The following is a 57,671-nucleotide window of genomic DNA, read 5'->3' as shown; positions in this document are numbered from 1 at the left end:
TTGAAATTCGACAATTTCTATCTCGAAAGCTCGCTGTATACCAGCGGCGGGGTGGAGCAAACCGTACAGGCACTGATTGCCGCCGGCCATACCTACGAAAGCGAAGGGGCGCTGTGGCTGCGCACCACGGAACTGGGCACCGGCGACGACAAAGATCGCGTCATGCGCAAATCCGAGGGCGGCTATACGTATTTCGTGCCGGATGTCGCGTATCACGTCGCCAAATGGACGCGCGGCTACCATCACGCCATCAACATACAGGGCAGCGATCATCACGGCACGATCGCGCGCGTGCGCGCCGGGCTTCAGGGCCTGGAAATCGGCATCCCCAAAGACTTCCCGGCCTATATTCTGCACAAAATGGTCAAAGTCGTGCGCGACGGTGCCGAGGTCAAGATTTCCAAGCGCGCCGGCAGCTATGTCACGATGCGCGACCTGATTGACTGGGTAGGCCGCGACGCGGTGCGTTACTTTCTGGCGCAGCGTCGCGCCGATTCCGAATTCGTCTTCGACATCGACCTCGCGCTGTCCAAAAGCGACGAAAACCCGGTGTACTATATCCAGTATGCGCACGCGCGCATTTGTTCGATGCTGGCGCAATCATCGGAATACGCCGACCGGATTCCCGAGGCGCCGGTCGCGCCATTGGTTGCCCCCACCGAGTTCGCCCTGCTGCAGCGTCTGGCGGAATACCCGCAAACCATCGCGCTGGCCGCACAAGAGCTTGCGCCGCACCATCTGGCATTTTGGCTGCGCGATTGCGCTGCCGACTTCCACGCATGGTATAACGCCGAACGTGTTCTGGTCGACGACGTCTCACTCAAATTGGCGCGCCTGCGCCTGGCCCGCGCCACCGCCCAGGTGATCGCCAACGGTCTCGAACTGCTCGGGGTCTCCGCCCCCGAAAGGATGTAACACCTTCTTATGGCCAGCAAAAGTCGCAAATCGTCCAGCTCGCGCTCAGGCAGCGGCACGCTCTTTGGCATCCTCGTCGGCCTCATCCTCGGGCTGATCGCGGCCGTCGCGGTGGCGCTTTTCGTCACCAAGGTGCCCATGCCTTTCGCCGACAAGTTCAGCCGCGACCCCGCCAACGTCCTGTTGCCCGATGTGCGCGACGCTCCCGATCCCAATATCGGCCTGTATGGCAAGGACCGTCCGGGGGGCAACATCCCCGACGGCCCGACAGATCTGGCCACCACACCGCTGCCTGGCCGCACGCAAGACGGCAACCCGCCGCCCGTGCCCGCCGGCCCCGACAATATCGGCGACCTGATCGCGACGCTGACCAAGCCCAAGGCGCCCGCTGCACCCGCACCGGCCAAACAACCGCCTCCCGACAAACCCGCCCCAGGTACGGAAGCGCCGGCCGACGCGGGCAAGCAAACCACTTACTACCTGCAGGCCGGCGCGTTCCGGTCCGAGGGCGACGCCGAGGCCGTGATGGCCCGCATCGTGATGCTCGGTTTGCCTGCGCAGGTGCAAAAAGCCCAGGTGAACGGCAGTACACTGAACCGTGTACGTGTAGGCCCCTTCAGCGGGATCGATGAAATGAATCGTTCGCGCGCCCGCCTGGGGCAGGAAAAAATCGAAACCTCGGTCGTGCGCCCATGAACTTGTCGGCGCCTTTCCAGTCTTAACTGCTTTTTATTGCGGACATCGGAAACCTACTATGACAATCAAACAACGCTTCCTTCAAGCCCTCGCGGTCTCCACGCTCGCCGCCGGCATGCTGCTGGCGCCCACCGCCCAGGCCGCCGATGCCTATGTCACGCTGGATCCAGCCCAACCATCGGACACGGCAGGCAAGATCGAAGTGCTGGAATTCTTTGCCTACAGCTGCCCGCACTGTTTCAAAATTGAACCGCTGGTCAAGAAATGGGCCGCCACCCTACCCGACAACGTCGTCGTGCGTGCCGTGCCGGTTGCCTTCAACGCCAGCATGCAAGATCTTCAGCGCCTGTACTATTCACTGGAAGCGCTGGACAGGCTCGACCTTCACGACAAGGTGTTTGCGGCCATTCACAACGAACACAAGCGCATCTACACGGCAGACGCCATCGCCGACTGGATCGCCACGCAGGGTGTGGACCGCCAGAAGTTCCTCGACACCTTCAATTCCTTTGGCATCAACACCAAGATCAGCCGGGCCAGCGAACTCGCCGATCAATACAAGATCGAAGGCACGCCCAGCATTGCCGTTGGCGGCAAGTATGTCACGTCGCCAAGCATGACGGGGTCTTACGAAAGCACAATTCAAGAAGCGCAAAAACTGGTCGATATGGTCAACCCCTGATCGCGGGAAAACCATGAATTGACCACTAGTAATATTACCCTCATCATACAAGCTATATAGCTTGCTTGCCCGCCCGGCAACTGTCCAGCCAGGCGGGCAAGTTATTCATGGATACGGGGGTACAAGTTGTCATCGAGACGCAAGCAGGCGCGGGCGGGGGTCGATATAGGCGGCACCTTTACAGACATCGCGCTGGAGCTGGACGACCAGCTGTATTCAGTCAAGGTTCTTACCGACTACGAGGCCCCGGAGCGCGCCATCGTCAAGGGCTTGCAACAAGCAGCGCAAGAAGCCGGCATCGCGCTTTCAGACATCAGCCTCATCATCCACGGCACGACGCTGGCCACCAACGCCCTCATCGAGCGCGAAGGCGCCCGCACGGCATTCATCACGACCGAAGGCTTTCGAGATGTGCTCGAAATGCGAACGGAAAACCGCTTTGAACAATACGACCTGAACATCAAGCTGCCGCCGGCGCTCATTGCGCGCTGCGACCGCCATACCCTGCGCGAACGCATGGATGCCCAGGGTCAGGCATTGATCGCGCCCTCTGCCGCGGATATCGGCGCCCTTGTCACCCGCATCGCCGAGGGCAACTACGAAAGCGTGGCCATTGGCTTTGTCCATGCCTACGTCAATGGCGAACACGAGCGGCAAATGCGCGACGCCCTGCTCAAGCGCCTGCCGGATTTGTCGATTTCCATTTCGTCAGAGGTTTCCCCGCAGATACGCGAGTTTGAACGCTTCAATACGGTGTGCGCCAACGCCTATGTGCGCCCGCGCATGGAATCCTATCTGAACCGCCTGGTCCAGAAGGTACACGAGGCAGGCGCGCAATGCCCGGTCTTCATCATGCACTCGGGCGGGGGCATTGTATCGGTGGAAAGCGCGTCGCGGTTTCCGGTCCGGCTCGTCGAATCGGGGCCCGCAGGCGGCGCCATTTTCGCCGCCTACATCGCGGCCCGCTACGAACTTGCTTCTGTGCTGTCCTTCGACATGGGCGGCACCACCGCGAAAATATGCCTGATCGATGATCAGGTGCCCAAAACCGCCAATACCTTTGAAGTCGCGCGCACCTATCGCTTCAAGAAAGGCAGCGGCATGCCGATTTCGATTCCCGTCGTGGAAATGGTGGAGATTGGCGCTGGCGGCGGCTCGATCGCGTCGGTGGACATCATGGATCAGATTCGCGTAGGCCCGCAAAGCGCCGGCTCCGAGCCCGGACCCGCGAGCTATCAGCACGGCGGCCAGCTGCCCACGGTCTCCGATGCCGACCTGCTGCTCGGCCGGCTGGATCCCCACAATTTTGCCGGCGGCTCGATCACGCTCTCGCCCGAACGCGCCAGCGAAGCCGTGCAGAAACAGATCGGCGAACGCCTGACCCTCACTCCTGCGGAAAGCGCCTATGGCATTGCCGAAGTGGTCGACGAAAACATGAGCAATGCAGCCCGCGTGCATGCGGTGGAAAACGGCAAGGAAATCGCGAGCTACACCATGATCACCTTTGGCGGCGCCGGGCCGCTGCATGCCGCCAGGCTCTGCGAAAAAACAGGCATCGAACGCTTTATCGTGCCGCCAGGCGCGGGCGTGGGCTCGGCCATTGGCTTTCTGCGCGCGCCGTTTGGCTACGAAAGCATACGCAGCATCAATCAGAAGCTGAGCCAGTTCGACAGCAGTGCCGCCAAGACACTCATCAACGAGCTGCGCGACGAAGCCACGCAGTTCGTCAGCCAGCGTAGCGCAGACGAAGCGCCCGTGATAGAAGCCAAGATCTACATGCGCTATGTCGGCCAGGGCTGGGAGATTCCGGTTGCGCTGTCAGATGAAGCGGATCTGGCCGATGTCGCCGCCTTGCGCGCGGCGTTCGAGGCAACGTATGCACGCTACTTTGGGCGCCCCATAGAAGGCCTGGACATCGAGACGATCAGCTGGTCGGTCAAGGCCAGTTCGCCGCTGCCGCCGGTGCCTGCCGTACCGGCGACCACTGCGTGCGCCGATGCGCCGTCCGCGGGCAAACGATATCTGTTTGATGCGCGGCTGCAGCAGGATGTCGAAGCCGATATTGTGGAACGCGATCACCTGACGGCAGGCATGCGCGTCCAGGGACCCGCCATGATTGTCGAGAAAGAAACCTCGACGCTTGTCACTTCCGCCTTCGAGGCAATCGTGCAAACCGACGGCTGCCTGCTGGTGCAGCGCAAGCCTGCTTGAGGAGCCCCATCATGGCGACAGATCGTCTGCAGAACATTCATATGCAGGTCATGTGGAACCGCTTGATTTCCGTTGTGGAGGAACAGGCGCTGGCGCTGATCAGGTCCGCTTTCAGTACCAGCGTGCGCGAAGCCGGCGACCTGTCCGCCGGCGTTTTTGACCGACAGGGGCGCATGCTGGCTCAGGCTGTCACCGGCACCCCCGGCCATGTGAATACCATGGCCGAAGCCGTGCCCAAGTTCCTTCGCGCCATCGGCGAGGACCGCATTTTCGAAGGCGATGCCTACATCACCAACGATCCCTGGGACGGCACGGGGCACCTGCACGATTTCACCGTGGTCTCGCCGTCATTTCGCAACGGTCGGCTGATCGGCTACTTTGCCTGTACTGCACATGTCGTGGATGTAGGCGGGCGCGGCTTTGGCCCCGACGCGCGCGAGGTCTACGAAGAAGGCATCTGCGTGCCCATCATGAAAATGGTGGAGCGCGGACAAGTCAATCATGACCTGATGAATATCTTGCGCAGTAATGTACGCTCGGCCGACATGGTGATCGGCGATCTCTACGCGCTGGCGGCCTGCAACGACACCGGCGACCGCCGCCTGCAGGACATGATGGATGAGTTCCGGCTGGACAGCCTGGATGAAGTCGGCCGTTTTATCCTGGAACATAGCCTGGCCGCCACGCTGGAACGCATCGCCGCCCTGCCCAGAGGCAAGTACGGCAATACCATGACACTCGATGGTTATGACGAGCCCGTGACGCTGCAAGTGGAACTCGAAGTGGCCGAAGACAGACTGGTGGCCGATTTCGCGGGAACATCCCCGGCCAGCCCCTTTGGCATCAACGTGCCGTTGGCGTATGCGCGGGCTTATGCCTGCTATGGCCTCAAGTGCGCGATCGCACCCGACGTGCCCAACAATACGGCGTCGCTCTCCCCCTTTCTGGCCCAGGCGCCCGAGGGCTGCATCCTGAATGCGCAACGGCCCAGCCCGGTTGCGGTGCGGCATGTGCTGGGGCATTTTGTGCCGGATCTGGTGCTGGGCGCGCTCTATCATTTTCTGCCGGACAGCATACCCGCGGAAGGCAGCGGCGCCTTGTGGAATATACACGTCAGCGCCAGGCCGCTGGATCCCGGCGCGGGCCTGCCTGATGCAGAAATATTGATGTTCAACAGTGGCGGCACCGGTGCGCGCCCGACGCTGGACGGCCTGTCATCTACCGCGTTTCCCAGTGGCGTGCATTCCATGTCTGTCGAAGCCACCGAGCAGGCCGGCCCCGTCGTGGTCTGGCGCAAAGAACTGCGGCCCGAATCCAGCGGCGCAGGCGAGCATCGGGGCGGGCTGGGGCAGATCATGGAACTGGGTCCTCGCGAGGGCTATTCCTTCCGATTCAATGCCATGTTCGACCGCATCGGCAATCCCGCGCGAGGCCGGGCCGGTGGCCTGCCGGGCCAGGCGGGCGGCGTCTCGCTGAACGACGGAACGCCCATGCGCGGCAAAGGCACCCAATATGTTCCCCAGGGCGCCCGCCTGGTGCTCGAGCTTCCCGGCGGCGGCGGTTTCGGAGATCCGGCAAAGCGCAGCAAGGCCGCGCTGGCGGACGATCTGCGCAATGAATACCTGAGCCCGGCCACGCTGGAGCGGGATTATGACATTACCGCCCGGCAACTGGCCGATACCTGAGTCGCGAACACTAACCTCACCCGCGACGGGTCCATTTTCCTTTTATCGCTGCCCCATGGAGCACCATGATGAATTCGCCGTCCACACTGCCTGAGCTGCATCCTTTTCAGCGCGCCGAGCGCATTGCAGCCATGGGTATTTCCGAGATATTGCGCATCGGCGCCGAGGCGACCGAGCGACGCCGGCAGGGCCACCCTGTTGTCGCGCTGGGTGCGGGCGAACCTGATTTCGACACCCCGGATCACGTCAAGGAAGCCGCCATACGCGCCATTCAGGCGGGTGAGACGAAATACACCCCGCTGGAAGGCACCGGCAGCCTCAAGGCCGCGATTGCGCACAAGCTCAGTCATGAAAACAGCCTGATCTATACGCAGCCCGAGATCATCGCCTGCGCGGGCGCCAAGCAAGTCATCTACAACGCCTTCATGGCCACGCTGAATCCAGGCGACGAGGTCATCATCACCGCGCCCTACTGGACGTCCTACATCGACATGATCAGCATTGCAGGCGGCGTGCCACGGGTGGTGGCGTGCAGCGAAGCCAATGGCTTTCGCGTGGAGGCCGCCGAACTGGAGGCGGCCATCACGCCCCGCACGCGCTGGCTGTTGCTGAACTCCCCCTCCAACCCCAGTGGGGCCGCATATTCCGCCGCGCAACTCCAACCCCTGCTGGACGTGCTGCTGCGCCATCCCCACGTGTGGCTCATGAGTGACGATATCTACGAACATCTCATTTACGACGACCAGCCTTTTGTTTCGGCGGTTCAGCTGGCGCCCGAGCTGCGCGACCGCACGCTTCTGGTCAACGGGGTATCCAAGGCCTACGCCATGACAGGCTGGCGCCTGGGCTACGGCGCGGGTCCGCGCCCGTTGATCTCCGCCATGGCGACCGTCCAGAGTCAGAGCACCTCCAACCCAAGTTCGGTCAGCCAGGCTGCCGCCATCGCCGCGCTGACAGGTGATCAGGCCATCGTCGCCGAGCGCCGGGCGCTATTCCAGCAACGCCGCGATATCATCGTAGACCGCCTCAACCAGATCGACGGCATTGTATGCCGCCAACCCGAGGGCGCCTTTTATACCTTTTCAAGCTGTGCTGGCTTGATAGGCCGCACGACGCCGCAGGGTGACGTCATTGACAGCGATATGGCGTTCTGCCGCTACCTGTTGCACCATTGCGATACCGCGGTCGTACCGGGCAGCTGCTTCGGCCTCGCGCCGTATTTCCGCATCTCGTATGCTGCGTCCCTGGAGGACATCACCCTGGCCTGCGATCGCATTGCTGAAGGGTGTGCGGCATTGGGTTGATTGATAAACCAGCGATCCCGGAGCAGCCTCCTCAGGAGGCTTCCGACATCAGCGATGGGAGATAGGTCACGATCCCGGGGAACATCGCCAGCAGCACCACTGCCACCACCAGCAGACCGAAGAACGGGGCGGATGCCCGCGTCACCTGCAGGATGTCGCGCCCCGTCATGGACTGCATGACGAACAGATTGAAGCCCAGCGGCGGCGTAATCTGCGCCATCTCGATCACCACAACCATATAAACGCCGAACCAGATCAGGTCTATGCCCGCCGCCTGCACCATGGGCAGCACAACCGCGCTGCTCAGCACCAGTATCGAAATGCCCTCCAGGAAGCAGCCCAGCACGATGAAGAACAGTGTCAGCACCAGCAGCAGCATGAAGGGAGACATGTTCATGGCCTCGACCTTGCCGGCCAGGGCCTGAGGAATATTCAGAAATGCGGCAGCGATGGACAGCGCACCCGCGCAAGCCACGATAAACGAAATCATGCATGAGATTTTCATCGCGGACATCAGGCTGTCGCTGAACGTCTTCCAATTCAGCGTACCGCCCAGCGCCGCCAGCAACATCGCGCCGATCACCCCCACGGTCGCCGCCTCGGTCGGCGTGGCGATGCCGCCGTAGATGGTGCCGATGACCAGCGTGATGAGCGCGACGACGGGCAGCAGCCTGCGCGAGTTCCAGAGCTTATGCATCAGCGTCAGGGACGGATCGCGCGGCGGCACTCTGGCGGGATTGAGCAGGGCCCAGATCGCAACATAGCCCATGAAAAGCGCGACCAGCATCAGCCCGGGCAAGACGCCAGCAATGAACAGGCGGGCCACCGACTGCTGCGCCAGCACGCCGTACACAATCATAATGATGGACGGCGGGATCATCAGGCCGAGCGTGCCGGAGCCCGCCAGCGTGCCTATCATCATTTGCTCATCGTAGCCGCGCTTGCGCAACTCAGGCAGACTCATGCGCGCCACCGTTGCGCACGTCACGGCTGACGAGCCGGCCACTGCCGCCATGATGCCGCAACCCAGGATGTTCACATGCAGCAAGCGCCCAGGCAGCCAATTCACCCACGGACCCAGCCCTTTGAACATGTCTTCGGACAGACGTGTCCTGAAAAGGATTTCGCCCATCCAAATGAAAAGCGGCAGTGCCGTCATGGGCCAGCCCCAGCTCGCATCCCACATCGACGAGATCGCCAGGGACCCCGCGGGGGCATCGGAAAACACGGCCAGGCCAAAAATACCCAGCGCCAGCAATGACAAGGCAATCCAGACGCCACTGGCCAGCAAGGCAAGCAGAACAGCCAGCAGCACGCCGGAAACCAGGAAAACCGCAAACTGATCCATGTCTATTTCCTAGGCGGCTGATCTTTCAGTCCAGCGCCGTGTCGGTGTTGTCTTCATAGCCAGCTTTCTCTCCCCGGGCCACTGCCACGGCAGCGTCCACCAGCGCCACGGTCAGGATAATCAACCCCAGCGCCATTCCCGCCTGCGGAATCCAGAAGGGAACCGCCATCAAGCCGGGGCTCACGTCGTGGAACTCGTAGGACTCCAGCGTGAAAGCGACCGCATGCCACGACACATAGGCGAGCAGACATGCGCTGAATGCACAACACCATAGTTCAGCTGCCCTGCGCCGCCCCCCCGCCAGGTTGTTCACAAGCAGGCTGACGCGCACATGGCCGCCATCGCGAAACGTGTAGGCCAGCCCAAGGAATGTGGACGCCGCCATGAAAAAGCCGGAGATCTCGGTTGAGTCGAAGGCCAGCCCGCGCAGACGAGCCAGTATCTGCAACACGATCACGACAGCGATGCCGGCGAGGAAAAGACCGGCCGCCACGCCACTGATCAGATAAACGCCGTCGAGGAGCCTACGCATCCTCGGCCTTTTTCTTCATCGCGAGGTAATCGTCGAGCACTTTCTGCTCTTCGGGATTGGCCGTGTTGCGCCAGTCGTCCATCATGGTCTCGCCGATCTTGGCCAGCGCATCCTGGACGTCCTGCGGCGCCTGCGAAACATGCATGCCGTGTTTCTTGAGCGATTCCAGCGTTTCGTCGCTGGCCTGCTTACTCATCTCGAACCCGCGCTGGGTGGCGCGCTTGCCGGCCTCGAGCACAATCTTCTGCACATCGTCGTCCAGCTTGCGGAAGGCCCGCTCGTTAATGATGATACCGTTCTTGTTATGCAGGGTGCCGCTATACATAAAATACTTCACGTTGTCCCAGGCCTGCGTATCGATCCCTGTCTGGGCGCTGGTGAACTGGGAATCGATCAGGCCCGTGGCAAACGCCTGGGCCACCTCGGCAAATGGCAGGATGATCGCATCGAAACCCAGCATTTCTCCCATCTTCTGCGTCGGCTTTGAGTAGATGCGCAGCTTCATGCCTTTGAAGTCGTCGACGCTTTTGATTTCTTTCTTGGTGTAAAACCCCTGCCCCGGCCAGGCCACATAGGAGATCACGCGCATCCCATTTTTGCCGAACAGCTTGTCGAAGAACGGCGCCTGGGCGTCGGCCAGCAGCATGGCCTCTTTGTAGTTGGCGGCAATATTGGGCAGCCCGTCAAGGTTGTAGACGGGGTTCTCGTTGCCATAGACGCCAAAACGAATTTCGCCCGCCTGAACCTGGCCCGACTGGACGGCACGCTTGATGGCGTCGTGCTTGATCAGGGTGCTGTTGGCGCGAATATCCAGCTTCAGGCGTCCCGCGCTTTCCTGCTCCACCTCTTGGGCGAACTGCCGGATATTCTTGGTGAAAAAGCTATTTTCCGGATACCCTGTCGCCATGGTCCAGGTGGTGGCTGAGACAGCCAATGGAAAAGCCAGCGCGGCAAGCGCCGCCCATTTCGTCAAGCTGAGCATCGCATTCCCCTGAAAGAGTCATTGAGCCAAAACTGACGGCTTGCGGGTGCAGATTAACCGCCAGCACTCATACAGCAGCCATCATACAAGTGTTAAAATATACTTAGCCTTACCTGGGCTGCAAAGCTAGGGATATCCCCCCTGTTAACGCCAATAACAATAACGAAGGAGCCTCCCTTGAGCGCAACCGCACCTCAACAACGTGGCACCCTGACCGACACCGTCATCAAGGAACTCTCGCGCCGCATCGAACGGCAGATCTACCGCCCGGGCGACCGCATGCCCTCCGAACAGCAGCTATGCAAGGAATTCGGCGTGAGCCGCACCGTGATCCGCGAGGCGGTTGCCTCGATACGGCTTTCCGGACGACTGGCCAGCAAGCCCGGCGTAGGCGTTTTCGTTGTGGCGCCAAACGAATCGCTCATCGACATATTGCCCGGCACCAGCGCCGATAATCGGGCGGCCTTGCATATCATGGAGCTGCGCATTGGCCTGGAGGTCGAAGCCGCCGGGCTGGCCGCGGAGCGCCGCACCCCGCAAGACCTGGCCGACATTGTCCGCGCATTCGATGCGTTCAACGCAGTGAACGACGACATCAAGGCCGCCGTCGACGCCGACTATGCGTTTCACCTGGCCATTGCGCGCGCGTCGAACAATCCGCACTTTGCGCATTTGCTCGAGTCCTCCATCAAAGACGTCATGCAGGATCTCAAACTCAAGCGCATGGGCAAATCCCCGAAAACGCTGGCGGCGTACGAAAAACGCACGGCGCGCGAGCATGGCGTTATCATGACAGCCATCATGCGCGGTGATCCAACCGCCGCCCGCACCGCCATGTACAGGCATCTGAACGATAGTGTCGACCGCTATCGGCGCCTGCTCGACGAAACCGCCTGACCTTCGCTCAACACGTCGTCAAGGCGTTAACAGACCTTGGCCCAAACTTTGACGCTGCCATGCTTACTCCTGAAGTCGCACTTTCTTTCTTTGGCGTCGCCGTCCTGCTGGCGCTGGCGCCCGGGCCCGACAATCTGTTTGTGCTCATGCAATCGGCCATGTGGGGCCGGGGATCGGGCATGTTCGTCGTGCTGGGCCTCTGCACGGGGCTGATCGGGCACACGGTCGCCGTGGCCATTGGCCTGGCCGCCGTCTTCGCTACGTCTGAAGCCGCGTTCACGACGCTCAAGCTGGCCGGTGCGCTCTACTTGTTGTATCTGGCCTGGCAGGCATTCCGGTTCAAGGGCATGGATCATACCGGCGAGCGTCCGGCGGCGCTGGGCGCCGGCCAGCTCTATCGGCGCGGCATTATCATGAACCTCACCAATCCCAAGGTATCGCTGTTTTTCCTGGCGTTCCTGCCGCAGTTCACCTCGCCCGCGCGCGGATCCGTCGCCTTGCAGACCCTGAGTCTGGGCGGCCTGTTCATGCTGTCGACGCTACTGGTCTTTGGATTGCTGGCGTGGTTTTCGGGCACGCTGGGCGAGCGCATGCAATCGTCGCAACGCGCCCAGCGCGTCCTGAACCGCATTGCAGGTACGGTCTTCGTGGGCCTGGCGGTCAAGCTGATGATGTCGCAACGCTGACGCCATCTGCCCTGATCGCCGTCCCTGCCGCCCCGCGTTAGCCGCTGAGACAGCCTGCAGCCAGGCTCGCCTGTCCGTCGGGCCGTCTTTGTCGCCAGTGGCCCGACACCGCCAGACACAGGCGGCGCCTGGCGTTTATTTTCCAGTCATCTCAACCGCCAAGCGCACCCTGCCTGCCAATGGGCGGCCCGTCCGCGCGTTGAAAGCGGATGATGCCGTCATCGCCATGAAGACGCGCCAGCTTGCCCTCGTAATACAGTGCATGCAGGTGGGCCAGCGCCTCGCCCATGGCGAAAGTGAGCTGATGATGGTCCAGCTTGCGGTGGAACATGATCGGCACGATTTCCGCCGCACTGTGCGGCTGGGCGCACGCAGTCAACACCTCTTCAAGCCTTTCCGCATGGTGTCGATGCTGCTGCTGAATGCGCTCATGCAGGCCGCGGAAGGGCCGTCCATGAGACGGCAGCACCAGCGTGTCTTCAGGCAGGTCGTCGTAACGGCGCAGAGAATTCAGATACAGCGGCAGCGGATTGCTGTCGGGCTCGTAGTTGAAGACACTGACGTTGGTCGAAATGCGCGGCAGGACCATGTCGCCCGAAATCAGCAAACGCAAGGTGTCGCAATACAGGGAAGCGTGTTCGGGTGCGTGACCATAGCCAACAATCACGCGCCACTCGCGCCCGCCGATCATGAAATGATCGCCATGCATGATGCGGCGAAAGCTGCCCGGCATGCTGGGCACCAGGCCAGGATAGTAGCCTGCGCGCTTGCCTATGGTTTCTTGCGCAGCTTTATCGACCAGGCCATGCAGCATGAAATGCGCCAACGCGCTCTGCCCGGTGGGGCCGCCTGCCGGCGCATTGCCGCTGGACCAAAGACAGGCCGTCGCGTAATCCGTCATGGTCATCCAGAGCGGTGCATCCCAGCGCTCGCACAGCCAGGCGGCCAGGCCCACATGATCGGGATGCATATGCGTGACAATGACACGCAGTACGGGCAGGCCGTCCAGCGCATCGTCGAACACCTGATTCCACAAGGCCTTGACCTCATCGCGGGCAACCCCGCAATCTACGATGGTCCACCCTTCGCGGCCATCGATCTTGTCGCGCAGCAACCAGAGGTTGATATGATCCAGCGCAAAGGGCAAGGGCATGCGGACCCAGCGCACGCCATCGGCCACGCTGCGGGCGGTGCCCGGCGCGGGGAGCTCGTCGCCCCAGGGGTAATCCAGCTTTTGTTCATTAGGATTCATTGCGTCTCCAATCCAGCTTTATCCAGCGGCAACGCCACCGATCCAGGCTCTACGATACTCGACTGTTGCGACGGGCATAAAAGCCATGGCAAGCGATAGGCCCGAACGACGTATTATGGCATCATGTGACGTTAACGTTAACTGCTGAAACCTTGCCATGTCTGACACCTTCTGGACCATTTCCGAGCTGGCGCAAGAGTTTTCCATTACGCCACGCACCATTCGCTTCTATGAAGACCAGGGTATCGTCAGTCCGCGGCGCGAGGGGCGGAACCGCGTCTATACCGCCCGCGACCGCACTCGCCTGAAGCTGGCGCTGCGCGGCAAGCGGCTGGGCCTTCAACTGAGCGAGATCGTCAGCCTGATCAATATGTACGACAGTCCCGGCGACACCGTCCTGCAGCTGCAGCACTATCTCGCCCTGCTGGCGCAGCATCGCGAATCGCTGACGCGTCAACGTCAGGACATCGAACTTACACTGAGCGAGATCGCAGAGCAGGAGAAAACCTGCCACGCCCTGCTTGCCCAAAAACGGAAAGCAACATAGTTTACGTTTACGTAAACGTAATATAAAATAAATGATTCAACCCTGTCAGCCAGCACGCCTCGTGCAGGCTCAAGGCAAACCTGATACAAGGGCACAAACACAACCCGTTTGTCACCTTCCCGGTGTAAAACATAAAGAAGTGGCGCACCCCAAGGCCGCAGCCATGAACTCTGGAGACCATGATGAACCTTCCCGGCTTGAACTTCGACCTTGGTTCCGACCTCGACATGCTGCGCGATGCCGTGCGCGAGTTCGCCCAGGCCGAAATTGCTCCCCGCGCTGCCGCGATCGATCGCGACGACCAGTTTCCCATGGACTTGTGGCGCAAGTTTGGCGACCTGGGCCTGCTGGGCATGACCGTCAGCGAAGACTATGGCGGCACCAATATGGGCTATCTGGCCCACATGATCGCGATGGAAGAAATCTCGCGCGCCAGCGCCTCCGTGGCACTGTCCTACGGTGCGCACTCCAATCTGTGCGTCAACCAGATTCATCGCAATGGCTCCGAAGCCCAAAAGCAAAAGTACCTGCCCAAGCTGCTGTCGGGCGAGCATGTGGGCGCCCTGGCCATGAGCGAGCCAGGCGCAGGCTCCGACGTTGTCAGCATGAAGTTGAGAGCCGAGAAGCAAGGCAGCCGCTATGTGCTGAACGGCAACAAGATGTGGATTACCAACGGACCAGACGCCGATACACTGGTCGTCTATGCCAAGACCGACCCGGCCGCCAAGCAGCGCGGCATCACCGCCTTTATCATCGAAAAGCACTTCAAGGGCTTTTCGGTGGCGCAGAAACTGGACAAGCTCGGGATGCGCGGCAGCCATACGGGGGAGCTGGTGTTTCAGGATTGCGAAGTACCTGAAGAGAACATCCTCGGTGAGCTCAATGGCGGCGTCAAGGTATTGATGAGCGGCCTGGATTATGAACGCGCCGTGCTGGCCGGCGGGCCGCTGGGCATCATGCAGGCAGTCATGGATGTCGTCGTGCCGTATATTCATGATCGCAAGCAGTTCGGTCAATCCATCGGCGAATTCCAGCTGATCCAGGGCAAGATGGCCGACCTGTACACCACGCTGCAAGCCAGCCGCGCCTTCTGCTATGCAGTCGGCAAGAATCTGGACAATCTGGGCGCCGGCCATGTGCGCGAGGTTCGCAAGGATTGCGCAGCCGTGATTCTGTACTGCGCCGAAAAAGCCACCTGGATGGCAGGCGAAGGCGTACAGATTCTGGGAGGCAATGGCTATATCAACGAGTACCCCACCGGTCGCCTGTGGCGCGATGCCAAACTGTATGAAATCGGCGCCGGCACCAGCGAGATACGCCGCATGCTCATCGGCCGGGAGCTCTTTAACGAAACCGCCTGAACGGTGAGCATGGCGCCATGACGAATTTCGGAGACCATCAGCGAATAGAGCCCGTGCCGCGTGCCGGCCTGTCGCCGCGCGAGGTGGCGCGGGGCATGCTGGACGGCTTCAATCGCCATTACGCGCTATTTCGCTATGGCGCACAGCGCGCCAAGTCTCTGTTCGAATCGGGCGACTGGCGCGGCATACAACAGCTCTCGCGCGAACGCATCGAATACTACGACACGCGCGTGCGCGAATGCACAACCGTGCTGGCCGCCGCGCTCAAAGGCAGCGATGCCAGGCCAGCCTCGTCGGAGCAGCACAGCCTGACATCGGCGCAGGTCAGCTTCTGGCAATCCGTCAAGGCGGAGTTCGTGGCCCTGCTGGCCGGACACCGCCAACCGGAATGCGCCGAAACGTTTTTTAATTCGGTTTCATGCCGCATACTTCACCGCGATTACTTCCACAACGATTTCCTGTTTGTACGGCCGGCCATTGCCACCGAATATCTGGATAGCAAGCTGCCCTCTTACCGCGTGTACTATCCCACGCGAGAAGGCCTGGAAAAGTCCGTGATCAAGATGCTGGCCGACTTCGGTCTGGCCGCGCCGTTCTCTGATCTTCCCGCTGACGCGCGGGCCCTGGCGCGTCTGGCTGTGCATCAGTTAAGGCTGACGCTGCCCCGGGGCGCGGGCCCTCGCCTCGCCGACGACTGCCAGATCCAGGTGCTCAATTCGCTGTTCTTTCGCAACAAGGGCGCCTATGTGGTGGGCAGGCTGGTCAATCAGAGCGCCATCCACCCGTTTGCGATTGCGCTATTGCATACGCCCTCGGGGCAAATACGGCTGGACGCGTTGCTGCACACGGCCGATGACCTGACCACGCTGTTCAGCTTTACGCGCGCGTATTTTCTGGTAGACATGGAAACGCCCGCCGCTTATGTGCATTTCCTGAACACGCTGTTTCCGCGCAAGTCCAAGGCGGAAATCTATACCACCATAGGCCTGCAGAAACAGGGCAAGACCTTGTTCTACCGAGACTTTCTGCACCATCTAGCGCACTCGCGCGATGCCTTCGATCTGGCACCGGGCATCAAGGGGATGGTGATGGCCGTGTTCACGCTGCCCTCCTACCCCTATGTCTTCAAGCTGATCCGAGACACCATCGCCAAGCCCGGCATGGACCACGCGACGGTGCGCCGCAAGTACCTGATGGTCAAGAAGCACGACCGCGTAGGACGCATGGCCGATACGTGGGAGTACTCGCAAGTCGCGCTGCCGCGCGCCCGGTTCTCCGAGGCATTGCTGGCCGAGTTGCGCGACCAGGTACCCAGCCTGCTCGAGGAAAATGGCGACACCGTGGTGCTGCGGCATGTGTATATCGAACGGCGGATGACACCGCTCAATCTTTATCTCGCGCGCGCCTCCGATGCGGCGCTCGAGCAGGCCGTCCGGCACTATGGGGATGCCATACGCGATTTGGCCGCCGCCAATATTTTTCCGGGCGATATGCTGTTCAAGAACTTCGGGCTTACACGTCTGGGACGCGTCGTATTTTACGACTATGATGAAATCCAGCGCATGACCGAAATGAATTTTCGCCGCATTCCGCCTGCGCCCAACCCCGAGGCCGAAATGGCTTCCGAACCCTGGTATCCCGTGGGGCCAAATGACGTTTTTCCCGAGGAATTTCAGTATTTTTTGCTGGGCGACCCACGCGTACGCGCTGCCTTTTTGAAACATCATGCCGAACTGCTGGAAGCCAGCTGGTGGCAGGCCTGTCGCGAACGCACGATACAGGGCCGCATAGAAGACATTTTCCCGTATGACGAAAGCCGTCGCTTGCGCCGCCAAAGCGCGAACGCTGTGGCGTCGGCAACTTAAACCTGAAAAGCAGGAGTATTTCCATGTCTGATTCCATAGTCTTAGTTTCCATCGCCCGCACGCCCATGGGCGCCATGATGGGCAGTCTCTCCAGCCTGGCAGCGCACGAACTGGGCGCTGTCGCCATCAAGGCGGCCATGGAGCGCGCCGGCATCCAGGGCGATGCGGTCGATGAAGTCATCATGGGCAATGTGTTGCAGGCCGGCCAAGGCCAGGCGCCGGCCCGTCAGGCTGCCCTGGGCGCGGGCCTGCCCCTGGGCGTGGCTTGCTCCACGATTCACAAGGTCTGCGGCTCGGGCCTGAAGGCCGCCATGTTCGGCCATGACATTATTGTGGCCGGCAGCGCCGATGTGGTGGTGGCGGGCGGCCAGGAAAGCATGAGCAACGCGCCCTATCTGCTGCTGCGGGGCCGCCAGGGCTACCGCTATGGCCACTCCACCGTATACGACCACATGGCGCTGGACGGGCTGGAAGACGCCTACAAGCGCGGCACAGCCATGGGGGTTTTTGCCGAAGACTGCGCTGCCAAATACGACTTTACCCGCGAAGCGCAGGACGCCTTTTCGCTTGAATCATTGCGCCGCGCGCGGGCCGCCACCGAAGACGGCAGCTTCAAGTGGGAAATCGCGCCCGTCACGATTGCCGGCCGCAAGGGCGACACCGTGATCGATACCGACGAAGCGCCCACCAAAGCCATGCCCGAGAAAATCCCCACCCTCAAACCTGCCTTCAAGAAGGATGGCACGGTGACAGCCGCCAACGCATCCTCCATTTCGGATGGCGCAGCTGCCATGGTGCTGATGCGCGAATCCACGGCCAGGAAACTTGGCGCCACCCCGCTGGCGCGCATCGTTGGACATAGCCAGCATTCGCAGGAGCCAGGCTGGTTCACAACCGCCCCCGTCGGCGCAATGCAGAAAATCTTCGCCCGCACCGGCTGGAAGCCTGAAGAAGTCGATCTCTACGAGATCAACGAGGCGTTCGCTGTCGTTACTATGGCGGCCATGAAAGACCTGAACCTTCCGCATGAAAAGGTCAACATTCATGGCGGCGCCACCGCCCTGGGCCACCCCATCGGCGCATCGGGGGCCCGCCTGCTGGCAACGCTGGTGGGAGCGTTGCGCAAGACCGGCGGCAAGCGCGGCATCGCCTCGCTGTGCATCGGCGGCGGCGAGGCTGTCGCGCTCGCTATCGAAATGGTGTAAATCATCGGGCAGGTCAGGCCTGGCGCCTCATTCGCGCCAGGCCGCGGCGCGCCCCTTCACGCCTGATTCGGCAGTCAGGCGTTACCCAAGCATCCATCAGGAATCGCAATGCCCGTCATAGAATCCCGTATCAATCCAAGGTCGCAGGCGTTTGTCGACAACGCCCGCGCCATGCAGGAGCAGGTCGACGACCTGCGCGAACAGCTGTTGCAAACCGCCAAAGGCGGCAGCGAATCCGCACGGGCCAAGCACCTGGCACGCGGCAAGCTGCTGCCCCGCGATCGCGTCGAGCGATTGCTGGATCCCGGCACGCCCTTTCTGGAGCTTTCTCCCCTGGCCGCCCACGATGTCTATAACAATGCCGCACCCGGCGCCGGCCTGATTACGGGAATAGGCCGTGTCAGCGGCGTGGAGTGCATGATTGTCTGCAACGATGCGACCGTCAAGGGCGGCACGTACTACCCGCTCACTGTCAAGAAGCATCTGCGCGCCCAGGAAATAGCGCGCGAGAACCGACTGCCCTGCATCTACCTGGTGGACTCGGGGGGCGCCAATCTGCCTAACCAGGATGAGGTCTTTCCGGATCGCGAACACTTTGGCCGCATCTTTTACAACCAGGCCACCATGTCGGCCATGGGCATTGCCCAGATCGCCGTGGTGATGGGATCATGTACCGCAGGCGGTGCCTATGTACCCGCCATGAGCGACGAATCCATTATCGTCAAAAACCAGGGCACCATCTTTCTGGGCGGGCCGCCCCTGGTCAAGGCGGCAACAGGAGAAGTCGTCAGCGCCGAAGACCTGGGCGGCGGCGATGTGCACACGCGCCTGTCCGGCGTGGCAGATCACCTTGCCAACGACGACCTGCATGCGCTGTACCTCGCGCGCCAGGCCGTGGCGCGCCTGAACCTGGGCAAATCCACCACGCTGCAACGGCGCGAGCCTGTGGCGCCGTTGTACGACCCGCAAGAACTGAACGGCGTCATTCCGGCCGATACCCGCAAGCCCTATGATGTGCGCGAGGTCATCGCCCGCATCGTGGATGGCTCCGAATTCGACGAATTCAAGGCGCGTTTCGGGACAACACTGATTACCGGTTTTGCCCATATCCACGGCATGCCCGTCGGCATTATCGCCAACAACGGCATTCTGTTTTCGGAAGCCGCGCAAAAAGGCACGCACTTCATTGAACTATGCTGCCAGCGCAAGATACCCCTGGTTTTTCTGCAGAACATCACCGGCTTCATGGTGGGCCGCAAATACGAGAATGAAGGCATTGCGCGGCATGGCGCAAAAATGGTCACGGCGGTGTCCACCGCCTCCGTGCCCAAGTTCACCATTTTGATCGGCGGCTCATTTGGCGCAGGCAACTACGGCATGTGCGGCCGCGCCTTCGGACCCCGCATGCTCTTCCTGTGGCCCAATGCCCGCATTTCCGTGATGGGGGGCGAGCAAGCCGCCAGCGTGCTGGCCACCGTCAAGCGCGACGGCATCGAAGGCCGCGGCGGGCAGTGGAGCGCGGAGGAAGAAGAAGCGTTCAAAGCGCCTATACGGGATCAATATGAGCGCGAAGGCCATCCCTATTACGCCACGGCGCGCCTGTGGGACGACGGCATCATCATGCCCTCGGATACCCGCCGTGTGCTGGCGCTGGCGCTTTCCGCCGCCCTCAATGCCCCGATCGAAGACACGCGGTTCGGCGTGTTCCGCATGTAATCGCAAGGAGTCGACGTGTTCACGACATTATTGATCGCCAACCGCGGCGAAATTGCCTGCCGCATTGCCGCCACCGCGCGGCGCATGGGTCTGCGCACCGTCGCGGTGTACTCCGATGCGGACGCCAACGCGCGCCACGTGGCCGCCTGCGACACCGCCGTCCATATCGGCGGCCCGGAGCCCCGCGCCAGCTATCTGCGCGCCGATGCCATCCTTGAGGCCGCGCGCCAAAGCGGCGCGCAGGCCGTCCATCCCGGCTATGGTTTCCTGTCCGAAAACGAATCTTTCGCCCAGGCCTGCGCCGACGCAGGCATCGTCTTTGTGGGGCCGCCCAACAGCGCCATTGCCGCCATGGGCAGCAAATCCGCCGCCAAAAGCCTGATGGAAAAGGCGGGCGTGCCGTTGGTGCCGGGCTACCATGGCGACAATCAGGAACCTGAATTCCTGCACAGCCAGGCCGATGCCATCGGCTACCCGGTGCTCATCAAGGCCAGCGCGGGAGGCGGCGGCAAGGGCATGCGCATCGTCGAATCGTCAGCGGCCTTCGCCGATGCGCTGGCATCCTGCAAGCGCGAAGCCGCCTCCAGTTTTGGCGACGACAAGGTGCTTATCGAGCGCTATCTGCTCAAGCCCCGCCACATCGAAATCCAGGTCTTTGCCGATACGCAAGGCCATTGTGTGTACCTGTTCGAGCGCGACTGCTCGGTGCAGCGCCGGCACCAGAAAGTGATCGAAGAAGCGCCCGCCCCCGGCATGACGGATGAGCGCCGCAAAGCCATGGGCGACGCTGCCGTGGCGGCCGCCCGCGCCGTCGGCTATGTAGGGGCCGGCACGGTAGAGTTCATCGCCGAACCTGACGGACGGTTCTACTTCATGGAAATGAATACGCGGCTGCAAGTTGAACACCCCGTCACTGAAATGATCACAGGACATGATCTCGTGGAATGGCAGTTGCGCGTGGCCGCCGGGCAACCGCTGCCGGTCAGCCAGGAAGACCTCTCCATCACCGGCCATGCCATTGAGGCCCGCATCTACGCCGAAAACCCGGACAATGGCTTTTTGCCTTCGATCGGAACGCTCTCCACGCTGGTCTTTCCCCCGCATGTAGCCTTCCGCAACGGCGACATCCGCGTGGACGGCGGCGTGCGGGCTGGCGATACGATCACGCCCTACTATGATCCCATGATCGCCAAGCTCATTGTGCGCGGCGATGACCGCGAGCAGGCGCGTGCCCGCATGGCGCAGGCCCTGGGCGATATCCGCAGCGTGGGCGTGCAGACCAATATCGCCTTTTTGCGCAGGCTGATGCTGGATGACGCTTTCGCCCAGGCCGATTTGGATACCGGCCTGATCGAGCGGCGCCACGACACGCTATTCCCGCCCGCCAGCCCCGCCACCGACAGGCAATTGGCACTGGCCCTGGCCGCCCTGCTGGCCCGGCAGGGGCTGTTGGCGTCCGAGCGGCGCAGGCATACCGTGCCGCTGGACCCCTGGTCTCAGGCGGATGGCTGGCGGCTGGCCGGTGCGTATCAACAGGCCTTCACGCTGACCGAGGGCGACTCCACCCACGCGCTGACAGTCAGCAGAGACGGCCACGCCTGGTCATTCGCCAGGCAAGCGGACTCACACCCCTTTGAATGGAAGGCGGAGCCCGGCACGGAAGGGCAATACCAGGTGCGCGTGCGGCTGGCGGGCGAAGAGGCCCGCGCCACGGTTGTCATCCATGGCGAGCAGGTGCATGTGTTCAGCCAAGGGGGCGTGCGGGTCTTGCAGCAGCACGATCCGGTATCGCACGCCAGCGACGAGGCAGCCGGCCACGGCGGCAGCCTCACCGCGCCCATGCCCGGTAAAATCATTGCCGTGTCTGTCAAGCCGGGCGACAGCGTCAAGGCTGGCGATACGCTGCTGGTGATGGAGGCCATGAAAATGGAACACACCATTACCGCGCCCGTCGATGGCACGATAGGCGAGATTTTCTTCGAGGTCGGCGATCAGGTCGGCGATGGCGCTGAGCTCATCGCCATGGAAAGTTGACGGTTTCGCACCGTATTGTTGTCATTTGTTGCGAACAGTCTGAATCCCGTCGTGATTGCCCACTGGGCAAGGCGGGAGCAGACTCAACATCATATCTCTGATGGATATCGTATGATTAGAGCAACAACCCCAAGTTGCCGGGCAGGACAAATCAGCGTACAGTCAATCAAAACTTCACCGGTATACCCTTCATAGTTTCAGTCTTTTATAAACGGCAACCGGAACCGCGCATATATGTTCGACATACTGGTTTATCTGTTCGAAACCTACTATACCCCCCAGGCTTGTCCCGAGGCCGATGTCCTGGCCCACAAGCTGGCGGCCGTCGGCTTTGAGCACGAAGACATCAACGAAGCGCTGAGCTGGCTGCACGGCCTGGCCGAGACCACCGAGCAATGCGGCAGCCTGGCCCAGTTGCCACAGGGCGATAGCCGCCGGATCTTCACCAACCACGAATACCAGACCCTGGGCACGCAGGCCATCGGCTTTATCACCTTCCTGGAAAACTCCGGCGTTCTGCCTGCTGCTTTGCGCGAAATCGTCATTGAGCGGGCACAGGCCACGCATCAGTCTCCCATTTCGCTGGGCAAGATCAAGATCATTGCCCTCATGGTGCTCTGGAGCCAGGAAGCCGAAGTCGACCACCTGGTTTTCGAGGAACTGCTGGCCGACGACCGCACCCGCCTGTCTCACTAGGCAGGGGCCAGGCCTCATGGCAGTCAGTGTCCGCGATACTGCATCGCGCTATCGAGGGCGTTTTGCGCCCAGCCCGAGTGGCCCCTTGCACAATGGCTCGCTGCTGGCCGCCATGGCCAGCTATCTTGATGCCAAGGCGCATGGCGGCCAGTGGCTGCTTCGCATCGAAGACATCGATATGCCCCGGGTGGCGCCGGGCGCAGATCGCATCATCATGCAGCAACTCCTGGCATTGGGCATGCAATGGGACGCAGAACCCCTATGGCAATCCAAGCGCCTGCCCCGCTACCAACATGTTTTTGAGCAGCTGCTCGCCCAAGACCGGATATATGGCTGCGCCTGCACGCGGCAGCAGCTACCGCCCGACGGCAGGTACCCAGGCACCTGCCATGCGCTGCGCTTGCCTGCCCATCAGGCGCGGTCCTGGCGGTTCCGGGTGCCGCCGGGCACAGAATGCTTCGAGGACCGTTGGCAAGGGCCCCGGCATCAGGATGTGCAGGCTGAAGCCGGCGACTTCATCATTCGTCGCGCCGATGGCTACTGGGCCTATCAATTCGTGGTGGTCATCGATGATGGCGACCAGGGCATCAGCGATATCGTGAGGGGCGCGGATCTGCTGGATTCTACGGCGCGCCAGCGCGTGCTGGCCCGTGCGCTGGGCTACCGTTGCCCTCGGGTCATGCACGTACCCCTTTTGTGTGACGCCACCGGCCGCAAGCTATCCAAGCAGAACCACGCTGCGGCCATGGATTTGTCGGCGCCCGTGGCCACACTCAATCATGCCTGGCAAGCCTTGGGGTTCGAAGCACTCTCGGTGTGCGATATCAACGCCTTTTGGCGTGCCGCCACGCCACGCTGGGCCGCTCGATTCGGCATCCTCCAGACATGCCGCCGTGACAGCGCTTAGAGTGCCTGCAATTGGTCGTCCAGCATCCCCGTGAGCAACCCGATGCCCCGTTCGCCGACCCGAAACTCACCGTAGCGCGCCTGGGCGTAACGGTGGCCCTCGCCTTCGGGAAAAAACCACGCGTTGGTGACAATGCGCACGCGGCCGCCTGTGAACCGGTACTCCAGCAAGACCTCATTTTGCGCCAGTTCGCTGCCAGGGTCGCCCTGGGCGGGCCAACGATCCAGCACCTGGGCGAGTTCGTAGACGCCGTCTGCACGCGCGCGCAAGCGCAGGTAACCGTGTCTGCGTGGCCGCTGGGCGTCACCGCCCTGACGCGCCTGCGTCGCGCTCAACTGTCGCGACACGGTCTGAGCCACATCGAAATCAAGCGCCATGTAGTCCCCCTGCAACAGCGAACGAGGATCAACCGGCGCCAACTGCAGGACGACCCGCTTGCCATGGGCCAGGATGCCTTCGCGCTGGTAAATGCTCGCATTGACCACGATCAGCACGATAAACAGGCCGGCCAGCAGGCCGGCAGGCGCAACCAGCCTGGCGGGTGCGCGGGCCGCAACGGGTGCCGCGTCGACAGGCGCCAGCCGATGGCGCAACAGCAGCCAAGACAGCAATAGCCAGCCACCGGTCAGGCCAAGCAGCAGGGATTTGTGCAGCAGGGCGCTGTCAAGCAGGTAATAAAAACGGCCCAGATAGGCCAGCAGCGCCAGCACGCCAAAAACAAGCAGCCCGCGCCGCCGCAGCGCATGGCCGAACAGCAGCCACAGCAGTGCCAACGAGATGCCGGGCGCCCCCGCCCAGCCCACACTGGCCACGGCCAGCGCCAGGGGGGCGCCCAGCCGCAGGGCCGGCGGCAGACCGGGACGGCTCCATAGCAGTGCCGCCAGCGCGAGCACAGGCAGCACGGCGCAGGCCAGCCAGACAAGGCCAAGCGACGACAACAAAGGCACCCCGCCCAGCAAGGTGGGTGCAGGGGCAAGCCAGGCCGCACACTGCGCCAGGATCACGAGCGCCCACGCCAGCGGCGCCCAACGTCGTTCGTGGCCGCGGCCATCTGCGGCAACCAGCGCCAGCACGGCGAAGACGGCAAACAGCCACACACGCAGGTAGGCATCGAACAAGTACAGATCGCGCCCCGCCCCGAAGGTGTCGAGCAACCGCCCCCATGACTCGCCCGGCCAGGTGACGATGGACAGGCCGCCCAGGACAATGAAGGAGGTAAAAAATCGCAGAACGACATTGGGCACGGCCAGGTAGACGGCGATACCGAATGCCAGCAGCGCGAACACGGCTACGCGCATGGAAAGCTCCGACATGCACACATCGCCGGCGAACATAATCACGCCAGATAGCGTCACGATCACCGACATTTCGCGCATAACGACGCTGTTTCGAAGATGATAGAACAACATCCCAAGCGCGCTCAGGCCCAGCCCAAGCTGCCAGATCGGCACATCGGACAGATCCAGCACCTGTGCCAGCAGCACAATAATCAACACCGCGATCAGGCTGCCCGCCACCATGCGAAACATGACAATGAACCAGGGGTCGTGCGCGTCTGACGCAGGCTCATGCGAAGAGGCGGGCGTGGTCTCGGCACCCTGGCGTCGGGCCCGAACCAGGGCAGCCAGATGGTGGATGCCCGTGATGGCCACGGCCAGCAACGCCAGAATCACCAGAAACAGCGAGCCCTCTCCCTTTATGCGAAAGAGCAGCGAGATCGCCACCAGCATGAAGGCGCCAGCCAAGGACAGGGACACGAGCGCGAGGTCTGGGCGCAGGCGCGTGTAGATCGCATACAAGCCGGCCATGAGCGCCAGCCCGGGAACGGCGACCACCAGCGCACTGCCCTGATCGATCTCGACAGCCATCGTCGCCAGCAGCCACCAGCCTATGCTGGCCGCCGCCAAAGCGCGTGGCCCAATACGCCATCGATCGTCCAACTGGCGCTGGGCCAGCTCCCAGCCCAACAGCAGGGCGAGATTCAGCGCGGCCAGAACAAGCGAGCTGTAGCTGTCGGTCAGCCCCGTCAGCCAGCGCCAGAGCATCGAACCGCCGTCCTGGGAGAGATAGAGGCCTAGCGCGACGTTGAGCAGCACGGCGAACAGCAGCGCGAGGAAAACCGTGCGCATGGTCAGCAGCCAGGGCAGCAGCAAGACCGCCCATAACAGAAACAATTGCCAAGCGTCGGCGCCAGTCTGATATATTTGCCCCACGAGGGCGAGCAGTGTACCCGTGGCGATTGCTGCCAGGCCGGCCAGATTGGCCGCTAATGAAAAGTTGCGGTCATCGCTGTTTCTCCACCGCAGGCAGGCCCAGGCGGCAAGCAGCACCGATACCGCCAGCAAGGCCTGAGTGCCGGCCAGTTTTTGCAGACGGGTGGCATCCTGCCAGTTGGCGGCGACCCAGCACACGCCAGCCGACGCCAATAGCAGGCAGGCCAGGGAAAGCGCTGTTTTTCGCAAAAAATCGCGCCAACCGATCTGCAGTGGCCGGCTGTTTTTTGTACCCTCGACTTGCATAGTGCGATTCACCCCTCGTATTATCCGCGCTATTGCTGCTGCAACGCAGTTACTGGAAACACATGACTAAAACGCTGATTATTGCCGAAAAACCTTCGGTCGCTCTTGACATTTCACGCGCACTGGGCGGGTTTACCCGCCAGGGCGATTACTTTGAGAGCGAGCAGTATGTACTGTCTTCCAGCGTCGGGCATCTGCTGACGCTGGTTGCGCCCAATGACCCCGTGCGGGGTAAATGGAGTTTTACCCATTTGCCGGTGATTCCTCCCCAGTTCGAGCTCGGCCCTGCGGACAAGCGGTCGGCAGAACGGCTCAAGCTGCTGGTCAAGCTGCTCAAGCGCAAGGATGTCAGCGCTGTCATCAACGCCTGCGATGCTGGCCGCGAGGGTGAGCTGATTTTCCGCTACATCGTACAGTATGCGGGGGTCAAAAAACCTGTCCAACGGCTATGGCTGCGCTCCATGACGCAGGCAGCCATCCGCGAAGCGTTTGAGAATCTTCGCGATGATGAGACCATGAAGCCCCTGGAAGCGGCGGCGCGCTCGCGCGCCGAGGCAGACTGGCTGGTCGGCATCAACGGCACGCGGGCCATGACGGCCTTCAACAGCAAGGATGGGGGGTTCTTCAAGACGCCGGTTGGCCGGGTGCAAACGCCCACGCTGGCCATTGTCAATGAACGCGAAGAGCGCATCCGCAAGTTTGTTCCCCGTGACTACTGGGAAGTACATGCCACATTTGTGGCCGCCGCCGGGCTGTACGAGGGCCGCTGGTTCGACCCCAAGTTCGCCAGGGATGAGCGCGACGCCGAAAAGCGTGATTCGCGCCTGTGGTCGCAGACAGCAGCGCAAACCATTGTGGCGGCCTGCCGCGAGCAACCGGGCACCGTCACCGAGGAATCCAAGCCCACCACGCAGTCTTCGCCGGCATTGTTCGATCTCACCTCTTTGCAGCGCGAAGCCAACTCGCGCTTTGGGTTTTCGGCCAAGACCACGCTGGCGCTGGCGCAAACGCTGTACGAACGGCACAAGGCACTCACCTATCCCCGTACCGATTCGCGTTACCTGCCCGAAGACTACGTGGGCACGGTGCAGCAGACCATGGAAGCGCTCGCCGCGCAGGATTCTTCGGCAGCGGCCAGTGTGCGGCCCCACGCCCAAAAGGTATGTCGCGAAAAATGGGTCAAGCCCAATCGCCGTATTTTTGACAATAAAAAGGTCTCCGATCACTTTGCCATCATTCCCACGCTGCAGGTGCCAGGGGATCTGAGCGACGCCGAGAGGAAAATCTACGAGCTGGTTGCCCGCCGTTTTCTGGCCGTGTTTTTCCCACCCGCCGAGTTTCGCGTGACGACGCGCATTACCGAGGTCTCGGGACATCATTTCAAGACAGAAGGCAAGGTGCTGGTGTCGGCGGGCTGGCTGGCCATCTACGGGCGCGAAGCACAGGGCGACGATACGACGCTGGTGCCGGTGTCCGATGGCGAAAATGTTCGCACCGAAGACATCGAAGCACGCGGCCTGGTGACCAAGCCGCCCGCCAGATTTTCCGAAGCCACGCTGCTGTCCGCCATGGAAGGGGCAGGCAAGCTGGTGGACGACGAAGCCTTGCGTGAAGCAATGTCTGAACGCGGCCTGGGCACCCCAGCCACGCGCGCGGCGATTATTGAAGGCTTGCTCAACGAAGGCTATCTGCGCCGCGAGGGGCGCGAGCTTATTCCCAGCGCCAAGGCGCGCCAACTCATGACACTGCTGTCGGGCCTGGGGGTCAACGAGCTGACGTCGCCCGAACTTACGGGTGAATGGGAACATCGCCTCAAGCAGATTGAGCAGCGCCAGCTTGATCGTGACGCCTTTATGCGTGAAATTGCGCAAATGACGCAGGTGATCGTCAAGCGCGCCAAGGAATATGAGCGCGATACGGTGCCGGGCGATTATTCGACGCTCAGCACTCCCTGCCCCAAGTGCGGCGGGGTGGTTAAGGAAAACTATCGCCGTTACGCTTGCACGAACTGCGATTTTTCTATTGGCAAGCATCCAGGCGGGCGCACGTTTGAAATCCAGGAGGTCGAAGAGCTGCTGGCCAAGCGCGAGCTCGGGCCGCTGCCGGGTTTTATCAGCAAGATGGGGCGGCCGTTCGCGGCGTTGCTGCGCATCACCGATGAATACAAACTGGAGTTCGATTTTGGCCAAAAGGACGACCAGGACACCGAGCCTGTGGATTTCTCGGGTCATACGCCTGTGGGGGATTGTCCAAAATGCGGGCACAAGGTGTATGAGTACGGGATGAATTATGTGTGCGAGAAGTCTGTCGGGCCGGAAAAGGCCTGTGATTTCCGCACAGGCAAAATGATTCTGCAGCAGGAGATTTCGGCGGAGCAGGTGCATAAGCTGCTGGCCGAGGGGAAGACGGATTTGCTGGAGGGCTTTGTATCCAGCCGGACGAACCGCAAGTTCAAGGCGTATCTGGTAAAGCAGGACAATGGCAAAGTTGGGTTTGAGTTTGAGCCCAGGCCGGTGAAGCCGGGCAGCAAGACGGCTGCCAAGAAGGCTACGGCCAAGACGGCGGCTGCGAAGAAAACGGCGACCAAGACGGCCAGCAAGACGGCCGCGAAGAAGACGGCTGTGAAGAAAGCTGCGACGAAGAAGGCGGCGGCCAAGACGGCGACCGTCAAGAAGGCTGCGGTGAAGAAGGCGGTTGCCAAGACAGCGGCGCCGGCTTCGGTTCCTGAGGATGATGATCCGCCGTTTTGATCTGTTGGACGAACCTTGCTCGTCGTTATTCCGAGTCTATTCGTTTCTAAGACGGTCGGGCAGGGGCTCATCCGGCTTCCGGCACAACCTCGCCGGTTCGGCGCCGCTGGGGCGGGTGAGGTGCTTGGCATGTTGCTGTGGGGTTCAGTTGATGCCGAAGAACTCTTGCGCTCGCGAAGACGGCTCCCATTATCTGGAGCCGTCTTCGCCTCGGAGTCGTGCCATGCGACGGGTTGCTGGCACCTCAAACAACTTCGCAGGCCGTTCGCTGCGCTCGCGCGGCGGTGCTGCCCAGGGCTGGACGGGCAGATTGTGCAGGCGCCGCGTTTTGGCCTGGAGCGGGGAGGCAAGGCCGCAACTGCTCGAGCACGACGCTTGTGCACAGTCCAGTGGACTGTGCACCGTGCGAGTTTTGCGGCCGCCCCGATCCGGGTCAAAAAGCGGGTAGTCCCGCAGGGACCGCCGAAACATGCCCGCCCAGCCCTGGGCAGCACCGCCGCGCCTTAAGAAACCTGAGCAAACGCTGCAACGCAGCATCAGCCAGACCTCAAGAAACGGTCATAACGGCTCAGGACGGATTGCTGGCACATCAAACAACCACGCAGGCCATTCGCTGCGCTTGCGCGACGGTGCTGCACAGGGCTGGACGGGCAGATTGTGCAGGCGCCGCGTTTTGGCCTGGAGCGGGGAGACAAGGCCGCAACTGCTCGAGCACGACGCTTGTGCACAGTCCAGTGGACTGTGCACCGTGCGAGTTTTGCGGCCGCCCCGATCCGGGTCAAAAAGCGGGTAGTCCCGCAGGGACCGCCGAAACATGCCCGCCCAGCCCTGGGCAGCACCGCCGCGCCTTAAGAAACCTGAGTAAACACTGCAACGCAGCATCATCAGACCTCAAGAAACGGTCATAACGGCTCAGTTTTGTGCCGCAGCAAGCCGGACAAGACACCGCTCGGCCGTCATAAGAAACCAACGAGACCCCGCTGTCGCAGACACAGCAAAACCGCTCCATCACTGCGCGCTATGGGGCCTCCCGCTCCTTCAATACACCAGCTCTTTGAGAAACAGAGAAAGCTCAGGAACATAGGTAATCAGCATCAGACAAGCCACGACAACCCCCACGAAAGGGAGCAAGGGCTTGACCAGGCGTTCTATGGGCAGGTTGGCGACAGCGCAGGCGGCGAAGAGATTGACGCCGAAAGGCGGAGTGACCATCCCCAGCGCGAGATTGACCACCATGATGACGCCAAAATGAGCCGGCTCCACCCCGAACTGCATGGCGACGGGCAGCAGCAAGGGTGCGAGGACAACGATAGAGGCCGAGGTCTCGATAAACATGCCGATGATGAACAAAGCAATGTTCACGCCCAGCAGAAAGGTGTATTTGTCGTGAAAGATCAGGCTTAGCCATTCGCCCAGCGCTGCGGGGATGCCTGCGCGATTGAGCAGAAAGCCGAAAACGCCCGCATTGGCGATGACGAACATAATCACGGCGGTGGAAATCACCGAGCGATGCAAGACGAGCGACAGCGAGGCGATGGTCAGACGCCGGTACACAAAAAAGCCTACGATCAGCGCATAGACCACCGCGACGGCGGACGCTTCGGTAGGCGTGAAGATGCCGCCATAAATGCCGCCCAGAATGATGCCGGGCATCAGCAGGGCCAGCCATGCACGCTTGAACGACACCCAGAGCGATAGACGGCCAACGCCGTCTGCCTTGCCATAGCCATGGCGGCGCGCGTAAAACCACACGTAAAACATGAGGGCGCCGGCAATGAGCAGGCCAGGGCCGACACCAGCGATAAAGAGTTCGCCCACCGAGGTATCCGTGGAAACCGCGAACAGGATCATTGGAATGGAAGGCGGGATGATGACCCCAAGCTCGGCCGCCGAAGCCTGTAGCGAGGCTGCAAAGGGCTTGGGATAGCCATGCTTGACCATGGCGGGGATGAGAATTGCGCCCACGGCAAAGGTGGTGGCAACGCTGGAGCCCGCGACCGCCGCGAAAATCATGCAGGTCAGCACGCAACTGCAGGCCAGACCGCCCTGCATGCCGCCGACGACGCTTTTGGCGAAATCCACCATACGTTCGGAGATACCGCCCGCCTCCATCAGGTTGCCGGCCAAGATGAAGAAGGGCACGGCGACCAGCGGATACTTGTCCAGCGACGCGTAGATCTGCTGTGCCACGACCAGCCAGGTCATCTGCCCGTCGTAGGCGACACCCAGTATGCTGGCCAGCCCGATGGATACCGCCACCGGTACGGACACGGCAAAGAACAACAGCATCGATACGACCATCAACTGCGGCATAGCATCACCAGATCAAGACAGATAGAGGGGCGTAAGCGGCCGCGGGCCCGTCGCGGGCGGGCGCGACCTGACGCCGGCGCGGCGCAGGCGGCCAGGGCCTGGCGGCCCGGGGCATGCGGGGGCCGGGCGCAAAGCGGGCTCATCATGGCGCGATTCAAACCGTGGTCTCGTCCACAACCGCGTCATGCGAGCCTTCCGCCCAGTACGCGAGGACAGCCAATATGGCGAGCGTGGTGCCGATGGGGATGGCCACGTACACCCAGGAGATGGAGATTTCCAGACTGGGCATGGTCTGGAATCGCACGCGGTAAGTCATCTGACCGCCTATCCAGGCCATGAAACCCAGGAAGCTGACGCAAATGACCATCACCAAATGTTCCAGCCAGCGCTTGTTGCGGCCTTTCAGAAAACCGTGAAGCACTTCCACACTCAGCATGGCGCCGTAGCGAAAGGCCAGGGCGATGCCCAGCATCACCGTCCAGATCAACGAGGCGCGCGTCCAGGCTTCGCTCCAGTCGGCAGGCGATTGGAGTATGAAACGGGCCACCACTTGATAGAAGCCGGCGCCCACGGCGGACAGCATCAGAAGCTGAGTGATCAGGGATATGACGCGAAACAGCGCGCGATCGAGAAAGCGGAGTAAGGCCAAGGTGATGTCCTGTATTCAGGCGTCGGCAGCTTGTGGCCGCTCGGCCGGGCAACCCGCCGGACATCCCGGCGGGCTCGCACCGAATTGGCTATTGGGTATTGCGGATAGATTCGACGAGCTCTTTGCCGAACTGCTTGTAGTACTGCGGGTAGACGGGCTCCACCGCCTTGACGAAGGCGTCGTGATCAACCTGGTTGACCTGCATGCCCTCTTTCTTGACGGCTTCGACACCGCTTTGCTCAATATCATCCACGTACTTGCGCATGGCCAGCGCCGATTCATGGCCCGCCGCCTTGAACTTGGCCTTATCGTCATCCGACAAGCCATCGTACACATTGGGCGACATCAGCACGAGTGCCGGCCCATATACGTGCGCGGTCAGGGACAGATACTTCTGCAACTGCGGCAGCTTGGCCGAGACAATCACCGACAGCGGATTCTCCTGACCATCGATGGTGCCCTGCTGCAGCGCTGTGGCGACCTCGGGCCAAGCCATGGGCGTGGCCAGCACACCCATCTGGCGGAAGGCGGCGATGTGAATAGGGTTCTCCGTGGTGCGGATTTTGAGGCCCTTGGCATCTTCAGGCTTGACGACGGGGCGCACGTTGTTGGTCAGATGACGAAAGCCCTGCTCACCCCAGGCCAGCGCGACCAGACCGCGCTTGGGAAAGGCGTCGAGCATTTTCTGGCCGATCTCGCCATCCAGTACTTTACGGGCCTGTGCCAGATCGCGAAACAGGAAGGGAATATCAAAGACACCGGTTTCAGGCACAAAGTTAAGCGTGGCGCCGGTGGAAACGATGGCCAGGTCGATAGTGCCCAGTTGCAGGCCTTCGATGACCTCGCGCTCGCCGCCCAGGGCGCTGTTGGGGAACTGCTCAATGGTGAACTCACCGTTGGTGCCGGACTCAATGGCTGACGCAAAAGCGGCAGCCCCCGCCCCGTAATGGGAACTGGTGGACAGCGCATAGGCCATCTTGAGTTTGGTCGCTCCCAGCGCGGGGCCAGCGGCAAACATGCCGACAGCGGATAGCGCCAGCATCCATTTGGTAAACCTGGTAGTACGCATTATTTCCCCAACTTTGTTTTCGTGAATGGCACAGAAAACCCTGGCAATGGTGCTCATGCCAAAGCTGACATCCCGCGCATGGATCACCTGCGCGGGGATTTTCGGTGCTAGGAGTTGTACCTGAAAGTGTCGCCTGGCGACATTGGGGTTTTCTAGCGCTTAACGCCTTCAGTCTTCCACATACCAGGTATCTTCCGACAGCATGACCTGTTGATGACCATAACCGGCAGGCATCATCGGAAAGCAGTTTTCCTGGGCAAGCACGACCACATCAAGAAAGAACGGGCCATCGTAGGCCAGGCATTCCGCCAGGGCGGCGTCCAGCTCGGCAGGATCCTCCACCCGCGCGGCACCCCAGCCAAAGGCCTTGGCCACCGCCACGAAGTCCGGAATCGACGCGTTGTAGCTATGGCTGTAGCGCCCGTCATGGATGAGCTCCTGCCACTGTCTCACCATGCCCATATGGCCGTTGTTGCACAGCACGACCTTGACAGGCGTGCGGTGCTGCACTGCCGTAGCCAGTTCCTGAATATTCATGAGCACCGAGGCGTCGCCGCTGACACAAATAACCGGCTTGTCGGGATGGCCGATCTGCGCGCCGATGGCAGCCGGCAGGCCATAGCCCATCGTGCCGGCCCCGCCCGAGGTGAGCCAGCGGTTGGGACGATTGAACTTGATGTATTGCGCCGCCCACATCTGATGCTGGCCGACATCGGTGGAAATAATGGCGTCCGATCCTTCGAGCGCCTTGTCCAGCCGCTGCATGAGATCTTGCGGCAGAATGTTTTCCGTCGAAGGCTGGACCTTGAGGCACTCTTTGGCGCGCCACACCGCGATACGCTGCCACCATGCATCCAGCCGGCCCGATTGCGGTTCCAGCTGTGCCAGCTCCTTGCGCAGGGCGCGCAACAGCGGATAGCAGTCGCCCACCATGGCAACGTCGGCACGAACAACCTTGTTGATGGAAGCGGGATCGATATCCAGATGGATCTTGCTGGCATGCGGACAGAAATCCGACAGGCGACCGGTAATGCGATCATCAAAGCGCGCACCCACACAGATGATGAGGTCGGCGTGGTGCATGGCCAGGTTGGCTTCAAGCGTACCGTGCATGCCCAGCATGCCCAGGAACAGCGGGTCGTCGGCGGGGAACGCGCCCAGGCCCATCAAGGTCAGCGTGCAGGGCGCCCCCATATCCTGAACCAGGGTAGTAAAGGCATGGCAGGCGTCGATGCCGGAATTGATCAGGCCACCGCCACCGTAAAATACCGGACGCTTCGCATTGGCGATCAGAGTTGCGGCGCGCTTGATGGCGGCTTCCGCGGTGGGGCCGGTGGTTTCCACGCCTACCGGCACATCCATGGGGTCGCTCGCCGGGGCAGCCGCTGAGTCCGGCACCAGGCCGATCTGCATGTCTTTGGGAAAGTCCAGCAACACCGGGCCCGGCCGGCCAGAGGTTGTCAGTTGATACGCCTTGGCAGCCAATGCCGCGACATCCTCGGTGCGGCGGATCTGCGCATTCCATTTGGTGACAGGACGCGAGATGCCGATGGCATCGCACTCCTGAAATGCGTCGGTGCCGATCGCGCTGGTGGCGACCTGGCCGCTGATGCACAAGACAGGAATCGAATCGCACATCGCGTCGAGCAGACCCGAGGTGGTATTGGCCATGCCCGGGCCCGACGTCACCACAACAACACCCGGCTTGCCTGTAGAGCGCGCATAGCCTTCGGCTGCATGCACCGCTCCCTGCTCGTGCCTGACCAGCACGTGCCGGATGCGCGGTTCGGAATACAAGGCATCATAAAGCGGCAAGACGGCGCCGCCCGGATAGCCGAAAATCGTATCGACACCCTGGGCAATAAGGGCTTCGAGCAGGCTTTGCGCGCCGTTGCGGGCAGTGGATTCGTCTGAGGTGTTCACGGAGTGGCACTTAATTTCATAAGATATCGGTTCCTCAAGTTTACCCTTTCGCTTGAAGGCACTTTTACTCAACCCGTCTTCGTAAACCCGGACACGCTTCATGACCCGCCAGAATCCGCGCACCACCGATCGCCCCGCCTCCCCCCGCACCCCTCGCAAAGCGCCCGCCAGAACCCCCTGGCATGTCGTCAGGCAATCCGCCCTGCACGGAAATGGCGTGTTCGCGGCCAAACCCATTCCCGCGGGCACGCGCATCATCCAGTATGGCGGCAGGCGCATCACCTCAGACCAGGCCGATGCGCTTTTTCCCACCAATCCCGATGATCCCTTTCACACTTTTTTCTTTTCGCTGAGCAGCGGCATGATCATTGATGGCGGCAATCGCGGCAACGACGCGCGCTGGATCAATCATGCCTGTAGTCCCAATTGCGAAGCCCAGGAAAATAGCGATGGCACACGGGTCACCATTGTTGCGCTGCGCGATATCCCCGCTGGCCAAGAGCTGTTCTACGACTATGGCCTGATGATCGATGGGTGCGTCAGCAAAACCCTGCGTAAACAGTATTTATGCCTTTGCGGCTCGCCCGAATGCCGGGGAACCATGCTGGCGCTGCCCAAGAAAAAGGCAAAGAAAGCAAAAAAGATGGAAGGAAAAAAAGCCGATGCCAAATCGAACAAACGACAAGGCGGCGTAAAGGAGAAAAAAAGCCTGGCAGGCAGTAAGGACAGCGCAAAACGGAAGACGGCGAAACGCGCCCGGTGAGACCGGGTTTGCCAATCAGCATGCAGGCCTGCCGACGACAGTTGTGTTAACACGCTGGCCCAGGGCGGGCAGTTCAAACACGGCGGTTACCTTAACCTTATGGCCCAAGGCCTGCGCGCAATCCCGCGCGACGACTTGGGCCAGCATTTCGACGTCGCGCACCACGGGGTGTCCAATAAATGCGCGGATATAGCCAGCCAACGAAAAGACTTCCAGGAACGCCCCCCTGCTCCGATAGCGAATGCACAGGCTCGAGCCAGGGCCTGGGTTGTGCGAGGCCGGGCATAGTTCGGGCAGCGTCACATGGTGCGCCTGGCGTGTCGTCATGAGCGGATTGGGGTTGCGGATGATCTTGAGAACGGCACCCGTATCCGGTGCGATGTAGCGATTCGCGTCCGCAAACACGATTTGCGCCATATCGAAGCCGCTCACCGCGCCGATATAGGCGGCGAGCCACAAAAAGCGATACAAGACCCGACTCCTCAGGACCGCCACCAGACGAGAGCCGGCGCAGCCACGAAACAAAAGGAATTGCGGCATCAGGGCTTGGCCCAGGCCGCAATGGACTGGCGCATTCTACGACGCGAACGGCCTGTCGCGCCAGTGGCGGGGGCCTGCAATTCGGCACGGCTCACGGCGGATTTGGCGCGGGCGGACGTGCCATGCACCAGACCCGCCTGGCTCAGGGGAAACCCTGAACGCTTCGTCCCCTTAATCTGCGCGCTGACGCGTTAGCATGTGGTCTTTCTTTATAAAAGAATAAACGCCGCGGCGAGCGGCTTCCTATCATGTCCAATTCACGCAACATGGCCAGCGAGCCAGACAAGCCGGCGGAGGCCATTGAGCCCATTCTGCCGGAAATCAGCGACCCGCCTGTCAAGGTGCCACTCAGCATAGAAGACTGGATTTCAGTGCTCATCATGGCGACGCTGGCCATCATTACCTTTGCCAACGTGCTGGTGCGGTACTTCACGGACGGTTCATTTGCCTGGACGGAAGAAATATCCATCTTTCTGCTGATCGTGCTGACGATGACCGCTGGCGCCACCGCATTTGTGCGCAATCAGCACATCCGCATTGAGCTGTTTGCCGATGGCGGCTCACCGGCTCGCCAGCGCATTTTGGCAATCGTGAGTCTCTTGGTCACGCTTCTGTTTTTTATTCTGCTGGCCGTGCTTTCGGCACGGATGGTATACGACGAATATAACTGGGGCGATACATCGCCGGCGATCGGCATCCCCACGTGGTGGTATTCGATGTGGATGCCCATTCTCGCGACCGGGATCGCGCTGCGCGTTGCAGGTATGCTGCAACGTCGCCTGCGGAGCCGCCCATGACGGCGGCGCTGCTGTTCATCACGTTTGCGGTGCTGATGCTGATCGGCACCTCGGTCGGCGTGGCGCTGGGCGTGGCGGGAACGCTCTCCATCATACTGACCAATCTGGATACGAACTGGTATGGGCTTTTGGCCGTGCCGCAGAATTTCTATGCGGGGCTGGCAAAGTATCCCTTGCTGGCCATTCCCATGTTTGTGCTGGTGGGGTCGATTTTTGACCGGTCTGGCGTCGCCAGCCGTCTGGTGAATTTTGCGATTTCCATCGTCGGGCGCGGGCCAGGCATGCTGCCGCTGGTCGCCATTGCGGTCGCGATGTTTCTGGGCGGGATATCAGGTTCCGGGCCAGCCTGCGCGGCTGCGGTCGGGGCGGTCATGATCGGCGCAATGGGGCGCGCCGGCTATCCCCCCTCCTACTCGGCCAGCATTGTGGCCGCAGGGGCCTCGACGGACATTCTGATTCCACCCTCGATCGCTTTCATTGTGTATTCGGTGCTGGTGCCGCAGGCGTCTGTGCCTGCTCTCTTTGCGGCAGGAATGATCCCGGGAATCCTGGTTGGCATCGCGCTGATCATACCGGCCGTGTGGCTGGCGCGCCGCCACAACATGGGCGCGCTGGAGGCCGAGTTGCCCCGGCCCCGCTTCTGGCCCAGCCTGCTGCATGCCTCCTGGGGGCTGGCAGCACCCGTGCTGATTCTGGGCGGCATGCGTATCGGGCTGTTCACGCCCACCGAGGCCGCCGTCGTGGCCGTGTTCTACGGACTGTTCGTGGGGATGTGCATACATCGCACGATCAAGGTGCGCGACCTGTTCGGCATTCTGCGCGAAGCGGGTGAGCTGTCGGCCGTCATCATGCTGGTGGTGACGCTGGCGGGCATTTTTGCGTGGGCACTGTCCACGCTCAGTATTATCGACCCCGTCACCCGCGCCATTGTCAATTCCGGTCTGGGAGAATATGGCGTACTCAGCCTGCTGATTGTCCTGCTGGTTGTATTGGGCATGTTCCTGGACGGTATTTCGATTTTCTTGATTTTCGTGCCGCTGCTGGTGCCCATTGCCAACGTCTACCAATGGGATTATGTGTGGTTTGGTGTGCTGCTTACCATCATGGTTGCCGTGGGGCAGTTTACGCCGCCGCTGGCCGTGAACTTGATGGTATCGTGCCGGATCGCCCGGGTGCCCATGGAGAGCACTGTGCAGTGGGTGTTGTGGTTGCTGGTGTCCATGTTTACCGTGCTGGTGCTGGTGATCGTCTTCCCCGAGCTGGCCTTGTGGCTGCCACGCTATCTGGGATTCTGACGCAAAACGGCCCGCCTTCACCGCCTGGCGGGCCCGGACGTTAACGCTTGCGGGATAAATCGGCTGTCGTTACCATTGCTCACATTAACGAGAACAATCATTGAACGAGGAGAACTCATGAAAATCCGCACTTTGCTGGGCGCCATCGCCTGCTCGGTGGCCGCGCTGGCTGCCACGTCCACGGCCCACGCGGCCAATTACAAATCCGAATACAAGCTTTCCATTGTGGTGAGCACCGCTTTCCCCTGGGGGCAAGGCGCGCAGATCTGGTCAGATCTGGTGCGCGAACGCACCGACGGCCGCATCAATATCAAAATCTACCCCGGCACATCGCTGGTGCAAGGCGACCAAACGCGCGAGTTCACCGCCATCCGGCAAGGCCTGATCGACTTGGCCATTGGTTCGACCATCAACTGGTCGCCGCAAATCAAGGAACTCAACCTCTTCTCTCTGCCCTTCCTCATGCCCGACTATGCTGCCATCGATGCGCTGATCGAGGGCGACGTCGGCAAGCAGCTATTGAATATCGTGGAAGGCAAGGGCGTCGTGCCGCTGGCCTGGGGTGAAAACGGCTATCGCCAGCTCAGCAATTCCAAGCACGAAGTCAAATCGCCGGAAGACCTGAAAGGCATGAAACTGCGCGTGGTCGGCTCGCCGCTGTACATCGACACATTCACCGCCCTGGGCGCCAACCCGACGCAAATGAGCTGGGCCGATGCCCAACCCGCCCTGGCCACCGGCGCAGTGGATGGTCAGGAAAACCCGCTCTCCATTTATGCGGGCGCCAAGCTTTACGACGTGGCACAGAAATACCTGACACTGTGGAATTATGTTGCCGATCCGCTCATCTTTGTGGTGAACAAACAGGTCTGGGAATCCTGGACGCCAGAAGACCAGAAGATCGTGCGTGATGCTGCGCTCGAGGCCGGCAAGAAGGAGATCGAAATCGCCCGTAAAGGCGTGACGCCCGAGGATCCTGCCCTGCTCAAAGAAATAGAAGGTCACGGCGTGACCGTCACCTCGTTGACACCCGAGCAGCACGATGCGTTCGTGAAGGTCACGCAACCCGTCTTCGACAAATGGAAAAAGACGGTGGGCGAAGCGCTCGTTGACCAGGCGCAGAAAGATATTGCCGCACGCAAGCAATAAGCGAAACACGCAACGCATCCAGCATGCCCGCCCGCCTGGCCGCGCCTGAATAGGCCTGGCGGGCTTTCGCATCCGGCCGCCAGGCCGGCACGCGTGAGCGCCCGCGACAACTGCCGCCCCTTGGCGTTTGGCACGCACGGAATCTGTCGGCCCGCCTGCGCGGGACGACAGGCCTTTTATTTGAACGCGGTCTCGATAAAGCTGCGCAGCTTGCGTGAGTGCAGCCGCTCACGCGGCATGTCGCGCAGGAGCTCCAGCGCACGGATGCCGATATGCAAATGCTGGCCCACCTGCTTGCGATAGAAATTGCTGGCCATGCCAGGCAGCTTGAGCTCGCCGTGCAGCGGCTTGTCTGATACGCAAAGCAGCGTGCCATAGGGGACGCGAAAGCGAAAACCGTTGGCGGCGATTGTGGCGGATTCCATATCCATCGCAATCGCGCGTGATTGCGACAGCTGGCGCACCGGCTCGACATTGTCACGCAGTTCCCAGTTACGGTTGTCGGTGGAAGCTACCGTGCCGGTGCGCATGATTTTTTTGAGTTCCCACCCATCCAGCCCGGACACCTGCGCCACCGCCTGCTCCAGCGCGACCTGGATTTCGGCCAGCGGCGGTATGGGCACCCAGATGGGCACATCTTCGTCCAGCACATGGTCCTGGCGCACATAGCCATGCGCCAGCACATAATCGCCCAGGCGCTGCGTTGTGCGCAGTCCTGCGCAATGCCCCAGCATCAGCCAGGCGGAAGGCCGCAGCACGGCCACATGATCCGTAATCGTCTTGGCGTTGGCCGGCCCGATGCCAATATTGATGAGCGTGATGCCAGAGTGCTGGTCGCGCTTGAGATGATAGGACGGCATTTGCGGAATGCGGGCAAGCGGCGCATCCTTGCATGCGCCCTGGGGCCCCGGCACGCTAATGCGATTGCCTGGCTCGACCAGCGCCGTGTAGCCGCCCTCGCCGCTGGCCAGCACTTGCTTGGCCCACAGGCAGAACTCGTCGACATAAAACTGATAGTTGGTAAACAGCACGAAATTCTGAAAGTGGTCGGGTGCGGTCGCCGTGTAATGCTGCAGCCGGTGCAATGAATAGTCGATCCGTGGCGCGGTAAAGGGGGCCAAGGGCTGTGCTTCATTGCGCTGACCCTGCCAGGTGCCATTGACAATGGTGTCATCGGTCACGGCCAGATCGGGCACGTCGAAATGATCGCGCAACGATTCGCCCAGCAGCGAATCCGAATACACGCCCTCTACATACTGCTGGTCATCGCCAAATGAAAAATGCAGCGGGATGGGCAAGTTAGATTCACCCACCTCGACGGGTACGCCATGATTGCGGATGAGCAGCCCGATTTGCTCAAGCAGATAATCGAAATAAAGCCGCGGCTGGGTAATGGTGGTCATGTAGGCGCCTGGCTCGACCAGGTGGCCGTAGGACAGCCGGCTGTCGACTTCCTGGTAAGTATCGACACGTATGCGCAGGGCCGGGTAATAGGCGCGAATGCGCCGGTTATCGCCCCCCACCTGAATATAGCGCGAGAAGCCATCGCGTATGAACGCTGTGTTGCGGTCGTAGATTTCGACCAGCCGCCGCACCGCCGCTTCGGCATCGGTGTAGCTGACAAAAGGCATGAGAGGCGGCAGCAGCGCCGAAAGAAGCGAATCTGAAGAATTGTGCATGGCCTGCGTCATAAAAACCCCAAGTGTAGAGGGCTATAGCGTTTCACAGTCAATATAACCAATAAACAATACGAAAACATTGCTGCCATCGTTCAGTATCGATGCCGACCATCAATCGTCAAGCCGAGTTGTTGCTGTCCACAATGCCAAGAGGCGTCAGAGATGCACAGGGCTCAAGCGCGTGATACCTTTTCCAGTAATGGCCTGATCTCGCCAGCGTTTGCCGCACGCATCAGCCTGCGAAAAGTGGGGCAATCAAGATGACTTTTTTCCGGACAATCCGCCGCATGGCGCAAGCCGTCCCGCACCGCTTTCATTTGCTTGATTGAACGGTCGATCTCCTCAGCCTTGGCCATCAGCGCCTGCCGGTCAATATGCGTTTTGCCGTCTGCATGAAGCATGCCGCCGATTTCGTGCAACGAGAATCCAGCCGCCCGTCCCAGCGCGATGATGGCCAGTTGATCCAGTACGCGCAAATCGAACACGCGACGCTGTGCTCGCCGCCCTATGGAGCGAATCAGTCCTTTTTCTTCGTAAAAGCGGAGTGTTGACGTCGCCAGGCCCGACCGCTTTGCAACTTCAGAAATATCCATATTCAGCCCTTGCGTTAAAGTGCACTTGAACCACTATAGTGAAAACAACAATGTAACTCCTAGAGGAAACGGTGGCTTTATGAATGAATCGATCTCTGCGGCGATGTACTGGCTTGGGGTGGGCGCTGGCGCCACTGTGCTGATGGATTTGTGGTCTCTGCTGCTGCGACGCATGGGCATCCCCACACTGGATTACGCGATGCTCGGCCGCTGGTGCGGACATTGGACCCAGGGCAGATGGTTTCATCAATCCATTAAAGACGCGGCTGCGGTCCGCGGCGAAAAGGTTTGCGGTTGGGCGCTGCACTACTTCACTGGCATTGCATTCGCTTTTGCGCTGGCGTGCTGGGTTGGCCCGCATTGGATTAAGGCGCCCACGCTCACGCCTGCGTTATTGATGGGGATCCTGTCGGTTGCATTGCCCTGGTTGATTCTTCAGCCAGCACTTGGTGCGGGCGTGGCGGCCGCCAAAACGCCTCGCCCATGGATGGCTCGCGCGGCAAGCCTGACAACTCACGTGGTGTTTGGGTGTGGACTGTTTCTCAGCGCAAGGGCCATGGCGTGAGTGGGAATCCTCGACATTGCCGGGTCTTTCGCGCGAACCCGGCCCAACGCACTTATCCTTTGACGAAGGAAACGGTAAAGCCATCCCAGCCCTTTTCTCCCACGGTTTGCAGCGCAGTACTGTCCAACCGAGGGTCTGCTGCCAGCATCTCGGCAAAGCGCCTTACCCCAAGCACATTCGGATCCGTACTCCTGCGATCCACCACAGCTCCTCCCCTTACGACATTGTCTCCAACGATGACCGAGCCAGGGCGCGTGAGCTTCAGTGCCCATTCAAGATAAACAGGGTTGTTAGGCTTATCAGCGTCAATGAAGACGAGGTCAAAAGGGCCTTCGAGCCGGGGCAGCACATCAGATGCTGCGCCGACACGGATATCCACCTTGTCGGCGCATCCGGCGGCACGGCAGTTTTCAAGCGCAACGTTTGCCCGCAGCGGGTCGATTTCGATGGAGGTTACACGGCCTTCCGGCTTCAGGGCGCGAGCCATCCAGATGGTGCTGTACCCACCTAGCGTTCCAATCTCCAGCACATGGCGCGCACCCATGAGCTTGACCAGCAATGCCAAGAATTTTCCCTGAACTGCCGATACATCATGAGACGGCATTCCCGCTTCCGCATTTGCACTCAGCGCGTTCGTCAGGGCTTCATCTTGCGGCGCCAGCAGCTCCGAAAAATAGTCGTCTACAGCGGCCCATTTATGCGCATCAGCGCCAGGGTAGTTTGGGGTTCTCAATATGGCCTCCTGTTTCCACCGCTACGATGAATATTTGCTTTAATATCTGGCACGCTAGGCGCAAACAGGCAAAGCGTCAAGGCCCCTATATCCACTATCCCGTTACGCAATCCCCGCAACGCAAACCCCAGGACATTGAGACATCGAGCACCGTGAGCATCATCGTTAATGCCGTCTTTCCGCTTTTTGCGCTGATTCTTCTGGGCTATCTCGGTGGACGCAAACGGCTGCTTGGCCCAGGGGCCGTCGACAGCCTGAACAAGTATGTGGTCTGGATGGCCTTGCCCGCCCTGCTGTTCCAGGCAATGGCCACCGTCACCTGGAATGAAATCAATCAGCCAGGCTACATCGCAGCCACCGTGTTGAGCATTGCCATTGTCTTTGCGGTGTCGTTTCTGCTTGAGCGGCGGCGCAAGGCCCGGCTCGCGGACCTGAGCATCGAGGCGCTGGCAGCCTCCTACGCCAACGCGGGCTTTATGGGCATCCCCTTGTGCCTGATGGTGTTCGGACACGACAGCATGCCCGCCGTGGTGCTGGCCATCCTGGTCACGGCGTGCGGCCTGTTTGCGTTTTCGATCGTGCTGGTCGAAATCGATCTGCAAAGCGTGCCCAGCCTGCCGCGCACGCTCGGCAAAGTGAGCCTGTCGCTGCTGCGCAATCCGTTGGTCGCCGCTCCCGTGCTAGGCATGATCGTGTCCATACTGGGCCTGCCGCTGCCGTATGCCATCAAACAGTTCACCACCCTGCTCGGCGACTCGGCCAGCCCCTGCGCGCTGGTGACGATAGGCCTGTTTCTGTCGCAAAGGCGTGCTGCGCGCCAGCAGGGCACGGTATGGCGCATCGTTGCGCTCAAGTTGCTGCTGCATCCGCTTGCGGCGTTTGTGCTGGCGTATTGGGTATTTGATATGCCGCCCATGTGGGCCGCGGTCGCCGTATTGCTGGCAGCCTTGCCTGTGGGTACCGGCCCCTTCATGCTGGCTCAGTTATATCAGCGCGAACCCGCTGTGGCTTCGCGCGCGATTCTGCTGTCTACCGTACTATCCCTGGTCACGGTATCCGCGCTGGTTGCCTGGCTGGAGCATGCCTGAGGCATCAGGCCAGTTGATCCATGAACAGCGCCAGCGAGACATCGCGTTCCGTGACACCCTTGGCATCATGCGTGGTCAGCGTGACGCTGACACGATTGTAGACATTGGTCCATTCAGGGTGATGATCCAGCTTTTCGGCCTGCATGGCCGCCTGGGTCATGAAGCCGAACGCTTCGTTGAAGTTCTTGAAGATGAACGTTTTGTGAATGGCATCACGCCCTTCCGTGGCCGACCACCCCTCAAGCAACAGCAAGGCCGAAGGCGCGCCTATCAGTTTCAGTTCGTGCTTCATCATGACTGTCCTTTGGAGAGCGCCACCGCGCACGCCGTCCGCAATCTCTGGATTGAACCTGAAGCTTATAGTCTACCCTGCCAGGTCTCTGCTGCCTACACTTCTCGTCAACAGGGTCCGCCTGATAACAGACGGGCCCTGGCAGGAACCGCGGCAAGACAGCGGACTATTGACCCGCCCAGCTCGCGATAAGCGCGCGCTCTTCGTCGGTCATCTTGGTGATGTTGCCCAGCGGCATGTATTTGCTCGCCACCACCTGCTTGATCTGGGCCGCATGCATAAGGGTTTCGGCGTTGGTATCCAGTGCGACGCCCGCCGGCGCGGCCGCAATGCCCGCGAACGTCGGTTTGGCTGAATGGCATTCTGTGCAGCGCGCCACCATGATGTCATGCACCTTGTCGATGGTGATGCCGGATTCTGCCTCGCCCGCGCCCGACTGGGCGGACGCGGCGGCCGTCGCCGATGCCGCAGCGGTTGCGGCAGACGACGTCTGCGCAGCCGACGTGCCCGCTGCCGAAGAAGACACCGCAGCCGGGCTTGCAGGCGCGACGGCCGGGGCTGGCGCGGCCAGCCAGCCGATGATGGCCAGAAGCACGACGCCTGCAATCGGATAGCCGATCTCGTTCCTGCCCATGTGGCGCAGCACGAAGTACTGGCGTATCACCGCGCCGGCAAAGATGAACAGCGTCATGATGATCCATGCGTGCGGGCTGGTATACGTGAACGAATAGTGATTGCTCAGCATCAGGAACACAACCGGCAGCGTGAAATAGGTGTTGTGCACCGAACGCTGCTTGCCGCGTTTGCCATCCAGGGGATCAGGCGTCTTGCCCGCCTTGAGCGCGGCGACCATGCGGCGCTGACCGGGGATGATCCAGAAGAACACATTGGCAGACATACAGGTGGCCATCAAGGCACCGGTAATCAGGAAGGCCGCACGGCCTGGGAAAATCTGCACAGTAAGATAGGCGCAGATCACCATCATCACGCCGACGGCCACGCTGAGCAGACCATCACGCTCCATATTGGGGCTGATGCGACGGCACAGCTGCGAGTAGATGATATAGCCGACCACCAGAAACGCCACGGCCAGTATCCCGGCCTGAACACCGCTCATGGACGCTGCCCAAGCCCAGGGGCTGGACGGGTTGACCAGGTAAAAGGCCGGCTTCATGAGGTACAGAATGGCAAACAGCGCAAAGCCCGACAGCCAGGTTGTGTACGACTTCCAGAATGACCAGTGCAAGTCGTCGGGCAATTCGGCCGGATTGGTCAGGTACTTTTGGTTGTGGTAGAAACCGCCGCCGTGCACCGCCCACATTTCGCCGAATACACCGCGTTTTTTGCTCTCCTCGCCGCGCGGCGGATGCAGGCTGTTGTCGAGCATGACAAAGTAGATGGATTCGCCTATCCAGGAGATCGCGGCGATGACGTGCAACCAGCGCAACAACAGGTTGCCATATTCATACAGAAAAGCTTCCATGAGAAGTCCTATGCATAGCGTTAAGACACCCGACTTGCGGGTGCCCGGGCCTGGGCTTCGAGCGCCGCCGGCTAGGGGCGCCAGAGGGTCGCCATACGCTCAAATACTCCGGCCCCGGGTGTCACGCCCCGGATGGCTGGCCGCATAACGCGGCCAGCGCAAATCAACTGCCTCGATACGTAGACCACGTCCATGGCGTGGTTACCAATGGCACATGATAGTTTTCGTCGGGGTTGGCCACACCGAAACGCAGCACCACCTGATCGACAAATCGCGGCTCAGGCACGCTCACGCCTTTGCCTGCAAAGTAATCACCGATGTGGAACACCAGCTCGTAAACGCCCTGTTGCAGCGCGTCGCCCTGGAGCAAAGGCTGGTCGCAGCGGCCGTCGTTATTCGTTGCGACATCGGCCAGCGCACTGCGGCCGTTGTCCTGGATGCGAAAAAGTTCGATGCGGACGCCTTGGGCGGGCTTGCCGTGCATGGTGTCGAGTACGTGGGTGGATAGCTTACCCATGTTGTCTCCAATAATTGTCTACAATTTATGTTGACGATTTTGGGTTAATCCCCAATAATTGTCAACAGTCCTTTTCGAGAATTTCGAGCATGCTGCACCTGACTTCGCATCACGATGTAACAGCCTCGCTCGAGGCGCCCAAAGCCTCGTCGTGGCGTGCCTCCTACGATGCCAGCGAGCGAACAGAGGTAGATCGCGTCTATGACGACATCTTCGATGCCGTGATGGACAGGCGCCTGCTGCCCGGCGCCAAGCTGACCGAAGCCGCATTGTGCAAAGTCTTTGCCTGCTCGCGCAGCACGGTACGCGCGGCGCTGTCCGCCCTGGCACACAACAAGATTGTCGATCTGGAGCCCAACCGCGGCGCCTTCGTCTGGCAGCCCGACGCCAAAGAAACCCGCGATGTTTTCGAGATGCGCCGGCGCATGGAATGCATGATCATCGACATGCTGCTGGCCGTGCCCGATCTGTCCGCACGGCTGCAGCCGCTGTACGCCATGGTGGCGCGCGAACGACAGGCGTTCGAGCGCGGCGATCGCGTCAGCTGGATACGCCTGTCCAATGCTTTTCACGTTGAAATGGCCCACATCCTGGGCAACGCTGTGCTCACCGAAATCATGCACAGCCTGTGCGCACGCACCACGCTGATCATCGCGCTGCACGATACGCCCGGAGAATCCGCCTGCTCGTATGTCGAACACGAAGACATCCTCGACAAACTATCCCGGGGCGAGGCGGATGCCGCCAAAGGGGCGATGCATCATCACCTCGCTGATTGCGAAGCCCGCATGGATCAGCCAGACAAAAAGCCGGCCGATCCCTGGCTTGCCTTCAGCGTAAAGCGTTAGATTGCTATCCCTGGCACGCCAGGGCCTTTTCAGAACCTGTCTTTCCGGAGCCTGTTCATGCAACAAAACTATCCACGCGACCTCGTCGGATATGGCCGAAACCCGCCATTTGCCAATTGGCCAGGCAAAGCCCGCATTGCGGTCCAGTTCGTGCTCAATTACGAAGAAGGCGGCGAAAACTGCATTCTGCATGGCGATGAAGGGTCCGAACAGTTCCTGTCCGAGATCGTTGGCGCGGCCAGCTTTCCGGATCGCCATCTGTCCATGGAATCCATCTACGAGTATGGCTCGCGCGCCGGCTTGTGGCGTATTCTGCGAGAATTCGAACGCCGCGGCCTGCCGCTGACGATTTTCGCGGTCGGCATGGCGCTGGAGCGCCACCCCGAGGCTGCCCAGGCATTTGTTGAACTCGGACACGAGATCGCCTGTCATGGCTATCGCTGGATTCACTACCAGTCGGTACCCGAAGACGTCGAACGCGAGCATATGCAGCGTTGCGTTGAACGCATCACCCATTTGCTGGGTCGGCACCCCGAGGGCTGGTACACCGGCCGCGACAGCCCCAACACCCTGAGGCTGGTCGCCGAAGAAGGCGGCTTTCTGTACGACTCCGACTACTATGGCGACGACCTGCCCTTCTGGGCGCGCGTACAGCTGGGCGACGGCACCTACAAGCCCCAACTGATTGTGCCTTATACCCTGGATACAAACGACATGCGCTTCGCCTCACCACAGGGATTCAACAGCGGCGACCAGTTCTTTACCTATCTCAAGGATGCCTTTGATGTCCTGTACGAAGAAGGCGACGAAACACCCAAGATGCTCTCGGTCGGCCTGCATTGCCGGCTGATCGGCCGTCCGGGCCGCTTTGCCTCGCTCAGGCGCTTCCTGGATTATGTGCAGGGCCATGACCGCGTCTGGATTCCGACACGCGCCGCCATTGCCCGCCACTGGATCGAACATCATCCCTGGCGCGACGACGCAAGGGCCTGAGCGTTTCGGCTGGGCCCCCGCATCCCATGCGTCACGTCCCGTGTCGCATGGGATGCGGGGTCAGGCCGGATGAACGTCGGATTGCATGAACTCCAGCAGCGCGGTTTCGAACAGCCCAGGTTCTTCAAGATGGGCGGCATGGCCGCAGCGTGGCAGCATGACCAGGCAGGCATTGGGCAGGGCCTGGCTGAGCGCGATGGCGCTGTCGGGGGGATGGCTGCGTTCCTGCTCGCCGAGAATCACCAGCACGGGCGTGCGCACATGGCTGAGCCTGCCCGTGTAATCCGAATCGAAAAAGGCCCGCAACGCCGCTGCGGCCCCCTCCCCGGTCATCCCCTGCGCGGCCTGCAGGCAAACCTGCATGGCATAGGTGCTGTCCTGGGGGCTGGCGAACCAATTGCGCACAATGCGATCCGCCGTCGTGGCCGGGCCGTCACGATGCAGACTGCTCAGGGTGTCGTCAAGGCTTTCGAAGCGACGCGAGGCGTCCACTTTGAGGCCGGCGCCATAGAGCACCGCAGCCATCAACCGGTGTTCGTGATGGGCCAGCAACTCTTGCACCACGAACCCGCTCATCGAATGGCCGATCACGCAGAACTTGTCCAGCCCCAGGCTATCCGCCAGCGCGAGCACGGCCTGCGCAAACGCCGCGGCTGTTTCCAGTGCGGGCGCTGGTGGCGCAGAGCCAAAGCCGGGCCAGTCGATGGCGATGAGGTCGTAGCGATCGCACAGGCGCCGCGACAGATCCGACCAGAATCCCGAAGACGAGGCAAAGCCATGCAGCAAGATTATCGCGGGACCGCTGCCTTCGCGACGGAACGTCAGTCTGGATGTCATAGGATAGGCCTGTCTGGCGTGATCAGTTCAGCTTGACGCCAGACTTCTCAATGACGTCTTTCCAGTAGGGCGCTTCGCGCGCCAGGCTAGCCTTGAATTGCTCGGGCGACCCAGGCTCCACGACAAAGCCCAGCTTCGCAAGCTTCTCGCGCGCATCGGGATTGGCCAGGGCTTTCTGCAATGCCGCGCTGAGCGTATCGATGATGGCCTTGTCGGTACCCACGGGCGCGGCAAGCCCCCACCAGTTGCTGACTACCGCGTCGCCTATGCCTACCTCGGCGGTCGTGGGCACATCGGGTAGCGCGTCAAAACGCTGGGCCGACGCCACCGCCAACGGGATGATCTTTCCGGTTGAAAGATACGACGAAGCAATGCCGTAGCCGCCTATGTAAACCTGAATCTCATTGGCCAGCAAGGCTTGCACGCCAGGTCCTGAGCCTCTGTATTGAATGGCCACCAAATCGCCTTGCACCGCTTCCGACAGCAGCCACCCCGACAGCGCAGGCGTCGTGCCCGCGCCGGGTGTGCCGTAGTTCAGTTCGCCGGGATGCGCTTTTGCGTAATCCCTGAATTGCGCAAAGTCCTTGGCGGGTATTTCCGTGTTCAGGTAGATAAACGCAGGCACATCCACGACCTTGCCAATGGGCTCGAAATCCGTGAGCGGGTCGTAGCCCATATCCTTGTACAGGTACTGATTAATGACAAAATTATTGGTTGCGCCCAGAACCAGGGTATAGCCGTCGGGCGCCGCCCGTGCCACCGCCTGCGAACCTATATTCCCGCCCGCGCCGCTTTTGTACTCGATGACCACTGGCTGACCCAGCTCGTCGGACAGCAGCGGCTGGAGGATGCGCATGACAATATCGCCCGCGGCGCTGGGCGCATAAGGCAGCACGATGCGCACCGGCTGATCGGGATAGGCGGCATAGGCGGGGGCGGAAACCCCCGTCAGCGTAAGCACCACCGCAGCCAGCCAGATTTTCAATGCATGGGATCCGGAAAACATAAAACCTCCTGAAATGATTCAGTGAAGGACAGGCCACCAGGGCGCTAAAGATCAATGCGCATCAAATCGGTTGCCAGGCGCAGCTCGCCTTTGTAGCTTTGACGAATATCCCGCGCGACTTCATCCAGCCGCTCCGGGCCCATCAGATCGACCGGCAAATGGTTTTTTGCAGCGCGCTTGATGACCGGGCTGGTTGAGTCGTAATGCCCAAAATGCGTGGCCACCAGACTTTTGACCTTGGCCTTGGCGGCGATGTCGCCCAGTTGCAGCGGGCTGGTATGCGCATAGGTGCCCACGCCGGATTTAGCGCGATGCTCGAGAAACGACTCGGGAAATGTGCATTCATGAATCAGCAGATCGGCGTCCATCGCAAGCCGAATCATGGATTCACAGGGTGCGGTGTCGCCGCTGAACGCCACAACCTTGCCTTCTGCCTCGAAGCGGATGCCGAAGCAATCCGTGATCTCCGTGGGAATGTGGTCGACCAGGTCAATGTACACCTTCACATCGTCGTCTTCGTACATGAGCCCCGGGGCCACCTCGATAACCTGCGGACGTACTGCATCGATGTTTTTCTGCCGCACGGCGTACGAGGCCCTGGCCTTGATATCCAGCCGAAACGCGCCGTTCTCAAAGGAATGGTCGACGAAGTCTTGCGTGCCGCGCGGCCCGAAGACCTTGAGCTTGCCTTCGCGATTGAACACCCAGCTGGACAATACGAAGAACGGCAGCCCGCAGACATGGTCGTAATGCAAGTGGCTCAGGAATACCCACGGAACATCCGCAGGATTGATGTTGGCCTTGACCATCTGGCGCGTCGAACCCTCGCCGCAGTCAAAAAGATAGTGCTTTCCGTTATCCAGCGTAACAAGAATGGACGATTGCGCGCGGTCGGGATCGGGCAATGCCGCACCCGTGCCCAGCATGGTGATTTTCAAGTTGAACTCCTCGTGTAGTCAGGGAAGTGGCGATTTTTTAAAAGTACGCTTTTTAGTACTTTATAGTTGAAGCCTTAAATATTCAACAGAAAATTCTGTATTCAATTGTGTGCTGTCTCTGGTGCGTCAGGGTAAATACTGACTTGAGGACGTTCGCGGCCTGCTCGAGGCGCGTGTGTATCAATCCTCTTCGTCGAAGGGCTGAAAATGCGTTTCGATATACAGATATTTGGCGGGATAAAGAATACTGGCCGCGTAGACGGTTTCCTGCTGCGCGTTCTTGGCAATGCGCAGGGCCCGGGCGACGGGCATGCCGATATCGATGTCAAGATGCCTGGCCATCAGCGCATCGGCCGCACGGATGGTGAGCATCTGTGTTGCCGTGCGGATCTCTTCTTTGAAGTACCTGGCCATGACAGGCAGCACGGGCTCGGTTTCGAACGCCTGTTGCTGCTGACGGGCCAGGCGCTCGGCCACATACACCGTGTTCAGGCTGTAGGGAATGTTGGCCGTCCAGTTGATGCGCGTGGTCCGCCAATAGGCATCGGCAACATGGTCATCGGACAGTTCCGGGGGCAGCGCGCCGCGACCGACATCCAACACGGTAAAACGCACATCTAGGTGCTCGATATGCCTGACCAGCGAACGCCAGTCGGTGGGCAACATCAACCAGTGCTCTTTGGCGGCGTCGTTAATGACGAACGTGCCCTTGCCGCGCGTGCGCTCGATCAGGCCCTCGCGCGCCAGCTCGTCCAGTGCAGCACGTACGGTTGCGCGCGATACGCCGTATTGCTCGACCAGCTCGGGCAACGTGGGAATCTGCGTGCCGATCGGCCATTCGCCGCGCTCCAGCCGCGACCGCAGAATGTACTTGATCTTGAGCGACAAGGGCAGACGCGTGCGCTTGCGCAGCGTGGCGTTCAGAGCAGACGTCATCGCAACACACCTCGCCTATGCCTGCACGCCTGTCAGCGCCCGCCCGCAATCGCCCAGCAGGCGTCTGAGCCAGCGATGCGAGGCCGACTGATGGTTGCGTTCGTGCCAAAGCTGATAAAAACGCATGGGTGGAAACGGCAGGGGCGAGGTCAGGATGGTCAGCGGCAGCAGGTTGGCGTAAAAGGCCGCAAAGTGCCGCGAGGTGGTGAAGACAAGATCCGTATCGGCCAGCAGATAAGGCGCCAGGTTGAAGGACTGCACAACCAGCCGTTCATCGCGCTCGATGCGCGACGAGGCGAGCACGCTGTCGATGACGCCGCGCTGGGTGATTGAATACGGCAGGGGCACGACATGAGGCACCTGTTGATAATCCTGCAGCGTCATGCCCTTCTTTGCCAGCGGATGATTGGCGGCCACCAGGCAAACGATTTCGTCTTCCAGCAATACAGACAAGTGCATGCGGTCTGGCGGTTCGGGCCAGTTGCCAATGACAACGTCCAGATCGCCCTCGGCCAGCGAACGCTCGAAGTCGAAATCCGGGCCCAGGGAGTGCACAGTAAGGCGTGCGTGCGGCGCTTCGCGCCGCAGACGGGCGGAAACACTGCCCATGAACACAGGGGCCAGATAATCGGGCGACCCGACGCGAAAATCCTGACGCGAGGTAAAGGGCTCGAAGTTTTCGGGCTGGGCGACCATGCTGTCTATCTGTGCCAGCGCGCCCTTGGCGTGCTCAAGCAGGCTGAGCGCACGCTCAGTAGGAACCATGCCGCCTTTTTCGCGCACCAGCAGCGGGTCACCCAGAATGCCGCGCAGCCGCCGCAGGGCGACGCTGATGGTAGGCTGCGACTGGTTCAGCTTGAGCGCAACACGCGACACGCTGCGCTCTGCCACAAGCAGGCAGAACACCTTGAGCAAATAGGTATCCAGTTCTTCAGTGGTGCGCCGCACCGTCATTGTGCTTCCTCCAGATTCATGCTTGTCTCGGCGGTACCGTTGTTCCCGGCACGGCCAGAGCCATCATATAGGAATCTGGGAAAGCTGCGCTATTTTCGGGTCATGCGCCGGCCTGCCGCGCGTGCAGTTGACGCCCGGCGGCATAGGTGGCGGCCACTGCGCGATCATCCCCTAGCATCGCCAGCGCGAACAGCAATTCCTCCAGCGAACCTGACTGCGCAGTACGGCGTGCCAGCAGCGGCGTGGCCTGTGGATCCAGCACAATGAAGTCCGCTTCAGCGCCAGGCGCCAGCGTGCCGATCTGGCCATCGAGCCCGAGCGACTGCGCCGCACCCTGGGTCGCCAGATAAAACATGTTGAGCGCGCTCAGGTGATAGCCGGAAAGACGCGCCACCTTGTGCGCTTCGTTCATGGTCTGCAGCATCGAAAAGGAAGAACCGCCGCCCACATCGGTGGCCAGAGACACCGGCATGCCACTGGTTTCGGCCGATGCAAAATCAAACAGGCCGCTGCCCAGAAACTGATTGGAGGTGGGGCAGTGGGCGGCGAGCGCACCCGCATCGCGCATGCGGCGGCGATCCGTGTCGTCGAGCCAGATGCAATGGCCGTACACCGCGCGGGGGCGCAGCAAGCCGTACTGATCATAGATATCCAGATAGCTGCGGTAGCCGGGGTACAACTGCGCCACCCACTTCACCTCGTCCGCATTCTCTGCCACATGGCTCTGGATGAAGATATCCTGATAACGCTGGGCCAATTCGCCGCACACGCCCAGCTGCGCGGGTGTCGAGGTCGGCGCAAAGCGTGGCGTCAGCGCATACATCTGCCGGCCCTTTCCATGCCAACGCTGGATCAGCGTTTCGCTGTCGCGTCCGCCCGATTCAGCCGTATCGCGCAGGAACTCCGGGCAGTTTCTGTCCATCAACACCTTGCCTGCCACCATGCGCAGATTGCGTTCATGACTGGCCGTAAAAAAAGCCTCCGCCGATCCGGGATGGACAGTGCAGTAAACCAGCGCGGTCGTCGTGCCGCAGCGTTGCAGTTCGTCCAGAAAGAAATGGGCTACCTCGGTCGCATGCGCCGGATCGTCAAACCGCCTTTCCGTCGGAAACGTCCAGGTTTCCAGCCAGGGCAGCAAGCCTGCGGCGGGGGAAGCAATCATGTCCGTTTGCGGATAATGAATGTGGGTGTCGATAAAGCCCGGAATGATGAGCTTGCCGCGCAAATCCACAATCCGCGTGTTGGGCGCCAGTCCAGACACCAGGCGCCGGTAATCGCCAATCTGGGCAATCCGGCCATCTTCCACCACCAGCAGGCCGTCTTCCAGGAATACCGTCGCGCCATTTTCCGTGTCGCCATCAGGCACGCCGGTAAAGTAAAGCAATCGGGAACGATAGGCCGCACGCGGGCCCTGGCCGCCTGCGGCGGCAGTGATTTGACTTGAGTTCATGCTGATACGGTCAATGGACATACACCAGCTCATCGGCAAACGCAGACATCTGCGTTGCCACGCTGGCGGCCGGTGTGGATGGGAATTGCAAGGCAGCCTGCCGTTGCTCGTTAACGCGCAGCAGTTCGGCCACCACCGAAATGGCGATCACTTCCGGCGCCTTGCCGTGAATGCCTTCGATACCGATCGGGCAAACCATCTGCGCAAAGCGCCGCGGGTCCACCCCACGCTCGGCTAGCCGTCGCTCGAATTTGCGCCGTTTGGTCAGCGAACCAATCAGGCCAAAGTAGGCAAAATCATCGCGCTTGAAGATATGCTGGCACAGCCGCTGGTCCAGCGCATGGCAATGCGTCATCACCAAAAAACAGCTGCCTGCCGGCGCCTGGGCCACCACCGCCTCGGGCGTGTCGGTGGCTTCGATCTCGACATGGGCGGGGATCTCGGCGGGAAACTGCGCATCGCGCTCGTCCACCCAGCTAATGGTACACGGCAGGCTGGACAGCACCCGGACAATGGCCTGGCCGACATGTCCCGCGCCAAACAAGACGATATGCAGGCCAGGCGGCGCCAGTCGCTCCGCCATGACGAGCCGCCCGTCAACGCTGGCGAGAACGCACGTTTCTGGCGCAGAGGGCACTGAAGCGCGGTGGGCGCTTGTGCGAGCGGGCAGGCTCTGCGCTGGCCATGCGGGCGCCTCCGATAAAGGCTGCGCCGACGGCGCGGCACGCTCATGGCTTCCCTGCGTTCTCAGCACGTTGCCGGCATCGGCATCCAATAGCACCACCTGACTCGTCACGGGCCGGCCCTGCTCATCGCTGACCGTACGCTGGCGCACACAGGCGCGTCGGCCGCGCAAGGCCGTGTCGAGCGCCTGCAGCCATTCTGCATCCGCTTGTGCAAGCAGCTCAAAGACCAGCGTGGCGGCACCGCCGCAGCACTGCCCCAGGCTGGGGCCCAATGGCATGCGCTCAACCTTGCACGCAGCATCCAGCGCCTGGCCGCGCAGCATGGTGCGGGCAAGATCCAGCGCGCGCCACTCCAGATGACCGCCTCCTATGGTGTCCCATTGCTGGCTCGCGGACACCAGCATCTTGGCGCCCGCTTCGCGCGGCGTCGATCCCTCGGCCCGGGCAACCGTGACCAGCACGGCGCGCTCGCCCGCCCCGATCAATCGCAATGCCTGCGTGAGCCAAGTGTTCACGACCGTGCTCCCAGCCCACGCACCGCCATCACCGCGTTGAGAATAGCCTCTGGCGTGGCGGGCGCATTCAACGGCGGTTCGTGGCGATAGTCGCCTACGCTGGCGACTGCGTCACGAATGGCATTGAAAACGCTGAAAGGCAGGAGCAGCGGTGGTTCGCCTACCGCCTTGGAACGATGAATGCTGTCCTTGACGTTGCGGTTGTCGAACAGCTTGACACGAAAGTCTGCGGGGCAGTCGCTGACGGCGGGAATCTTGTAGGTGGACGGGGCGTGCGTCATCAGCCGCCCCTCCTTGTTCCAGAACAGTTCTTCCATCGTCAGCCAGCCCATGCCCTGGATGAACGCGCCTTCGACCTGGCCGATATCGATGGCCGGATTGATGGAGCGGCCTACATCGTGCAGGGCATCGGCGCGCAGCAGCTTCCATTCGCCGGTCAGCGTGTCAATAATCACCTCGGACACCGCCGCGCCATAGGCGTAGTAATAAAAGGGCTTGCCCGACATGGTCTTCTTGTCCCATCGTATGCCCGGCGTGGCGTAAAAGCCTTCGGACCACAATTGGACCTGCGCCCAGTAGGCGGCATCCACCACCTCGACAAAAGGCAGCCGCTGCCCATTCACGATGACATGGTTGTCGACGAATACCACTTCGTCGGGCCTGCCGCCCCATTTTGCAACCGCGGCCTTGGCGAGACGACGCCGTATCTTCACGGCGGCATCCTGCGCAGCCTTGCCGTTCAGATCCGTGCCCGTGGAGGCCGCCGTGGCCGAGGTATTGGCGATCTTGCTGGTATCGGTCGCGGTGACGCGCACCCGATCCAGATCCAGGCCCAGTTCGGCCGCAGCCACCTGGGCCACTTTGGTATTGAGGCCCTGGCCCATTTCCGTGCCGCCGTGATTGACCAGCACCGAACCGTCGCGGTACACATGCACCAGTGCGCCGGCCTGGTTGAAGGCGGGCACGTTAAAGGAAATACCGAATTTCACGGGCGTGAGCGCTAGCCCGCGCTTGAGTATCGGGCTGCTGCGATTGAAGTCCAGCACGGCCTGGCGGCGTGCACGATAATCGCTTTCTGTCTCCAGCTGATCCACCAGAGGATGCAGGATATTGTCCACAACGATCTGGCCGTAAGGTGTCGTGTTGCGGTCTTCGATCCCGTAAAAGTTCACGCGCCGGATGTCCAGCGGATCGCGCGCCAGCTTGCGCCCTATCATGTCGAGCAGCACTTCCATCATCAGCGCGCCCTGCGGTCCGCCGAAACCCCGAAAAGCCGTGTTCGATTGAGTATGAGTCTTGCCGCACATGGCTTTGATCTCGACATCGGGCACATAGTAGGCATTATCAAAGTGGCACACGGCGCGCGTGGCCACCGCCTCGGACAAATCAGCCGAAAAACCGGCGCGCAAGGTCATGTCCAGTGTCACGCCCAGGATACGGCCCTCGTCGTCGTAGCCAACGTCGTACTCGTAAAAGAAGCCGTGGCGCTTGCCGGTGATCATCATGTCGTCGTCGCGATCGGCGCGCAGCTTGACGGGACGACGCAGGCGTGTCGCGCTGATCGAAGCCAGGCAGGCGAATAGCGCTGACTGCGATTCCTTGCCGCCAAAGCCGCCGCCCATGCGCCGACATTCAACCAGCACCTGGTGCGACTGCCAATTCAGCGAATGCGCAATCAGCGCCTGCATTTCGCTGGGATGCTGGGTGGAACACCACACATGCACGCCATGGCTTTCCCTGGGCACGGCATAAGCGATCTGTCCTTCCAGGTAAAACTGCTCCTGGCCATTGCACTCAAAGGTGCCGGTCAGGCGATGGGGCGCCGCTTCAATTGCCCGGCAGGCATCGCCCCGCGTCAGGCACATCGGCGGCAGCACCATGGACTGCTCGGCCTTGGCCTGCTGGGGCGACAGCACGGCCGGTTTCTCTTCATACTCCACCCTGGCCATGCGCGCCGCGCGGCGGGCGGCGTCGTGGCTATCGGCGACCACCAAAAACATGGGCTGGCCGATGTATTGCACCAGGCCATCGGCCAGCAAAGGATCATCGTGAAGGACCGGGCCGCAATTGTTTTCGCCCGGAATATCCTGCGCAGTCAGCACGGCAACCACGCCCGCGGCCTGCCGCACCGGCTCCAGATCCATGGATACGACACGCGCATGCGCCTTGGCCGACAGGCCCAGCGCGGCATGCAGCGTTCCGATCAATTCAGGAATATCGTCGGTATAGGTGGCCTCGCCACTGACGTGCAGGTCGGCCGATTCGTGCAC

At 61.1% G+C, this 57,671-nt stretch carries 49 protein-coding genes (2 of these 49 cut by a window edge); 25 read left to right on the top strand and 24 right to left on the bottom strand.

The features are described from left to right. From argS to ERE07_RS17025, 6 genes are all read left to right on the top strand, one after another. A protein-coding gene (argS, locus tag ERE07_RS17050; RefSeq protein WP_130010246.1) for an arginine--tRNA ligase crosses the window boundary here: on the top strand, nucleotides 1-915 show its 3' portion. Its footprint begins 771 nt before the window's first position; only the last 915 of its 1,686 coding nucleotides appear in the window; its start codon lies off the left edge, out of view; its stop codon occupies nucleotides 913-915. A gap of 9 nt (nucleotides 916-924) precedes the next feature. Then, nucleotides 925-1,611, top strand: coding sequence for an SPOR domain-containing protein (locus tag ERE07_RS17045; RefSeq protein ID WP_130010245.1), 687 nt, complete (start codon nucleotides 925-927; stop codon nucleotides 1,609-1,611). Nucleotides 1,612-1,669: 58 nt separating this feature from the next. Further along, a complete protein-coding gene (locus ERE07_RS17040; protein WP_130010244.1) occupies nucleotides 1,670-2,293 on the top strand; it encodes a thiol:disulfide interchange protein DsbA/DsbL in 624 nt (207 codons plus the stop codon). Between the two features lie 126 nt (nucleotides 2,294-2,419). Then, complete coding sequence (locus tag ERE07_RS17035) at nucleotides 2,420-4,504, top strand: hydantoinase/oxoprolinase family protein (RefSeq protein WP_130010243.1); 2,085 nt, start codon at nucleotides 2,420-2,422, stop codon at nucleotides 4,502-4,504. An 11-nt stretch (nucleotides 4,505-4,515) separates the two neighbouring features. Continuing rightward, complete coding sequence (locus tag ERE07_RS17030; RefSeq protein WP_130010242.1) at nucleotides 4,516-6,189, top strand: hydantoinase B/oxoprolinase family protein; 1,674 nt, start codon at nucleotides 4,516-4,518, stop codon at nucleotides 6,187-6,189. 68 nt (nucleotides 6,190-6,257) lie between these two features. After that, entirely contained in the window at nucleotides 6,258-7,493 is a 1,236-nt protein-coding gene (locus tag ERE07_RS17025; protein ID WP_130010304.1) for a pyridoxal phosphate-dependent aminotransferase, read from the top strand. Nucleotides 7,494-7,524: 31 nt separating this feature from the next. Here the strand turns inward: ERE07_RS17025 and ERE07_RS17020 are convergent, their stop codons facing one another. From ERE07_RS17020 to ERE07_RS17010, 3 genes are read right to left on the bottom strand one after another with little or no spacing between them, the layout of a single operon-like run. Further along, nucleotides 7,525-8,841 (bottom strand): TRAP transporter large permease, encoded by a 1,317-nt coding sequence (locus ERE07_RS17020; RefSeq protein ID WP_130010241.1) that lies wholly within the window; start codon nucleotides 8,839-8,841, stop codon nucleotides 7,525-7,527. 25 nt (nucleotides 8,842-8,866) lie between these two features. After that, nucleotides 8,867-9,373 (bottom strand): TRAP transporter small permease, encoded by a 507-nt coding sequence (locus tag ERE07_RS17015; protein WP_130010240.1) that lies wholly within the window; start codon nucleotides 9,371-9,373, stop codon nucleotides 8,867-8,869. Then, nucleotides 9,366-10,355: a TRAP transporter substrate-binding protein gene (locus ERE07_RS17010; RefSeq protein WP_130010239.1), complete on the bottom strand. Its 990-nt coding sequence runs from the start codon at nucleotides 10,353-10,355 to the stop codon at nucleotides 9,366-9,368. The genes ERE07_RS17015 and ERE07_RS17010 overlap by 8 nt, the downstream gene beginning before the upstream one ends. A 177-nt stretch (nucleotides 10,356-10,532) precedes the next feature. Between ERE07_RS17010 and ERE07_RS17005 the strand changes: the two genes are divergently transcribed. Next, entirely contained in the window at nucleotides 10,533-11,252 is a 720-nt protein-coding gene (locus ERE07_RS17005; RefSeq protein ID WP_130010238.1) for a FadR/GntR family transcriptional regulator, read from the top strand. Nucleotides 11,253-11,311: 59 nt separating this feature from the next. After that, a complete protein-coding gene (locus tag ERE07_RS17000) occupies nucleotides 11,312-11,938 on the top strand; it encodes a LysE family translocator (RefSeq protein WP_130010237.1) in 627 nt (208 codons plus the stop codon). Between the two features lie 151 nt (nucleotides 11,939-12,089). On the opposite strand, the gene ERE07_RS16995 is transcribed toward ERE07_RS17000, so the two are convergent. Beyond that, a complete protein-coding gene (locus tag ERE07_RS16995; RefSeq protein ID WP_130010236.1) occupies nucleotides 12,090-13,190 on the bottom strand; it encodes an MBL fold metallo-hydrolase in 1,101 nt (366 codons plus the stop codon). Between the two features lie 157 nt (nucleotides 13,191-13,347). On the opposite strand from ERE07_RS16995, the gene ERE07_RS16990 reads away from it, so the two are divergent. From ERE07_RS16990 to gluQRS, 8 genes are all read left to right on the top strand, one after another. Next, nucleotides 13,348-13,737 (top strand): MerR family transcriptional regulator, encoded by a 390-nt coding sequence (locus tag ERE07_RS16990; protein ID WP_130010235.1) that lies wholly within the window; start codon nucleotides 13,348-13,350, stop codon nucleotides 13,735-13,737. Between the two features lie 182 nt (nucleotides 13,738-13,919). After that, nucleotides 13,920-15,098, top strand: a complete 1,179-nt coding sequence (locus tag ERE07_RS16985) for an isovaleryl-CoA dehydrogenase (RefSeq protein WP_130010303.1) — start codon at nucleotides 13,920-13,922, stop codon at nucleotides 15,096-15,098. A 17-nt stretch (nucleotides 15,099-15,115) separates the two neighbouring features. Then, on the top strand, nucleotides 15,116-16,963 hold the full coding sequence (gene aceK, locus ERE07_RS16980) for a bifunctional isocitrate dehydrogenase kinase/phosphatase (protein WP_130010234.1): 1,848 nt from the start codon (nucleotides 15,116-15,118) through the stop codon (nucleotides 16,961-16,963). Between the two features lie 23 nt (nucleotides 16,964-16,986). Then, entirely contained in the window at nucleotides 16,987-18,168 is a 1,182-nt protein-coding gene (locus ERE07_RS16975) for an acetyl-CoA C-acyltransferase (protein WP_130010233.1), read from the top strand. 108 nt (nucleotides 18,169-18,276) lie between these two features. After that, a complete protein-coding gene (locus tag ERE07_RS16970) occupies nucleotides 18,277-19,884 on the top strand; it encodes a carboxyl transferase domain-containing protein (RefSeq protein WP_130010232.1) in 1,608 nt (535 codons plus the stop codon). 15 nt (nucleotides 19,885-19,899) lie between these two features. Next, the gene (locus ERE07_RS16965; RefSeq protein ID WP_130010231.1) at nucleotides 19,900-21,918 is read left to right on the top strand and encodes an acetyl/propionyl/methylcrotonyl-CoA carboxylase subunit alpha; all 2,019 of its coding nucleotides are present in this window, start codon (nucleotides 19,900-19,902) and stop codon (nucleotides 21,916-21,918) included. 234 nt (nucleotides 21,919-22,152) lie between these two features. Continuing rightward, nucleotides 22,153-22,614, top strand: coding sequence for a Smg family protein (locus ERE07_RS16960; protein WP_130010230.1), 462 nt, complete (start codon nucleotides 22,153-22,155; stop codon nucleotides 22,612-22,614). A 16-nt stretch (nucleotides 22,615-22,630) separates the two neighbouring features. Next, nucleotides 22,631-23,521: a tRNA glutamyl-Q(34) synthetase GluQRS gene (gene gluQRS / locus ERE07_RS16955; RefSeq protein WP_130010229.1), complete on the top strand. Its 891-nt coding sequence runs from the start codon at nucleotides 22,631-22,633 to the stop codon at nucleotides 23,519-23,521. Here gluQRS and ERE07_RS16950 read toward each other — a convergent pair. Continuing rightward, nucleotides 23,518-26,052, bottom strand: coding sequence for a GDYXXLXY domain-containing protein (locus ERE07_RS16950; protein WP_130010228.1), 2,535 nt, complete (start codon nucleotides 26,050-26,052; stop codon nucleotides 23,518-23,520). The two genes, gluQRS and ERE07_RS16950, sit on opposite strands and share 4 nt — an antisense overlap. 50 nt (nucleotides 26,053-26,102) lie before the next feature. Here ERE07_RS16950 and ERE07_RS16945 point away from each other — a divergent pair, with 50 nt between their 5' ends. After that, nucleotides 26,103-28,790 carry a DNA topoisomerase III gene (locus tag ERE07_RS16945; protein ID WP_130010227.1) on the top strand — a complete coding sequence of 896 codons (2,688 nt, stop codon included), beginning with the start codon at nucleotides 26,103-26,105 and terminating at the stop codon, nucleotides 28,788-28,790. Nucleotides 28,791-29,828: 1,038 nt separating this feature from the next. On the opposite strand, the gene ERE07_RS16940 is transcribed toward ERE07_RS16945, so the two are convergent. The 4 genes from ERE07_RS16940 to ilvB form a co-directional block, all read right to left on the bottom strand. Beyond that, a complete protein-coding gene (locus tag ERE07_RS16940; protein WP_130010226.1) occupies nucleotides 29,829-31,103 on the bottom strand; it encodes a TRAP transporter large permease in 1,275 nt (424 codons plus the stop codon). 154 nt (nucleotides 31,104-31,257) lie between these two features. Next, complete coding sequence (locus ERE07_RS16935) at nucleotides 31,258-31,752, bottom strand: TRAP transporter small permease (protein ID WP_245153762.1); 495 nt, start codon at nucleotides 31,750-31,752, stop codon at nucleotides 31,258-31,260. Nucleotides 31,753-31,840: 88 nt separating this feature from the next. Beyond that, nucleotides 31,841-32,794, bottom strand: coding sequence for a TRAP transporter substrate-binding protein (locus ERE07_RS16930; protein ID WP_130010301.1), 954 nt, complete (start codon nucleotides 32,792-32,794; stop codon nucleotides 31,841-31,843). A gap of 195 nt (nucleotides 32,795-32,989) precedes the next feature. Beyond that, nucleotides 32,990-34,744: a biosynthetic-type acetolactate synthase large subunit gene (gene ilvB / locus ERE07_RS16925; RefSeq protein WP_130010225.1), complete on the bottom strand. Its 1,755-nt coding sequence runs from the start codon at nucleotides 34,742-34,744 to the stop codon at nucleotides 32,990-32,992. 202 nt (nucleotides 34,745-34,946) lie between these two features. Between ilvB and ERE07_RS16920 the strand changes: the two genes are divergently transcribed. After that, complete coding sequence (locus tag ERE07_RS16920; RefSeq protein WP_245153764.1) at nucleotides 34,947-35,507, top strand: SET domain-containing protein; 561 nt, start codon at nucleotides 34,947-34,949, stop codon at nucleotides 35,505-35,507. Between the two features lie 15 nt (nucleotides 35,508-35,522). On the opposite strand, the gene ERE07_RS16915 is transcribed toward ERE07_RS16920, so the two are convergent. After that, nucleotides 35,523-35,978, bottom strand: a complete 456-nt coding sequence (locus ERE07_RS16915) for a hypothetical protein (protein WP_130010223.1) — start codon at nucleotides 35,976-35,978, stop codon at nucleotides 35,523-35,525. A gap of 317 nt (nucleotides 35,979-36,295) precedes the next feature. Here ERE07_RS16915 and ERE07_RS16910 point away from each other — a divergent pair, with 317 nt between their 5' ends. From ERE07_RS16910 to ERE07_RS16900, 3 genes are all read left to right on the top strand, one after another. Beyond that, nucleotides 36,296-36,844 (top strand): TRAP transporter small permease, encoded by a 549-nt coding sequence (locus ERE07_RS16910; protein WP_167670957.1) that lies wholly within the window; start codon nucleotides 36,296-36,298, stop codon nucleotides 36,842-36,844. After that, on the top strand, nucleotides 36,841-38,139 hold the full coding sequence (locus tag ERE07_RS16905) for a TRAP transporter large permease (RefSeq protein WP_130010222.1): 1,299 nt from the start codon (nucleotides 36,841-36,843) through the stop codon (nucleotides 38,137-38,139). Before ERE07_RS16910 ends, ERE07_RS16905 begins: the two co-directional genes overlap by 4 nt. A gap of 117 nt (nucleotides 38,140-38,256) precedes the next feature. Continuing rightward, a complete protein-coding gene (locus tag ERE07_RS16900; protein WP_130010221.1) occupies nucleotides 38,257-39,288 on the top strand; it encodes a DctP family TRAP transporter solute-binding subunit in 1,032 nt (343 codons plus the stop codon). A gap of 176 nt (nucleotides 39,289-39,464) precedes the next feature. Here the strand turns inward: ERE07_RS16900 and ERE07_RS16895 are convergent, their stop codons facing one another. Then, nucleotides 39,465-40,919, bottom strand: coding sequence for an AMP nucleosidase (locus ERE07_RS16895; RefSeq protein ID WP_425330990.1), 1,455 nt, complete (start codon nucleotides 40,917-40,919; stop codon nucleotides 39,465-39,467). A gap of 221 nt (nucleotides 40,920-41,140) precedes the next feature. After that, entirely contained in the window at nucleotides 41,141-41,560 is a 420-nt protein-coding gene (locus ERE07_RS16890; RefSeq protein ID WP_130010219.1) for a helix-turn-helix domain-containing protein, read from the bottom strand. A gap of 79 nt (nucleotides 41,561-41,639) precedes the next feature. On the opposite strand from ERE07_RS16890, the gene ERE07_RS16885 reads away from it, so the two are divergent. Continuing rightward, nucleotides 41,640-42,125, top strand: coding sequence for a DUF2938 domain-containing protein (locus ERE07_RS16885; protein WP_209021171.1), 486 nt, complete (start codon nucleotides 41,640-41,642; stop codon nucleotides 42,123-42,125). 52 nt (nucleotides 42,126-42,177) lie between these two features. On the opposite strand, the gene ERE07_RS16880 is transcribed toward ERE07_RS16885, so the two are convergent. Further along, nucleotides 42,178-42,858 carry an O-methyltransferase gene (locus tag ERE07_RS16880; protein WP_130010218.1) on the bottom strand — a complete coding sequence of 227 codons (681 nt, stop codon included), beginning with the start codon at nucleotides 42,856-42,858 and terminating at the stop codon, nucleotides 42,178-42,180. 152 nt (nucleotides 42,859-43,010) lie between these two features. Here ERE07_RS16880 and ERE07_RS16875 point away from each other — a divergent pair, with 152 nt between their 5' ends. After that, on the top strand, nucleotides 43,011-43,946 hold the full coding sequence (locus tag ERE07_RS16875; RefSeq protein WP_130010217.1) for an AEC family transporter: 936 nt from the start codon (nucleotides 43,011-43,013) through the stop codon (nucleotides 43,944-43,946). A gap of 4 nt (nucleotides 43,947-43,950) precedes the next feature. Here the strand turns inward: ERE07_RS16875 and ERE07_RS16870 are convergent, their stop codons facing one another. The 3 genes from ERE07_RS16870 to uraH form a co-directional block, all read right to left on the bottom strand. Continuing rightward, nucleotides 43,951-44,271 carry a 4a-hydroxytetrahydrobiopterin dehydratase gene (locus ERE07_RS16870; protein ID WP_425330989.1) on the bottom strand — a complete coding sequence of 107 codons (321 nt, stop codon included), beginning with the start codon at nucleotides 44,269-44,271 and terminating at the stop codon, nucleotides 43,951-43,953. Between the two features lie 133 nt (nucleotides 44,272-44,404). After that, a complete protein-coding gene (locus ERE07_RS16865) occupies nucleotides 44,405-45,721 on the bottom strand; it encodes a urate hydroxylase PuuD (RefSeq protein ID WP_130010216.1) in 1,317 nt (438 codons plus the stop codon). A gap of 163 nt (nucleotides 45,722-45,884) precedes the next feature. Further along, nucleotides 45,885-46,238 carry a hydroxyisourate hydrolase gene (gene uraH, locus ERE07_RS16860; protein WP_130010215.1) on the bottom strand — a complete coding sequence of 118 codons (354 nt, stop codon included), beginning with the start codon at nucleotides 46,236-46,238 and terminating at the stop codon, nucleotides 45,885-45,887. An 89-nt stretch (nucleotides 46,239-46,327) separates the two neighbouring features. Between uraH and ERE07_RS16855 the strand changes: the two genes are divergently transcribed. Continuing rightward, nucleotides 46,328-47,086 (top strand): GntR family transcriptional regulator, encoded by a 759-nt coding sequence (locus ERE07_RS16855; RefSeq protein ID WP_130010214.1) that lies wholly within the window; start codon nucleotides 46,328-46,330, stop codon nucleotides 47,084-47,086. Nucleotides 47,087-47,143: 57 nt separating this feature from the next. After that, complete coding sequence (gene puuE / locus ERE07_RS16850; protein ID WP_425330988.1) at nucleotides 47,144-48,079, top strand: allantoinase PuuE; 936 nt, start codon at nucleotides 47,144-47,146, stop codon at nucleotides 48,077-48,079. A gap of 60 nt (nucleotides 48,080-48,139) precedes the next feature. On the opposite strand, the gene ERE07_RS16845 is transcribed toward puuE, so the two are convergent. From ERE07_RS16845 to xdhB, 8 genes are all read right to left on the bottom strand, one after another. Further along, a complete protein-coding gene (locus ERE07_RS16845) occupies nucleotides 48,140-48,916 on the bottom strand; it encodes an alpha/beta fold hydrolase (protein ID WP_245153761.1) in 777 nt (258 codons plus the stop codon). Between the two features lie 22 nt (nucleotides 48,917-48,938). Further along, complete coding sequence (locus ERE07_RS16840) at nucleotides 48,939-49,922, bottom strand: Bug family tripartite tricarboxylate transporter substrate binding protein (RefSeq protein ID WP_130010212.1); 984 nt, start codon at nucleotides 49,920-49,922, stop codon at nucleotides 48,939-48,941. Nucleotides 49,923-49,966: 44 nt separating this feature from the next. Next, nucleotides 49,967-50,860: an MBL fold metallo-hydrolase gene (locus ERE07_RS16835; RefSeq protein WP_130010211.1), complete on the bottom strand. Its 894-nt coding sequence runs from the start codon at nucleotides 50,858-50,860 to the stop codon at nucleotides 49,967-49,969. A 180-nt stretch (nucleotides 50,861-51,040) separates the two neighbouring features. After that, complete coding sequence (locus tag ERE07_RS16830) at nucleotides 51,041-51,796, bottom strand: GntR family transcriptional regulator (RefSeq protein ID WP_130010210.1); 756 nt, start codon at nucleotides 51,794-51,796, stop codon at nucleotides 51,041-51,043. Between the two features lie 15 nt (nucleotides 51,797-51,811). Further along, complete coding sequence (locus ERE07_RS16825) at nucleotides 51,812-52,750, bottom strand: LysR family transcriptional regulator (protein ID WP_130010209.1); 939 nt, start codon at nucleotides 52,748-52,750, stop codon at nucleotides 51,812-51,814. Between the two features lie 100 nt (nucleotides 52,751-52,850). Continuing rightward, nucleotides 52,851-54,200, bottom strand: coding sequence for a guanine deaminase (guaD, locus tag ERE07_RS16820; protein WP_130010296.1), 1,350 nt, complete (start codon nucleotides 54,198-54,200; stop codon nucleotides 52,851-52,853). 10 nt (nucleotides 54,201-54,210) lie between these two features. Then, a complete protein-coding gene (xdhC, locus tag ERE07_RS16815) occupies nucleotides 54,211-55,401 on the bottom strand; it encodes a xanthine dehydrogenase accessory protein XdhC (RefSeq protein WP_130010208.1) in 1,191 nt (396 codons plus the stop codon). Then, nucleotides 55,398-57,671 carry the 3' portion of a xanthine dehydrogenase molybdopterin binding subunit gene (gene xdhB / locus ERE07_RS16810; protein ID WP_130010207.1) on the bottom strand. Its footprint extends 75 nt past the window's final position, so the window shows 2,274 of its 2,349 coding nt (coding positions 76-2,349); the start codon falls outside the window, past its right edge; its stop codon occupies nucleotides 55,398-55,400. The genes xdhC and xdhB overlap by 4 nt, the downstream gene beginning before the upstream one ends.

The organism is Allopusillimonas ginsengisoli, assembly GCF_004153455.1.
In the GTDB taxonomy this organism is placed as follows: domain Bacteria; phylum Pseudomonadota; class Gammaproteobacteria; order Burkholderiales; family Burkholderiaceae_B; genus Allopusillimonas; species Allopusillimonas ginsengisoli.
The sequence above is the reverse complement of the archived record's forward strand: the minus strand, read 5'-3'. Positions and strand labels throughout refer to the sequence as shown.

What these genes read in the sequence shown, in the direction of transcription:
- puuE (WP_425330988.1), top strand. Translation starts at nt 47,144, where the DNA reads ATGCAACAAAACTATCCACGCGACCTCGTCGGATATGGCCGAAACCCG.
- aceK (WP_130010234.1), top strand. Translation starts at nt 15,116, where the DNA reads ATGACGAATTTCGGAGACCATCAGCGAATAGAGCCCGTGCCGCGTGCC.
- ERE07_RS17045 (WP_130010245.1), top strand. Translation starts at nt 925, where the DNA reads ATGGCCAGCAAAAGTCGCAAATCGTCCAGCTCGCGCTCAGGCAGCGGC.
- ERE07_RS16990 (WP_130010235.1), top strand. Translation starts at nt 13,348, where the DNA reads ATGTCTGACACCTTCTGGACCATTTCCGAGCTGGCGCAAGAGTTTTCC.
- ERE07_RS16960 (WP_130010230.1), top strand. Translation starts at nt 22,153, where the DNA reads ATGTTCGACATACTGGTTTATCTGTTCGAAACCTACTATACCCCCCAG.
- ERE07_RS16970 (WP_130010232.1), top strand. Translation starts at nt 18,277, where the DNA reads ATGCCCGTCATAGAATCCCGTATCAATCCAAGGTCGCAGGCGTTTGTC.
- uraH (WP_130010215.1), bottom strand. Translation starts at nt 46,238, where the DNA reads ATGGGTAAGCTATCCACCCACGTACTCGACACCATGCACGGCAAGCCC.
- ERE07_RS16885 (WP_209021171.1), top strand. Translation starts at nt 41,640, where the DNA reads ATGAATGAATCGATCTCTGCGGCGATGTACTGGCTTGGGGTGGGCGCT.
- ERE07_RS17025 (WP_130010304.1), top strand. Translation starts at nt 6,258, where the DNA reads ATGAATTCGCCGTCCACACTGCCTGAGCTGCATCCTTTTCAGCGCGCC.
- ERE07_RS16940 (WP_130010226.1), bottom strand. Translation starts at nt 31,103, where the DNA reads ATGCCGCAGTTGATGGTCGTATCGATGCTGTTGTTCTTTGCCGTGTCC.
- ERE07_RS16845 (WP_245153761.1), bottom strand. Translation starts at nt 48,916, where the DNA reads ATGACATCCAGACTGACGTTCCGTCGCGAAGGCAGCGGTCCCGCGATA.
- gluQRS (WP_130010229.1), top strand. Translation starts at nt 22,631, where the DNA reads ATGGCAGTCAGTGTCCGCGATACTGCATCGCGCTATCGAGGGCGTTTT.
- ERE07_RS16975 (WP_130010233.1), top strand. Translation starts at nt 16,987, where the DNA reads ATGTCTGATTCCATAGTCTTAGTTTCCATCGCCCGCACGCCCATGGGC.
- ERE07_RS16865 (WP_130010216.1), bottom strand. Translation starts at nt 45,721, where the DNA reads ATGGAAGCTTTTCTGTATGAATATGGCAACCTGTTGTTGCGCTGGTTG.
- ERE07_RS16910 (WP_167670957.1), top strand. Translation starts at nt 36,296, where the DNA reads ATGTCCAATTCACGCAACATGGCCAGCGAGCCAGACAAGCCGGCGGAG.
- ERE07_RS16840 (WP_130010212.1), bottom strand. Translation starts at nt 49,922, where the DNA reads ATGTTTTCCGGATCCCATGCATTGAAAATCTGGCTGGCTGCGGTGGTG.
- ERE07_RS16900 (WP_130010221.1), top strand. Translation starts at nt 38,257, where the DNA reads ATGAAAATCCGCACTTTGCTGGGCGCCATCGCCTGCTCGGTGGCCGCG.
- ERE07_RS17015 (WP_130010240.1), bottom strand. Translation starts at nt 9,373, where the DNA reads ATGCGTAGGCTCCTCGACGGCGTTTATCTGATCAGTGGCGTGGCGGCC.
- ERE07_RS17020 (WP_130010241.1), bottom strand. Translation starts at nt 8,841, where the DNA reads ATGGATCAGTTTGCGGTTTTCCTGGTTTCCGGCGTGCTGCTGGCTGTT.
- ERE07_RS16855 (WP_130010214.1), top strand. Translation starts at nt 46,328, where the DNA reads ATGCTGCACCTGACTTCGCATCACGATGTAACAGCCTCGCTCGAGGCG.
- ERE07_RS16830 (WP_130010210.1), bottom strand. Translation starts at nt 51,796, where the DNA reads ATGACGTCTGCTCTGAACGCCACGCTGCGCAAGCGCACGCGTCTGCCC.
- ERE07_RS16945 (WP_130010227.1), top strand. Translation starts at nt 26,103, where the DNA reads ATGACTAAAACGCTGATTATTGCCGAAAAACCTTCGGTCGCTCTTGAC.
- ERE07_RS16895 (WP_425330990.1), bottom strand. Translation starts at nt 40,919, where the DNA reads ATGCCTTTTGTCAGCTACACCGATGCCGAAGCGGCGGTGCGGCGGCTG.
- ERE07_RS16985 (WP_130010303.1), top strand. Translation starts at nt 13,920, where the DNA reads ATGAACCTTCCCGGCTTGAACTTCGACCTTGGTTCCGACCTCGACATG.
- ERE07_RS16825 (WP_130010209.1), bottom strand. Translation starts at nt 52,750, where the DNA reads ATGACGGTGCGGCGCACCACTGAAGAACTGGATACCTATTTGCTCAAG.
- ERE07_RS17040 (WP_130010244.1), top strand. Translation starts at nt 1,670, where the DNA reads ATGACAATCAAACAACGCTTCCTTCAAGCCCTCGCGGTCTCCACGCTC.
- ERE07_RS16890 (WP_130010219.1), bottom strand. Translation starts at nt 41,560, where the DNA reads ATGGATATTTCTGAAGTTGCAAAGCGGTCGGGCCTGGCGACGTCAACA.
- ERE07_RS16930 (WP_130010301.1), bottom strand. Translation starts at nt 32,794, where the DNA reads ATGCTGGCGCTATCCGCTGTCGGCATGTTTGCCGCTGGCCCCGCGCTG.
- ERE07_RS17010 (WP_130010239.1), bottom strand. Translation starts at nt 10,355, where the DNA reads ATGCTCAGCTTGACGAAATGGGCGGCGCTTGCCGCGCTGGCTTTTCCA.
- ERE07_RS17000 (WP_130010237.1), top strand. Translation starts at nt 11,312, where the DNA reads ATGCTTACTCCTGAAGTCGCACTTTCTTTCTTTGGCGTCGCCGTCCTG.
- ERE07_RS17030 (WP_130010242.1), top strand. Translation starts at nt 4,516, where the DNA reads ATGGCGACAGATCGTCTGCAGAACATTCATATGCAGGTCATGTGGAAC.
- ERE07_RS16905 (WP_130010222.1), top strand. Translation starts at nt 36,841, where the DNA reads ATGACGGCGGCGCTGCTGTTCATCACGTTTGCGGTGCTGATGCTGATC.
- ERE07_RS16995 (WP_130010236.1), bottom strand. Translation starts at nt 13,190, where the DNA reads ATGAATCCTAATGAACAAAAGCTGGATTACCCCTGGGGCGACGAGCTC.
- guaD (WP_130010296.1), bottom strand. Translation starts at nt 54,200, where the DNA reads ATGAACTCAAGTCAAATCACTGCCGCCGCAGGCGGCCAGGGCCCGCGT.